This is a genomic window from Anabaena sp. CCY 9402-a (genome assembly GCF_963920945.1).
GTDB classification, from domain to species: Bacteria; Cyanobacteriota; Cyanobacteriia; order Cyanobacteriales; family Nostocaceae; genus Trichormus; species Trichormus minutissimus.
On the sequence record NZ_CAWUDL010000060.1, the window covers coordinates 1 to 42,852 of the forward strand.

Here is a 42,852-nt window from a genome sequence, read left to right on the forward strand (position 1 = left end):
GAACACAGATGCTTCCTGCGTCAGTATGACAGGTTTACTATTTGTCATTCTGAGTAGAACACAGATGCTTCCTGCGTCAGTATGACAGGTTTACTATTTGTCATTCTGAGTGGAACGAAGAATCTCATGACTGAGGTGAGGGAGTGAGATGCTTGCTGCGTCAGCATGACAGGAGGATGGGTATCTCAATGGTAGGACACGGGAAAGTCGGCAGTGTTACCATTGTAAGCGATCGCTTCCATTGGAACTGTCGAATGTCGAATTTCCTGTTGATGTAAAGGGATTTCAATCCAAAACTCACATCCTTTCTCTAACTCTGATTCACAACGCAATATTCCAGAGTGTTTATCAACAATAATTTGATAACTAATCGATAAACCTAAGCCTGTCCCTTGACCTACAGGTTTAGTTGTGAAAAATGGGTCAAATAACTTTTGTTTAACTTTCTCGGTCATGCCTGGGCCATTATCCTCTATTCTCACAACTACGCGGTCATTTTTCGTGATATGAGTGCTAATTTTAATGTAACTAGGATCAGTTTCAATTTCTTGTGGGGTACGCTCGGCATTGTAACTATTGAGAGCATCAATAGCATTATTAATAATGTTTAAAAATACTTGGTTTAACTGTCCTGCATGACACTCTACCAGAGGTAGCTGGCCGTACTCCTTGATAATTTCGATTTTGGGGTTCTCTGGTTTAGCCTTAAACCGATTTTGCAAAATCAACAGTGTACTTTCAATTCCTTCATGAATATTGACCGCTTTCATCTCCGCTTCATCCAGACGGGAGAAATTGCGTAAAGATAAAACTATTTGCTGAATACGCTGAGATCCCATTGTCATCGAACCAAGAATTTTCGGTAGGTCTTCTTGGATAAACTCCAAGTCCATGTGATCAATCTTTGATTTAATTCTTTTACTGGGATGGGGAAACTCTTCTTGATATAAACTGACTAACTCTAGTAGTTCTTGGGTGTAGCTATTAGCATGAGTCACGTTACCGTAAATAAAATTCACTGGATTATTAATTTCATGCGCTACCCCAGCTACTAACTGACCTAAGCTAGACATTTTTTCAGTTTGAATCAATTGTGCTTGGGTACTTTGCAATTCTTGTAATGCTCTTTGGAGTTCTAACTCTGCTTGTTTGCGTTCAGTAACTTCTAACTCCAAACGTTGATTCATGTGAGTTAATTCTGTATTTTTGATCAGTGTTTCATGAGACTTAGCTAATTTAATAGCCATGTGGTTAAATGCTGTCGCCAAGTCTTCAATTTCATCACCTGTACGAATATCCAAACGATACTCAAAGTTGCCTGTAGCAATTTCTGATGTTCCCGTCTGTAAGTTCTGCAAAGATTTGATTGTTGGCCGCCAAATCAACATAAATTTGCCAACTAATAGCATCAAAATCACAGCCACTACTACAAAAGAAATTATTCTTTGTACTTGATGAAGATTTTCTAAATCTTTTTCTACTAACAGCCTATGTTCATCAGTACGTTGAATCAGTTGATCAAGAAATAATTTAATATCTCGGCTAAAAGAATTAATAGAGCGAAAATATAGCTGTGAATCTGCTTCACTACCTTGATTAGAACTTTGCTCAACTAATTGAGTTGCTATATTGCGAAGAAACTGATGACGACGACGAATTACAGATATTTCTGGCACATCTGGCATTAAGCGTTCTAACTCATCTAGGGAGTTGATAAACTCCGCATGGGATTGTTCAATTTCTGTATTCTGATTTTGGAATAAAACAAAATCTTTAAGAATAATAATTTCTGACTTCAAGGCGTTGTCTGCTTCTAGAGCCGCTTTGATGGTTTCCGCAGTGTCATAGCTTTTCTCGCGTACAGTCTGTTTAATTTGCTGCACCACTACCGTATTACCAATGAGGATAGCCACTACAAGTCCAACAGATACGGCAGAACTAGTCAGTAGCTTTGTAGAGATTTTCATTTTTACGGGAGAGACATTAAGTTCAATTCTTGGCGGATTTTTTGAATCTGATCATAATCAGAAGCAATGACAAGGGTGTATGCATTTAATTCACTACCTTCAACAGCACTAATTTCAGTATTAATACTTAGAAAAGCCTGCTTAAGTTGTTGAATTAGCTCAGGGGATAGTTCCTCCGATACTACTATGGGAAAATTGGGTATGGGAGCAGATTCCCAAATAATTTTGGTATTTTTTGTTGTGAGTTTAACATTTTTTTGCTGATTCGTATACAAAGCAAGATTGCTAGCAACAGCATCAACCATGCCATTTTCTAGTGCTGTCATACTTTGATTATGATTGCCCAAATAAATGAGTTGAGTAAAATCTCGATAAGGGTTATCAATTCTTTGTTGTTTTAAATCTGCTAAAGCTGTAAGATACCCGAAAGTAGAGGTTTGATCAACAAAAGCAATACTTTTGCCTTTCAGGTCTTCTAATGTTTTAATGTTGCTATCGGCTTTAACAATAATACACAATCGATACCAAGGTTGACCTGTATTGGTGTCAATAGGAGCTACCAAAGGTTGAATTTTTGCACCTTTTTCTACAGCTTCAAGATAGGTAACAGATCCCAAGTAGGCCATATCTATTTGATTTTGGACTAGCCACTGTAAAACTTCCTTATTATCCTGAGCAATTTGGAAATCAACTTTTCGCCCTAGATATTTTTCTAAATAATTACCTAGAGGTTTAAGTGCTAGTTTTTGATCTGTCTGATTTTGGGTAGGCATTAACCCAATTTTGAGATTGGGTTGATTTTCTGTGGTATTGCTAGGGGTTTCATACGCTGTACCTTGTCTTTCTCTTGTGCGTCTAGATACCTTCATTGGTGATGGTGATGAGGTTTGATTGAGAGTCTGCTGACTATATTGGGATGAATTTTCATTACAGCCCATACTCAGTAGTGATGCGATCGCACCTACAATTAAAATCTTGCCACTCAGCACAGAACGTTTGTGAACAAGCCACTGCAAGGCTTTTGTCATAGAATTTAGACTCTGGTGATGAATAGTTTCCGCCAATACTAGGATTTGATTTTTTACCTAAAATCAGCTGAATAAATTTTTCTCCTAGGAAATATCAGGTTAATAGTGGCAAGTTTATACCGGATTAGCAATGACATCAACATTGATCCCAATTCTTTATCGAAAAAATGGGTTTCAAAACCCAGTGACCCAGTGACAGTGAAGAGGAAAGAAAGGGAAGGAGAGTGTTTCTTGTAGATTTTGCTAGCACTTCGCCGCCTAGTTTGATATCTTGCACCATTCTCACTAAGTGTAGGGTAGGCAATACCCACAATGTAAAAATCGAGTTTCATGACTATAGAAGTATTGCCCACCCTACAAAAAGTAGTATTAAATAACTGATGCAAGATGTCAGTTTACGCAAAATAACACTTTGGTCAATTTATGAATTGTTTGTATACGCTTAAGCAAAGACAAAAGAATACTATTGCTTGCGGAAGTTAGATACTTACAAAAAGCCGTCCTTAAAGGGCGGCTTTTTGTAAAATAGGATTTATGGAAGGGTAATTTTTATTTCACTGGAATTTTAAGCAAAAATTCTGTTCCCTTACCTGGTTCTGAAAAACACTGTAATGTTCCCCCATGTTTTTCGACAATAATTTGATAACTAATTGATAATCCCAATCCTGTGCCTTTACCCACAGGCTTAGTTGTAAAAAATGGATCAAATAAACGACTTCTGACTTCATCGGTCATTCCAGAGCCATTATCTGCAAAACTAATAGAAATAAAATTGTTATCTAGAATTTCAGTCCGAATCTGAATTTGTGGTTGAGATAATCGTTCATGATGACTGACTATTGAATCTTCCAAGGTATCAATTGCATTAGTTAAAATGTTCATAAAAACTTGGTTTAGTTGCCCAGGATAACAATCAATTAATGGCAAATTTCCATATTCTTTAACAATGGAGATATTCAAACCGATACCACTATTTTTCCAACGGTGATGCAAAATTAGTAATGTATTATCAATGCCTTCGTGAATGTCAACTAACTTTTTCTCAGCTTCGTCAAGACGAGAGAAATTTCGTAAACTTAACACGATCTCACGGATACGATTAGTACCCATATTCATGGAATTAAGAAGTTTAGATAAATCATTAGCAAGAAAATCTAAATCAACTTCTTCAGTGAGTTCTTGAATTTCGGCTTTGGGATTGGGGTAATGTTCGCGGTAAAGATTTACTAGCTTTATCAAGTCTTCAAAATATTCATTAGCATAGGTTAAGTTACCATGAATAAAATTCACTGGGTTATTAATTTCATGAGCGACCCCAGCTACTAATTGTCCCAGACTGGACATTTTTTCGTGTTGAATCAGTTGAGATTGAGTTTGCTGCAACTGATATAAAGTTGTGGTGAGTTGTTCTGCTTGGGTTTGCGCTGCCAAAGTAGCGGCAAGACTTTGATTGTACAATTGGGCATGGTCAATGGCGATCGCTAGTTGATCTGTTACAGCTTGCAAGAGTCCAATTTCGCTTTGACTCCAAACTCTTTCGCCACTACAATGACTGCAAACAATTGCTCCCATTTCCCCAGAATTACTTTTAACAGGTAGTAGTAATTGAGAGGTAATCCCAAACTCACTTAAGAGTGCTTGTGTATTCTGATCAATATTACTATGATTGTAAATATCATTAATACAAATTATTTCTTGGTTGAGAAAAACTTGTTTGATAAAATCATTATTCTGTAGAGGCATATTACCTAACATTGTAGGCAATTGATAATTGCGAGATTCATGAGTAATTGTGAAGCTAGATTGAGAAGGGTTAGATAAATACTCAAGAAAATAGCAGCGATCAACTTGTAATAAACTGCGGATTTCATTGACAGCAGTTTCGAGAATAGTATCTATATCTAAGGAACTACGAATTTGGCTGGCTAGACTCAATAATAAGGCTTCTCTACGACTGAGAAGTTCTTCTCTTGCCCAAATGCGATCAATAGCAACAGCAATATTATTAGCAATCCAATTTAAAAGGTTATGGGTTGCTTCTGTAAATAATTGCTGATTAAACAATGCAATAACACCAATTAACTGCTGTTCTATAATTAATGGATAAGCAGAAAATGGTAATCCTAAAAATGCTTGATCGATAACTTTATCTTGATTATTAATTTTGAATTGCTCGTTAATAATAGGCTGATAATTATGAGCCATAACACCAATGATTTTATTAGCTAAAACCATGTGATTGGGAAAGTCCTGGTTATGTTGTAAAACATTACAGCTAGAATTTTGACACTGTACACCAGCTTGTAATTCTAGTTGTTGAGTTTGTCGCTCAAAAGTCCAAATGCACGCAAAGGCAACATCAAGGTATTGTGAGATAGTATCTGTGCAGTGTTGTAAAACTTTTGGTAGTGTACCACTCTGAGATAAGGCTAAACTCACATCAGCACTTAAGAGTGATAAACGCGATCGCTCTAATAAAGCTAACTCTGAAAGCTTACGTTGGGTAATATCTGTCCGAATTGATACATATTGATATGGTTTATTATCATCATTTAATAAGGGTGCTATTAAAGTATCTACCCAATAAAATGTGCCATCTTTGGCTTTATTTTTAATTTCTCCCTTCCAAATTTTCCCCTGAGAAATAGTTCGCCACAAATTGGGAAAAAATTCTTTGGGGTGATAAGCAGAATTAATGATGCGATGATCTTGTCCCAACAACTCTTCTCTAGAGTATTTAGAGACTTCGCAAAATTGGTCATTTGCATAAGTTATTCGCCCTTGAATATCTGTAATAGCTACTAAGGAATGGGCATTTAATGCAAATTTAAATGCTTCTAACTCTTTAATATTTTGTTGTATTAATGTTTCTCTTTCTTTTTGACTTGTCACATCACGGGCTACAGCATAAATTAATTTCTCTGCAATATCTATATTTCCGTTCCATGACAACCATTTGTAAGAACCATCTCGACATAAATAACGATTGTCAAAACCAATTATATCTGCTTGACATTTAACAAGCTTTTGTGTATTAAAATTTGTAATTTCACGGTCTTCAGGATGAACAAATTCTATAAAAGGTTTTGCTTGAAGTTCCTCCTGCGACCAACCTAATGTTTTTGTCCAGGCTGGATTGAGAAATTTAAAATATCCATCAAAACTAGCAATACAGAATAAATCAATAGCTGATTCAAAGAAGAGAGATTGCTTTTTAGCTATTTGTTGAGATTGACACTTGGTTGGTTTCATAATGCTTAAGCTCTGAAATTATTTTTTAACACTTTGTCATGTCAACGAATTTTAGATTTTGGTTCACCTATAAAGGCTGGTAGCTTAGTAGGACGCTAGCCCAGCATGAGACAAAAAAATCTAAAATCGGCTTTCTTTCAATCTAAAAAGGGCATCGATCAAAATCTCCAAATCGATGTATTTATATTATGAAAAAGAATATAAATACATCGAATTAGCTATTTATTAGACTGTTGGGATTTCATAAACTCAAGTTTGTATTAAATATATACTTCCCTAAAAAACCAGGAAATGCTACTTAATAACTCTAATTCAAAAATAAGAAGTGTTACGAAAAAGCTAGAAAAATATTTAATTGAAAAGTAATCACTCGAAAAATATAAAAAAATGCAAAATACAGGTATTTCTACAAGGAAAATATGAGTAATTGAATTCACTATCAAGTGAAAGTTTGTTTTTTCAGAAAAATTACTGCATATGAATAAAACTGCTTAAATTAAGTAATACTTAGCTGTAAAAATGGAGTAGGAAGCAGGGTATATCTATTTTTTATGTTTGGTTTTGGGGGTTTCTCGTGAGTAACTAATTTGCAAAAATGAGTTGAAATATTAAGCAATACTGCCTCGTTTTCGGGCTTCCTTGTAAGAAGTACCGACATTTCTCAAACCAGCTTTAATCATTTGTTTCTCTAATAAGGCAAAGAAACGGGTTCTATCTCCGCCTCTGACTACAGCCTGATTATGGGCTTCCGCGATCGCCACAGGATAGCCACAGCCTTTCTGTACCTGTGCCAGCATCAACCCCAAAGCTTGGTCAAACATGGCTGTATTCTCAGCTACCCATGCGGGTACTTCTATCCGTGCAATTTCTGTACCGACGTGAACGTGACAAAAATAGATAGTTTGGTCTGCGTAAAGTTCCAGGATGCGGTTATTGCTGCGCCAGAGAGGACCTCGTTGTCCAGGTGTGAGTTGAGTAGTCCACAATGCCGTATCTCGTAAGGGATCAAACACCTTGCAAGGGACTTTTTCTAGTTGATTTGGGCAATAACTGACACAATCTGGTGCGGGATGCGGACAAGCCAACAACCGTAAAAAATTCACCCCCTCCACATTACGAGAAGCACTAAGATAACCCATCAAAGGAATTTGAGCCGCACGCATTTGACTCCAAGCTTCCAGGATGGGGGGTAAAATGCGATCGCGTGCATCTATAGGTAATTGTTCCAAAAACCAGTAAATTAAAGAACCATCCACCATCGCTAAAGCAGGGATTTTTGTGGCAAAGAGAGAATTATTACCTTCCCTTGTCCCCTTGTCCTCAGTCTCCAGGGGTGCTTCAATTTTGAATTGACTTATCGCCAACTCAGCTAACACCGTCGCTTCGCTAGAAGTGCGGCGGTAACTCATCCACTCCTCAGTTTTAATTCCCCACTGGCGGGACATATATAAATCTTCAGGGCGGTAAAATACCTCTGGCAAACTATCCATAATCGGATAGCGATTTTGTCCGTAGTGTAGGACTACCCTACCAATATTCAAGAGATAACAGTAAGCAATTTCGTGATGGTTGGGGGCAATTTGCGACCCATCGGTAGCAATAACAGTGTGTACCTTGGGGGGAACAGGGATATCTATGCGAGTATTTAGCGGCTCAAGGGGTGTAGCATTAGCAAAGAGAATGCGATCGCGCCATTTTTCCTGACGTTCCATCACCTCTTGTTGACACTCGTAAGCTTTTTTGAGGTGCTGTTGCGCCAACTCTAAACGCTGGCGACTAGCCACAGCTTCTTGGCTAAGATGCTGACTTAAACCCTGCATTTGTCGCGCTAATTTTGTTAAATCAAGCATAAAGTGAGTAGTGAGTGCTGAGTAATGAGTAGTGAGTGCTGAGTAATGAGTGCTGAGTAGTGAGTAGTGAGTAGGTAGGCATTGATTGTATTTTTCTCCCCCTGCTCCCCCCTGCTTCCCCTGCTTTCTTTTCCCCTGTCACCTGTCCCCTGTCCCCTGTCCCCTAATTATCACAGCCACCCAGAAAAATCTTTAGCAAATTGAGACAGGGATAATAATTTAATTCGCGGATTGTCTTGGGCAGCTTTTCTTTCTGGTTGGGTATTATAACCCCAATCTCCTAAGAAAAGCTTGACATCCTTCAAGTCTGTTTGCTGTTGGACTAACTCCAATGTCTTGAGTCTGTCTTCTATAAACCACAAATTACCGGGTTGAATATCTGCACCTGTAATTAATTCGCGCAGAGTTTCGTATTTGGGACGCTTGACTTCTTTGCCGAAAATTGCTGTTGGCGGTAAGTTCACCCCTTCTCGTTGCAATAACTGCTGTACAAATCGTCCTTCTTTGGTGGTGACAATATATAGCTTGACTTCGCTATCAATAGTTACTTTTAGTTTTTCCACTACACCCGGATAAAATTTATGCAGACTCAGCCAACCGTCTAAATCTGTAGCAATCCATTCATCTCGTAGACTATCTAATTTGATCGCAATTTCTTTTGACTGTAGCTTGTCAGTTGACAAAATATGTGGGGTAATATTTCCCCATTCTTGAAGAATCTTGTCTTCTGGAATGTCATCTATTAAAGCTTTAATTAACACTGGCATTTCCCAACCTGTTTCAATTACAGGTCGGAGGCGATAGAATCTTAAAGCTAAATCATCTGGTGGTGTATCGTTAGCAGGCGACCAAATTTGACAGTAAGCACGCCATGCTACCTCAAAATATTCAATTAGTCCATCGCAAATCACACCATCAAAGTCTAAAGCTAAAATTTTCGGACTATTTGCTGTCATGGTTTCGAGGTTTAAAACTGCTTTTGTCAGCTTAACGGATGCTATCTACATTTTTTGTATAAAAATATCTTAATTTGGTAAGGAAATTATAAATCATGTCTAAATATTTTCATGTAACTGACACACTTGCAACCAACACAAAAGCTTGGCGTTATCTCTTCATATTTACATTGATAAAAATACATAATTGCTAGCTCAGTCCTGTTTAATTATTTTAATTATTCTAATGGCTGTGGTTGCTTAAGTAACCTTATTGCCATAGATATTTGCATGAATTATAGTAGATTTGAGAAATTTTAATTAATAAAAATTAATATGCGATCGCTAGAAGAACCAAAGTTCCTCTCTGATTTCATTCAACATGACGGACAGTTACAAGGAGCGTTACTGATTAAAAAATCTAGTGGAATTATTTCTACAGATAGTGAAGGTAAAATAACTTCTTGGGGAAATCTGAGTTCGAGAAAATGGTTCTGGCATCAGAAGATTTTCGGAAATATAACCACTAATGAAAATCTATACCCTCCAAAAAAAGAGACTTATGATGATTGGGTTTTTATCAACAAGCAGCCCTCTCTATTACAAGATTTTCTCGGCGATAATCAAGTAAATTTCATTTCCGAGGAGCAGTATAATCAACTTCGGAACGATTATGATCATCGCTGGACTTGTTTTTACTGGTTAACCCGTCCTGGATTTTCTCAGGATTTTTCCCAAGCTATAATTCAACTGGCTTTTTATTGTCCAAGTGCGTGTCATTATGCCAGTATCTTTCATCTCCAAAAAATTAGTAACAGATGGGAAGTTAACTCATCTTATGGCTTATACAATCAATAATTATAGAAAAAATCATCCTTTTTGGTTACTAGTAGGAATTAAAACGCCATGTTTGGGACTAAATAATAAAGCTAACAGAAATAATCCTGACACTACTAAGACAATTGCTGGGCCAGAGGGCAAATTATAAAAGTAGCTGAGATACATACCGCTAATACTAGAAATCACACCAATGACTGCACCTAAAAACATGACTTGGTGTAAACGTTTAACTAAAAGATAGGCAGTTGCGCCTGGTGTAATTAATAGTGATAAAACTAAAATTACACCTACAGCTTTCATGCTAGCGACAATAGTTAACGAAATCAATAGCATCAAGCCAAAGTTAAGCCGATTGACTGGTAAACCTGCGGCTTGCGCTCCCAAGGGATCAAAGGTGTAAAATAGTAATTCTTTATATAACAGAACAATTACTATTAAAACAATGGCGGCAATGATGGCTGTGTCCCGTACTTCATCTACAGTTACACCCAGAATATTGCCGAAAAGAAAGTGATTGAGGTCGATTTTATTATCTTTTTGAATAATAGTAATTAAGGTAATGCCAAGGGCGAAAAATGCAGAGAAAACTATGCCCATTGCGGCATCTTCTTTAATGGGCGATCGCGTCCTAATCCAAGTTATGGCTACCGTACTAAAAACCCCAGCAATAAACGCGCCAATAAAAATATTTGCCCCTAACATAAAAGCGATCGCCAATCCTGGTAAAACTGAGTGGCTAATAGCATCGCCCAACAGTGCTAGTCTTTGCACCATCAAGTAACTACCCACAACCGCACACAACAAACCCACCAAAATCGCAATCACTAGCGATCGCTGCATAAATCCATACTGCAATGGCTCAATTAAAGCTTCTAACATAGACTAGTGTCACCTTTTCACCTATTCTCAATGGTAGCTTTATTTGTACTAGAGAGAAACAGGGGACAGGTGACAGGTGACAGGTGACAGGTGACAGGTGACAGGGGACAGGGGACAGGTGATTATTGCGGACACTGTAACAGTTGTGCTTGGGGATAGTTTTTTCGTAGTTGCATTTGCCTTGGTGACTGTGCTTGTCCGTAGGTTGGTGACTGTTGTAATACTTCAGGCTTGGGTGGAATTGACAATCTATCTTCTCCTAAACTGCTGAACAAAATGACAGATTGCAATCGCAACCGGCGTTGTTGATGTTGCTGATAGAGTGTGGTATAAGTTTGAACAACCTTCTGCCATTCTGTCGCCGGACAATAGCTGCGATCAATCAGTAGTGTAATAGAGGGAATTGCAAACAACCAACTGATTAGCAATCCAGTGAGCAAAAAAACTAACCAACTGAGTCCTAAAGTTTTAAGTAATTGCGTGTTGAGATTCATTTTTTTAATTCGTAATATCTTTCACTTATGAGAAAATATCTTCCCAATCCCCAATCTCCAGTCCCCAATCCCTAGAGATTAGTCTGAAACAAGTCTTTGAGCAGAACTTGGACTTTTTCGGGTGTACCTTGGTAAACGCTGCCTTCTCGAATTGCGGCGATCGCTTCTAATTCCTCTTGATTGACTTCACCGTAGGCGATGGGATAAACTCTCACTCCACTGTGCTTAATCACATCCTGAATTTGTGCAAACTCAATTCCCGTGGTGCTTTCGCCATCAGTCAGCAGTAAGGCGTAGAATCGCCCGTTGGGATCGGTTTTGCGTTTTTCCATCAAATCTGCCAAACCAACGGCTAGTCCGTCATAGAGGGCTGTATTGCCATCAGGTTGCAGTTGGTCTATGGCTGCAAATAATCGTTTTTGTTCTAATTCATTGAAGGGAGCAAGCGCAATTCGGCGAACGGGGCGATCGCTAAATGTAATTAACCCAATCTGATTACCCCGGTTGATTTGTTTGCTAGCAAATCGTAAGGCTTCCTGAACTGCTTTGAGGCGGTTGTTTTTTTCCATCGAACCGCTTGTATCTACAATCAGTTCCATATATACAGTCCGTCCGCCATCCTTGCGTTGTTTCCAGAATGACTGCACCGCTTTCAACACTTCCCCTGATGGTATGGGTGGAAATTTACTGCGCTTGAGATATTCTGTTTGTTCATATCCCTGTTGTTTTGCTAATTCTTGCATGGGTGCAGAGGTAGCGAAGGTAGCAAATTGCTTCAAAGCTGCTTGCTCAGATGCACTATTCCAATCAAATCCTACTAATGGTGAATTTTCAGGATTACCGAAGGGAATGTAAGCCAGTTTGGCAAATTCCGGCTGTTTCTTCAAGTTGACATAGCTTTGGTAAGCCATGACGATCGCTTGAAACTGTTGGGAATCACGCAGCCAAATTTGCTTTAAGTCTAAGTATGTAGGTGTTGTCAGGCTGATTTGTTTTTGGAAGCTGCTAAAAGCTGAAGTCACTTGAGGCTCATCTAGTTCAGCGATAGTCAATGGTTTACCATCTTGAGCATGACCGGCTGAACGCCATAGTAAGGTGTGCAGAAAATTTAAGGCTGATGAGGCAATATAAGGATTGGAATAACCAACTTGAATTTTACCTGAGAGAATAGCATCCATCAGCCGATCAAATGTCACCTCTCCACCTTGAGCTAGTTCTTTATAGGCTTGGGGTTGAATAGCAAAGATGGCTTGGTTGGGGGCTAAAGCAGGTGCGATCGCTTGTAGGGATAATCCTTCTGCTTTGAGTAGTTCCAACCACATAGCAGTTGCTGGGGTGTAGCCTGCGGGTTTCCCTTTTCTGGCTGCGAGAATCTGTGCGCCTAATCCTGACGGAATATTCCGAATCCCGACTTGAATCACTTGTCCAGATGGGAGTTTTTGACGTTGTTGATTAAATTTTTCGGCAACATCAACTAACCAACGTTCATCGTCTCGTTCTCCATTGGCTTTTTCTGCTGAACTATAGATTTCCACATACACAATATTTGAATTGTTGCTAGGCTTTGCACCATACAGAGGAAAGGTGTTGGGATCAGGTACAGAATCAGCCACCGGAGGAATCACGACAGTATAGGACGTGGTATCAGATACTAGCTGTGAATCTACTTGAATGTTTGGTAAAAGCTGTTCACGCAGATAGCGATCGCTACTTTCAAAGGAATCAATATCTATGGGTATAGTACAAGCGCACAACAAGCTGAGGCATAGCCCAATTACTAGCCCAAATTGAAAACGTAATTTTTTCATGTGATTTAGTCTCTTAAAATTCCTCTCGTGTTTTCAACAATCAGTGTTTGCAGTCGTGTTGAGATCACACCAGAATTAGTGAGTATAGGTTGTCCCAAATTGTCCAGTGCTATTTGGTCGTGCAATTCCTGAAGTTGATCCTGGGTGTGCTGAAGTCGGGTCAGACTGCTTTGCAACTGTTGTTTTGCCAATTCTCGATAGTGTGATGTTTGGACTTTTTCAGTTACTTGCAAAGCCTTTACCAGTCGGTCAAGCAAATCTAAAACGGTGTGCAAGGTTTCTAGCAAGTCTGGAGTAAAAGTTGATTCCTGCTGAGAAATTTGGATAGTAATCTGCTGAATCGTTAAAGTCTGTTGTCGAACTGATCGCCACAGAGATTGACAAGCATGAGGAATCTGGTTATCCAAGTAATTGATATGACCAAGAAATACATCTAATTGCAGCAAATCTGCTGAATTTGCCAAAATGCGGCTTTTTTGCCGTTGGAGTTGCATATACCAAGATGCGATCGCCAAAACAACAATTACTGCACCGCTAAATATCACAATCAAACGCATTCCTAGCCACAAAATAAAGCTCACATAACTGATTAATAGCCCAGTTATTAATAATTTAGTTTGAGACAGTTGTAAAAAATTACGCCGAGATGGATTTATCATGAATAGATTACCTCGTGCATGATTTGAGAAAATAAGTTTGTAGTAAGGACTTTAGTCCTGCATTTCTAAGGACTAAAGTCCTTATTACGAACTAATCAATTAAGCCTGCTTCTCTGGCGCGAATTTTAGTCATGATTCTGATGTTTTTCCCTTGAGTTCTTAATTCATCACAATCAATACCTAAAGCCTCTTGCAATGTATCCCAGTGGTTGCGAACTGTGCGTTCAGATACACAAATATGTGCAGCGATCGCTTTATCTTGGAATCCTTCATTAAAGGCTAGGCTGAGTAACTTTAATATCTCTGGTTTAACGTTTAATTCCTCATATATATTTGGATATATATGAATGTCTGTAATTTCTTTGATACAGGTAAATCCTCTTAATGCCCCATCTATTCTGGAGAGCATTTCTTGGTTAGTAATATTTTTATCAGCAATAACAAAGCCCCCTTTATGGGTATCAATTGCAGGTTTAATTTGCACTAGTCTTTTCACATAAGGGCTTTGGACAAGAATATTCATTTTAGGATATTTGTGCATCACCTGCTGCAAGAGTTCAAGACCTATATGAGTCTGTGCTATTTTTCCAGGCTGTTCTGGTAAACAAATATCCATAATTATGAGGTTGGTTTGCAAATTAGATATTTTATTTAGAGCATCATTAGCTGTTTGAGCCAGGCTAATTTTTGCATCAGGATAATAATTTTTGAGCAGTTCAGTTGTTCCAGTTAGACAGATATCAGAACCATCAACTAAAACAATTTGCAGGGATGTAGTTTTTGCTAAAAATTGGGTCATATTTTTATACCTGGATTATGAATTGGGACAAGTTTTTGGTGTGTAGAAACTAGGCAAATTTTCTACTTACATTTAGAGTTATTCTGATAGCGGAGGGCGTTGATATGAATAATTAGGGCTTGCTGAAAATTAGTGTGATACAAAATAAAAATAGTCTTTGGATGAGTTGACGACACATCATGAATTACTCCATATCTAAAATTCAAAATGCTCTTACACCTCTGAGGGAATATCGTCAGATAAAGTGAAAATTGTTAAATTTGTTATGTAACTTTACAATTAAATTTATTTTTAGTAAAGTTGCATTTTATTGCGACTTTTTAAATTATTGTTGAGAACAAGGAACATCTTTTACGAGATTAAACTTCAATTGATTATTAACACTAACGATCGCCCGCGTGGTAAATTCTATGCGATCGCCCCTCGCATTAAAACTAATCTTTAAACCATCAATAATCTTACTAGACGCTGCTGTCTCAGGCCTGATACCTGTCTCAGACAGTTTTTGTCGGATTTCTTGCCGATTCACAGGGGAATTTGATAACTTAATCGCCTGTAAAACTGCTTGAATAGCTTCATATGCCAGGGCTGTTCTGCGATTTAAATCGCCACCCCAGTATTCATTTATCTCTTTTCTAAAATTTCCTGCCCCACACTGGTTGGGATGCCAATCAACTGTGAGGAATAAGCTATTTACTGTGGTAGTTTGAGCCTTATCAATAACTTCTTGTAGATATAGAGGATTTGCTCCTAAAATTGGTTTTTTACGGTTGTTTAATTTGATAATATCAACCGCTTTTTGCAATGCAAGACTATCGTTAGTTCCGCCATCTGGCAATAATGCTAAAGCATCTGCATCTCTAACTTCTGGTGGCAGTTTAGTAATATCAAACTTGGGATCTGACAAATCAAATTTAGCAATTATGCGTCCATTAAATGCTCTAAGAACCTGCTTAAATTGCTCAAATAAATCCTGGCTAAACTCCTCTTGAGAGTTGTAAAAAACAACCACTTTTGGCTGAGGTTTTTTAAGATTTTCCACTAAATACTGCACTAAACTATAGGCTTCTACTCGACTTGATGAAACGGTACGATAGAAGACTTTTTTGGGATCATAACAGTCTGGATTTGATTGGAAATTAACTACGGTACTTGTGGGAGAAATCACCACAAGCTCCTTTGGGGAATAAACTTTCAAGGCTGCACAGGTATTGGGAGAGGTGTAATGTCCCACCACAGCTAGAACTTTGGCATCGTTGGAGATGACTTCGGCAATTCTCCGAGCTTGAGTAGTGTTATTGCTATCGTTAGCAATAATGACTTGTAAGTTCAACCCATCTTTAACTGCTATATCTTGAGCTTGAGCAACTCCAAAGAGGATATCTAATCCAAAGTTGAAATTTAATGGTGCAGCAACAGCAATGGTGTAAATGGGCAAATTCGGGTTTTGGGTACGCCGCAGATTCACAAGAGCATTGTTACGATAAATCAGAATTTCTGGATCTTGTAGTGCTGCTAATGCTGTTTTACGGAAACCCGGAGCAGACTTATTTAATTTTGCTTGATTACGCAGGTTATCAAAAATCCCTACTGCATCGCCATATCTACCTTCAGCAAATGCTGTAATACCTTGCTGCTTTAATGAGAGATATGGATCACTCAGTCGAACTCTGCTATCAGCAATTGGCTGTTTACCATAACTAATAAATTTTTCTATATCATCAGCCACTTGCTCTGGTGGAATGCAGCTTGAGGGAAAAATTTGACAGCGATTGATGGTAATTGGGATAGATACAGCGATGACTCCCACTAAAGCAGCCAACCCCAGCATGAGCCGAGAACGAGACAGGAAAAATGATGATTTAAGGTTTTGGGGAGTTTTATCAGGCCAAACAAACTCCGGTTGATTGGGATTCAGACAAATGGCGGGTAGCCAGGAAGCAGCCGGAAAAGTACCTTGTACAGATTCTAAGCGATCGCGAGCTTCACGCACTGCCAAACACAAAGGTTTACCCTGAGAGAATTCCCGCAAAAAGTAGAGCAAGAATTGATAAGCAATCCTATCCGGTACAGGTTCGCGCATGACGATGACAGCCGGCACGTTCAATTTTGCCAAAAAATCGGCAATTTTTAACCCATCACAAGAATTAAAAATTGCTAACTTTAAACCTCTCGTGACGGCTTTTGTTAAGCTTTTATTTAACGCATCTAAGGGTAAAAATTTGCCCTCACTAATTTGAATCTGTCCACTTTTACCTTCACTAGAACTATGTCCGGCAAAAAACAAGATATCCCAATCTTGATCAAATAAAAGATGAGAAATCTTTTCTTCACTCGGCTCTGATTGCTTAACAATTTGCGCTCCACGCTGTTCTAGAAGTGTTAAGGCGGCGGCATCTTGTTCTAATTGCAAACCATCCTGAGAACTGCCAAAAATCGCTAAAACTCTGACTGGTGCTTTAAAAGTCGGGACTTGCTCACGAAATCCAGTAAATAAGGCAAACTCGGCATTGGGAAGCTTAGTAAATAAATCCCAGATATGCCAGGGTAGTCTACGGAGAATTTCATTTTGGTTATCATCTTGTGTAGGACATCTAATAATAATGGGGACAGATTGATCAGTGCTGACTCTGGTATTAGCCTGAATGCGATCGCGCAAACTCCTAAACGCGCTATCTTCAAACCATCTTCTACAATAGTTCTGTAACTCTTCCGCTCTTTGTTTCCAGGTTTCCAGATTAGCTACATTCGTTACCTGTGCTGGAACTGCTTGTAGTTGGCGACTGTTCTCCAATGATGTGTTTTGCCATTCCTGATACAAGTGTGGCATTTCTGACGCAGCCGGAATATGAGGTAAATCATCATCTTCTTGAATAGTGCGACCATCTTCTAAAATCTGAAGCTTCACAGAAAAGCCGTCAGCAAAGCTACCGCTACTAATCTCCAGCACAACAGCGACGTTTTCAGGTATTTTAGGTCTAGCAGAGGATGGCAGCATAAACGACCAAGGGGAACATCTGGAAGTTAGGAATTTATTCTAGATAAGCATGATTGAGTAAAATTACGCAATGATCAGCTAATGATCAGTTAAACAACAAAATTTTCAGTAAAGCTGGCATCATGGAGAACGACACGGACACTAAAGCGATCGCCTCTATCTGCCGTAAACTTGAATTGGATATAATCATCTTGCTGGCGGGATTCCACTTCAAAAAACAGATTCCCGGTTTCATCCAGCCCGATGAGCCTCAAACCTGGGGGTAGGGGAGACATTTTTTCTAGGGGGTACACCCGCAACAGAATTAACATTCTGCCATCTGACTTAGGCAAAATGCCTACCATCAGCACTACAGAATGCCCAATCAGATAAATTCCTAAATCTTTAGCACTGATGACTGGGCAAACTGGATGTTGTGGATTTAGTTCCCACAATAATTCCGCAGATTGCCAGCGAATTTCATCATCTTGAGTCGTTTGGATGAGATTTACCAAAGCTTCCTGGGGATTTAGGTGCAGGGGAACGGATTGCACCAAATTAGAAGATTGTCGGCGATAGAGTTGTTCAACCTGTTGGCGAAGGGGGTCATCACCTCGTTGTGGCTGTGGCTGAGAAAATCGGACGACGGAGGTTTTCACCATGTTCAGCAAGTCTTGTGGGGGTTGCCAATCCGATTCAAAGGTGCGTTTGAGCCAATGGCTGAGTTGTACTGTTGGTTCTGGTTGCGGTTCTGAAGTCAAGCACTCCAGCAAGATATCAAGGGATTGAAAATAACTGCGCGGTAGTTCCGATACTGAGACAGATTCCACAAATCCTAAAATTTGCCCCTCTTGGTAAGGTTCATCAAGTTCAATCATCACGTAGCCAAGACGTTCTGACCAAACTTCCGGGGGTATGTGACATTTGCGATCGCACTCCCGCAAAGCCCGACATTCTAAAAAGCCTTGTAAACTGGGAATATACAAGTCTGCAATGTTTTCTAACTGCTGCTCTAGAGGATTCCAGCTATGGCTAGCTGATAAATCGGTATCAATACCCAACAGTTGCAAACAACGTTGAGTCACCAACACAGCTAAAGTATTACGATAAACTTGTTGCGATCGCGCTTGAGTCGGCTGTTGTTGAGCAAAGTGGTATGCTTGTTGGCGATCGCTCGCGGTAATCAAAATTTTGATTGGTTCAATCATGATTCGTGTCAAAAAAACGTTTGCACTTGTCGGAATATTATTTAGACAACAACTGTTTGAAAATAGGGAAACATCGCAGCTTACAAAATCTCCTCAACGCCGATGCTTCGACCCCATACTTTTGAGCCAGAACATCCCAAGAAATATCTCCTGAATCGCGCAACAACTGCAAAATATGAATCAACAAAAACTGACAGTTGACATCGGGATGATTTTGCATTCGACAATTTCTAAACTGCTGCGGATGATTCTGCACTAAATCTAGCCATTCTTGGATAGTTTCATGCCAACGATCAGGCTCTGGCGCAGGCGGATAAATCCACTCACTATTTTCTTCATCAGCAGGCAGATGTAACCGTCTTTTATTGTCCTTCTCTTGGTCGCGAATAACATCTAGAATCCTGAATTTTAGCTTCTGGTTAAACCAAGTAATAAAGCTACCTTTTTCTGGATTATATGCTTGACAAATATCCTTATTAAACCATTCCCAAGTGCGTGATAAAGCTTCCTCATAGATATCAGGTGATATCTTGCCACCCCCACACCAAATCAACCTGGAAGATTTCATCATAATCATAATGAACTCCTTGGTTTGACTTGCCCGATTGGGGTCATCAGTTTGACACACTTGCTCAAATAGCCATTGACGCGCCGGAATATCATTAATGATTTCCCGCAGCTTTTGTGGTTGCTGTAAAAGCTTACTCTTTTCAATAGGATTATTTAAAGCAGCTTGCAGCCAGACAATTTTCATATAAGACATAGAGATTATCCAGACCCAATTAGTTTAGGTTTGAATACCATCACAGCACCAACCCTCCTCTGACTCGCCTGAAGGGTTATCGGAGTCGGAGACTAGGGGATTTCTAATTGTTTACAAAACTTCATATTCCACATTCTGCACCTAAAAAAGTAATACATAATATTACTTGCACTTTCTTTCGCGCTTCCCTTGGAGATTCATGTTAATAAAGATTCTATTGCTGCTAATTCTGCGGTGATGGACATTTCAACTTCCTTTTCAGAGGAGAAGTTATCTGGAGGGTTGAGATCCTGTTGTTCAGTTATTGCGGAAATAACAGTTTTCTCTGGTGGTAACAACTGGGTAGCAATATACTCAGCTAAAGCATTAATAGTGGGATGTTCAAACAACACTGTAGAAGGAATGGTTTGCTTTAAATTGTTTTCTAGATGACTACGCAACTCTACCATCATCAGTGAATCCATACCCATATCAAAAAATCCTAATTGCACATCTGGTAGTTGGGAGGAGGGCGAACCTAAAACTTGACTGACTTCTGTTTGTAGGTAATTTCTTAAATATGAAATACGTTCTTTTATTCCTAAAGATTTGATTTGCTCTATTAATTGTGAGGTTTGATTTTGATTGGTGGTTGCTGGTGCTTGGTTGTAAAAATCGCTAAAGAAAGATGAGGATGATTTTTGCTTGAGCAGTTCTGACCAATTGATAGGAATTACCCCTACTTGTGTGGAAGATTGGGTGAGGAGAAATTCTAAAATATCTATACCTTGGTCGGGAGTAATTTCACCGATACCCCGTGAACTCATTTGATTAGAAACTTGTCTTTTAGCTGCTGCACCAATATCAGACCATACACCCCAATTGATACTCAGTGCAGGTAATCCCTGATGGTGGCGATATTGGGCTAAAGCATCGAGGAAGGTATTTGCAGCTACGTGGTTCGCCTGTCCTGGAGAACCTAGAAGGGAAGCTGCGGAAGAAAACATAATGAAATAATCTAGGGGGATATTTTGGGTTAATTGGTGGAGATTCCAAGCACCGGTAACTTTGGGATTCATGACGCGGTGCGATCGCTCTGGAGTTAATTGCTGTAAAATTCCATCATCTAAAACTCCAGCAGCGTGAATAATCCCCCGCAAAGGTGGATGGTTTTGCTGAATATCTGTCAAAACTGCTGCTAGTTCGTCTTTTTGGCTCACATCTGTCTGAGTGATAATAATTGTTGCCCCTGTTGCTTGTAAGGCTTGAATTTGTTGCTGTGCTTGTGTATCTGGTTGGTTACGTCCCAAAAGTACGAGATATTTTGCACCTTCTTCTACTAACCAACGCGCCACACGCAAACCTAAACCGCCCATTCCCCCTGTAATTAAGTAGGTTGCATCGGGTTTTACTGACTTAGTGGGTGTGTGGGTAATAACTATTTTGCCGATATGTTGGGCTTGTTGCATCATCTGCAAAGCTTCTACTATCTTGGTGGTGGGGAAAATTGTTTCAGGAAGCGGCTGCATTTTCCCTGTAGAGAACTCTGCCGTGAGACAATGTAACAAGGTTTGGATTATCTGGGGTTGTTGTTGAGCAACACTCATCAAATCCACTAGATGATAAGCAACTTGAGACTTGACTTGAGCAACTTGTTGCGCGTTCCAAACTCCCCGTTTACCAATTTCGATAAACTGTCCTTGGGGTTTAAGAACAGATAAACTAGCTGGGATAAATTCACCAGACAGGGAGTTAAATACAATATCCACCCCTTCCCCCTGGGTAATTTCGAGAATTTCCTCGGCAAAATCCAAGGTACGAGAATTAAAGATATGTTCCACACCTAAAGCGTGTAACGTATCCCATTTCCCAGGACTAGCTGTAGCGAAGACTTCTAACCCGGCTTGTTGGGCAATTTGTAAAGCAGCCATACCAGTTCCCCCAGTCGCCGCGTGAATGAGGATGCGTTGTCCCGGTTGAATTTTCGCAACTTCCCACAAAGCATAAGCAGCAGTAAGGAAATTGGCGGGAATGGCGGCTGCGGCTGTAAAACTTAGGGAATCTGGTTTTTTAATTACATAATTAGCGTTAGTTGTCACATATTGACTAAAACTATCAGCAGCCAAAGCCACCACAGCATCACCCACATTTAAATGTGTGACACCCTCACCGACTGCGACAACCTCCCCAGCACATTCGACACCAAACCAATCACGTTCAAAAAGTAGTAATCCCAAAGCATCGAGAACATCAATAAAATTTAATCCGGTGGCTTTTACTTGAATTTTTACCTCTCCGGCTTGGGGTTGACGACGGAGGGAAGGTTGCCATTTTAAGGATGTAAGTACGCCGCGTTTACCAATTGTTAAGCGATATGGTTCATCGGGAAGAGTTTGATAAGTGCAGCGAGTTAATCTGGCTACCTTGCGGCCAGATGCGTGTAAGGCGATTTGTGCTTCTTCTCCAGGATGGGTAATTTCGGTAACGAGGGTTTCAACTTGAGTAAGTAATTCTTTTGTGGGGTCTAAATCGACACATCGACAATTTAATTCTGGGTGTTCTAAACGGATGACTTTGCCCATACCCCAGAGAGAAGATTGATTTAATCCTGTAGTGGTGTGGGGATTGATAGCACCTTGAGTAACTAACCAAAGGTTGATGGGGTAATGTTGGGTTTGAATGAGAGTTTGGACGAGGTGGAGAAGATTATTACATTCATCAATACTGTCTTGACAACCAGCGATATAAATGATGTGTTTGATAGATTGATTGAGGAATTCTTGAATATTATCTGAAGGTTTGAGGGTGAAAGATGACAATTGTAATTGTTTATTTATCGCATCTCCCCATGCGGATAAATCTGTAATAATCAAGCATTTTTCCTGGTTTTTAGCTCTCTGTGAAAGTTTTGCCACAATTACGCTTTGTTGGGATAATGCTTCTGGGAGAATTGAATCAGGAGTAATATTTACAACGTTGGTAAAGCCGTGTGTTTGTAATAAATTTTGCCAAGCATCAGTAGAAATCAGGGGATGATGTGGGCGTAAATCTTTATCTTGAAAACGCCACCAACCTTCAGTCAAACCAAAAATTAAATCTATCCAAACACTGGGGATTGTACCTTCTAAAAGGATGAGTAACCCGTGATTTTTGAGTAATGATTTAACATTAGTAATTGTGTGAGTTAAATTTTCAGTTGCGTGGAGGACGTTAGCTGCAATTACTATGTCAAAACTATGAAGGTTAATATCTTGATTGTTTGAAGGTTGTTCAATATTTAGAGTTTGGTAACTCACAAATTCATACTCTGAAAATTGCTGACGCGCCTTTGCTAGAAATAAAGGTGAAATATCTGTGAATACATATTCTACAGATTTGTTGATGAGTTGTGGTAAAACATAAGCTGTTGTTCCGCCAGTACCCGCACCAATTTCTAAAATTCTTACCTTTTCCCCTGGAGGTAAATCTTTTAAAGCTGAGTTTATCGATTGCTGTACTAAGGTATTCATTACCTTCGCACCAAGCGAGTTTTGATACAGTTGGGTAAGGGTTGATAAGTCTCCGTTGGGGAATAACAAATCTACAGGATTACATTCTCCTTGTAAAACTTTAGCTAAATTTGTACCGCAACGTTCTATCAGGTTTAATTCTGCTGTTATTTCTGGGTAATGTGTTGGGGTAAGTTGGGGTTTTTCATATTCATACTGATTTTGGATGAGAGAAAGTAGGTGTGTATATAATTGCTGATGTTGCGGGGTAATTTCTGCTGATAAAATATCAATATTTTGTAAGGCTTGAGTGATATAATAAAAACTTAGTGCTTCGAGTTGTGGTAGTAATTGGGCATAAGTTTTAATTTCCTCTGTTGTTAATAGTTCTGCAAATTTAGGTGCTAATTCTTGGGCAATTTCGACTGGGGATTTCAGGGAAATATCAGAGGTGATGCTTAAAGGTTGTATTCTCCATTCAATTTCATATAACCAATTTTGCCAATCTGTAATAGTTGATGATTGTATTTTTTTGAGTTTTAATCCTTCAACTACAGCAATTACTCGTCCTGCTGGTGACAGAATTTGAATATCTGCAATTAAAATGGGGGAAGCTTTATCTGGAGTAAGTAATTTAACTAAACTCCAAACGCTTTCTCCAATGGGTTGATAAATTGACAATTTATTTACGCCAATAGGTAGGTAAACAGAGGGTGTAGGTTGATTGTAAAAAATTGCTGCTATGGTTTGCAAACAAGCATCGATAATAATGGGATGAAATTGATAATTATCACGACAATTACAAGCTAATGGCAAGTGAATTTCTGCTAAAGCTTGGTTTTCGTGATGCCAAATTTGAATAATGGCTTGGAAGGTTTCACCGTAGTCAATTCCTACTTGAGTAAGGGTTTGATAAAAATCGGTAATGTCGGTGATTTGAGTGAATTGCTTTTGCAGTTCTGCAAGATTTATCTGCTTGGTTTGGGGAATATTGTTGTGAGGTTTTATTTTACCAGTAGCATGAGTTATCCAATTATTATCTATTCCCTCCTTTTGGTAAGGGGAGAGTTGGGGTGGGGTGAGTTCTATACTGACAATTTCAAATTCATGATTATTCTTCAGGATGAATTGTATATTTTTGGGATAATCTGGAATTAAAATACAAGTTTCTTGAAAAGAAATTGTTTCTACAGCAATACTAACATCTTTAAATATTGTCTTTGCCGCAGCTAAAGACATTTCTAAATATGCTGCACCAGGGACGATGATTTGGTTAAATACTTTATGGCCTTGTAGATAAGCAGGGTTATTAGTAGCAATTTGTTGCTCAAAGTAAATATCAGAAGATTTAGCTAAGTTTAATTGCTGTCCTAATAAGGGATGAATATTATCATCTGAAGATGAATAGTAACTTTTATTTACTGGTTTAATATCTATCCAAAAATGTTGTCTTTGGAAAGGATAGTTTGGTAAGTCTAAGCGTTGACGGTGGTAATTCTGCTCAAATTTATGCCAATCAATTTTTACTCCTTTGCCATATAATGCGGCGATACTTGATAGTATTACCTGCCAATCTTGTTGTTTTGGCTGTAAGCTTGGTAGCCACAAATATTTATCAGCTTGGGCAATAACAGAGCGTGCCATTTGTAGTAAGGTGGGCTTTGCTCCTACTTCTAAAAATATGCTGCAATTTTGTTGAATTAGCGTTTCGACACTAGCAAGAAACTGTACTGGTTGGCGAATGTGACGACACCAATATTCAGGAGTAGCAATTTCTGCACTAATTAAGCTACCTGTGACGTTAGATATGATTGGATATTTCGGCGGATGAAAATTAATAGTACGGGCAATTTGTTCAAATTCTCCTAACATGGCTTCCATCATAGGTGAGTGGAAAGCATGGGATACTGATAGAGGTGTGGCTTGAATATTTTGGGATGCTAAAACAGCAATAATTTTCTCAATGGCAGCAGTTTCACCAGAAATTACTGTATTATTAGGGGCATTAATTGCAGCAATGGAAACTTGTTGATGATAAAGTAATATGAGGTTTTGTAATTGAGATGCACTGGCTGCTACTGCTACCATTTTACCTGGTGGTAGTTGCTGCATTAAACGCGCACGAGTAGCAATTAGTTTTAAACCATCTTCTAAATTGAAAACTCCAGCAATACAAGCAGCGACATATTCACCAACGCTATGTCCCATGAGAAAATCAGGTTTAATTCCCCAGGATAGCCACAGTTGACACAGTGCGTATTCTAGGATGAATAATGCGGGTTGAGTATAGCGGGTTTGAGGAATTAATTCGTTACTATTTTTGTTGTCTTCCTGAAATAATACTGAACGAAGGTCTAAGCCTAAATCAGCTAATAATAATTCACAGCACTTATCTATTGTTTCTTGGAATAATGGTGCGGTTTGATATAGTTCCCAACCCATATTTTGATATTGTGAACCTTGTCCAGTGAAGAGAAAGGCGATTTTGGGGCGAGGTTGAGAATTTATTCTAGTTGTAAATATGTTTGTGGTTGCTTCATTATTGATGAAACAATTTAATTTTTCTTGGGCTGTGGTCAGGGAATCGGCGATGATAGCTAGACGATGTTCAAATTGACTTCTTCCAACATTTGCACTATAACAAATATCTGCCCAATCATTATCCTTGAGATGGTTGATATAGCTTTGGGCTAGTTGTTTTAATGCTGTCTCAGTTTTAGCTGATAAGGTCAGAATATGTAGAGGACGTTCTATAGTATTTTCTCTATTTTGATTGGGAATTTCTGTAGATTCCAAAATAATATGAGCGTTAGTTCCACTAAAGCCAAAGGAACTTACCCCAGCTATTTTTTTTCCATGCCAAGGTGTGCAAGTGGTGGGAATATGAATGGGAAACTGTTCCCAGGAAATATGGGGGTTTGGTTGTTCAAAATGCAGATGAGGGGGAATTTCCCCATATTTCAACGCCAGGACTACTTTGATTAACCCGGCGATACCCGCAGCAGCTTCTAAGTGTCCGATGTTGGTTTTGAGTGAACCTACTAATAAAGGCGATTCTTGATGACTTTCCCCAAATACAGCCCCTAAAGCCCCAATTTCAATGGGATCTCCCAAGGCTGTACCTGTTCCATGTGCTTCTATATAAGTAATATCACTAGGTTTTAGAGTCGCATTTTTTAAGGCTTGTCTAATAACCGCTTGTTGTGAAAGACCATTCGGAACTGTTAAGCCGCTACTGCGTCCATCTTGGTTGACGGCACTACCCCGAATTACTGCTAGTATAGGATTCCCGGCGGCTATGGCATCGCTCAATTTTTGCAGAATGATTATGCCGCAGCCTTCACCCCTTACAAAGCCATCAGCTTTAGCATCAAAGGTTTTACATCGTCCATCGGCTGCTAACATCCGCGCTTGGGAAAAGTTGATGGTAAATTCTGGGGAAAGGATGCGATTTACACCACCGACTACAGCGAGTTGACATTCTCCTTGGCGGAGGCTTTGACAGGCGAGATGTACGGCGACTAGGGACGAGGAACAGGCGGTGTCTACGGCTAAGGAAGGGCCTGTGAATCCTAAGATGTAGGAAATCCGACCGGCTGCGGTACTGTGGGAATTACCTGTGGCTAAATAAGCGTCGATGTCTGTGACTGGGCGATTTAATAGGTGGGTGGTGTAGTCGTTGCTGCTGATACCAATGAAAACTCCGGTTTGGCTACCTGTAAGTTGTTCGGGTAAGATACCTGTGTTTTCTAAGGCTTCCCAAGTGACTTCTAATAATAGTCGTTGTTGGGGGTCTAGGGAAATGGCTTCTTTTGGGGCGATACCAAAAAAGTCTGCGTCAAATTCTTTGAGGTGTTCGATAAAACCGCCGTAACGGGTGGACATTTTGCCAGGGGTGGCGGGTTTGTTGTGGTAGAAGGTTTCTAGAGACCAGCGATCGCTCGGTGTTTCCGTAATTACATCATGTCCGTTGCGTAATAATTGCCACAAATTTTCGGGTGTGTCCGCACCGCCAGGAAGGCGACACCCCATTCCAATTATTGCTATGGGTTCGGTTTGATTTTCAGTGAGTGTTTTGATTTGTCCCCGCAAGTCTTGGATTTGCTTGAGGGCGTTTTGCATTAGGGTGCGGTAGTCTTGTGTCATGGTTTTTTAAACGCAGAGGGAGCGCGGTGAACCAGCGTTGTAGGAGGGTTTCCCTCCGTAGACGACTGGTGAACCCGAAGGGAGGTAAACGCAAAGGGGCGCGGATTTAGTTGAGTTGTTCGAGTTCTTGGGCTAGTAGTTGGGCGATTTCTGCGGTGGAGAGTTCTGGGGTTTGTTGTAGTTCATTGCTGAGGTGGTGGGCTAATGTTTGAATGTTGGGATAGTCGAAGGCTATGGTTGAGGGGAGTGTGATTTTGAGGTTGGTTTGTAGGCCGTTTTTGAATTCAATGGCGGTGAGTGAGTCCATTCCTAAGTCGAAAAATCCGGTTTGGGGGTTAATTTCATGGGGTAGGAAACCTAAGACTTTGGCTATTTGTTCGCGGAGATAGGTTTCGAGTAGTTCGTAACCTGCTGTTTTATCTAGTTGAGATAGTTTTTCTAGTAAATCTGTTTTGGGGGGTGGTGTTTGGGTGGTTTCTGGGGTTTTTGTTGTGTAAAAATGCTCGAAAAATGGTGAGGTAATTCCTTGTTGGGCGAATTTTTCCCAATCAATTGGTACTACTCCAACTTGGGTGAGGGGTTGGGTGATGAGGTGTTGTAAAATTTGGATACCCTCAGCAGGTGCGATCGCATCAATTCCTCTTTGCTGCATTTGCTTGGTGGCTTGGGTAGCTGAACCAATTTCTGACCAAATTCCCCAGTTAATACTCAGTGCTGGTAAGCCTTTGGTGGTTCGGTAATGGGCTAGGGTATCAAGAAATGTATTTGCAGCTACGTGGTTTGCTTGTCCCGGTGAACCGAATAGGGCGGTGGCTGAGGAGAAGAGGACGAAGAAATCTAAAGGTAGGTGTTGGGTTAATGTATGTAGATTCCACGCCCCCATGACTTTCGCCGCCATGACTTTTTGAAAGCGTTCCCAGTTCATTTGTAATAACGCGCCATCATCTAATACTCCCGCCGCATGGATAATTCCGGCTAGGGGATGTGCAGAGGTTTCGATTTCTGTCAAGATGTTGCTTAAATCTGCCGTTTGGGATACATCTATTTGTGCGATCGCTATTCTTGCACCTGTAGTTTCTAATTCCTGAATCTTTGATATTGCATCAGCTGTAGGCGCATTGCGTCCCAATAGCAGCAAATGACAAGCCCCCATTTTCACCAGCCATTCCGCCACCAATAAACCTAAACCACCCAAACCACCAGTAATTAAATAAGTACAATTCTCTTTGAGAGGATATAGAGAATTTCCCAGTCCCCAGTCTATTACCACTTTCCCAATATGCTTACCTTGCTGCATATACCGAAAAGCATCTACTATTTGAGTCATGGGGAATACTTTCGCAGCTAGGGGTTGCAGGCGATGTTGCTCAAATTCCTCCACTAACTGCTGTAACATATTCTGTATCAGTTCTGGTTGCTGGTAGCACAATTCAAATAAATCTACCAAAAAGTAATCTGCATTTGGTTTAACTTGTTTTACCTGTTCCTCTGTCCATACATCAATTTTGCCAATTTCTACAAATCTTCCTTGGGGTTTGAGAACTGCGAAACTTGCAGCGATAAAATCACCACGGAGGGAATTGAGGACGATATCTACACCTTCTCCTTGAGTTTGGGCGAGAATTTCTTCAGTAAAATCTAAAGTGCGAGAGTTGAAAATATTGGTTACGCCTAAGTTTCGTAGCGTTTCCCATTTCTGGGGACTGGCGGTAGCAAATATTTCTGCACCTGCTTGTTGGGCGATTTGGATGGCTGCTTGTCCCACACCACCCGCAGCAGCATGGATAAGAACTTTGTCACCGGGGCGAATTTTGGCTTGTTGGTGCAAGGTGTAAAAGGCGGTGAGGAAGGCGGCTGGTATGGTTGCGCCATCTATGATATTTAAATGTTGGGGTAGGGGGATTGTTATGTCTGCCTTGATGGTGACATACTGGCTAAAGCTACCACTGGCTAAGGCTATGACTGTTTGTCCGATTTGTAGATGGTGTACGTCTGTACCGATAGCTACTATTTCGCCGACGCACTCGCAGCCTAGCATTCCGGGTTCGCCTGGGTATAAGTCTAAGGCGTTTAATATGTCGCGGAAGTTTACGCCTGTGGCTTGAATGCGGATTTCTATTTCTCCTGGGTTGGGGGGGGTGCGGTTAACTGTTTGGAAGGTGAGGTTTTCTAGTGTTCCTCTTTGGGAGATGGTTAATTGGTGGTTTTTCTCACGCAGAGGCGCAGAGACGCAGAGAGGAGTGGGAGAGAGTCTTGAGGTGTATCGGGTTTCAGTGCGCCAAGCGATTTCTTTTTCTGGGGAGTTGGTTAGGAGTTCTTTTAAAAGAATATCTAGTTGTTCTGTGGGGGTGTGGGTTGGATCTAGGTCTAAACAGTAACAGTTGATTTCTGGATGTTCTAGTTGTATTACTTTACTGATTCCCCACAATGTTGTTGCTGCAAGTCCTTTTATAGAGGTGTTTTTGCCTGTGTTGACTGCTCCTTGAGTTATTATCCACCATTGCGGTAATTGCTGATTCTCTACATTTTTCTGTAAGCAATACAACAGGCTTTCGCAGAGGGTCTGTTGTTGTTTCATCAATTCTTCTGTGGTTAATTCGTCGGGGTGAGGTACGTCTAAACCCCAGAGGTTAATTAGGTGTGATGCTGGTGTGGGAAGGTGGGGAAATTGGGAGTCGGCAAAAATTAGATGACAAGTTACTCCTTGGCTTTGCAGATGGGTAGCGAGTTTTTCTCCTAAGCCTTGTTTATCTGCCAAAATCAACCAATTATCTGGTAAGTTTGGGGTTTGCGCTGTAATTACTGCTTGGTTTCCTATGGTTTCAAGTAAGGTTGGAGATTCATACCCCGCCTGTGTTAATAATTTTTGCCACTGTTCGCTGGAAATTAGGGGATGATGGGGACGTAAAGTATAATCTTGGAAACGCCACCAGCCTTCAGTCAAACCAAATATTAAGTCTAACCACCATACTGGCTGTACTCCTTCTAATAAAACAAGTAAGCCGCCTCTTGATAAAAGTTGTTTGATGTGGGTTACAGTGTGCTGTAAATCTTGGGTGGCGTGGAGTACGTTAGCAGCGATGACGATATCAAAGCTATTTTCTGTGAAACCTTGAGTTGAGGGGGGTTTTTCGACATCAAATAATTGATATCGCACACAGGAATAATTGGCGAATTGTGGCTGGGCTTTGCTGAGAAATAAGGGTGAAATGTCGGTGAAGAAATATTCGATGTTTCTCTGTGCGAGTTCTGGTAACAGATGTGCGGTTGTTCCCCCAGTTCCCGCGCCTATTTCGAGGATTCGTAGGGGTTGTTCTGGGGGAATGTCTGCTATGGCTGTGATGATTGCTTGTTTTACCAAGGTATTCATCATTTTCGCAATGGGTGAATTTTGGTAAAGGTGCGTTAAGTCGCTGAAGTCTCCGTTTGGAAATAATAATTGTAATGGGTCGGTGTTTCCTTGTAAAACTTCTGCTAAATGGCTGGTACAGCGTTCGAGTAAGTTTAATTCGGATGTGGCGTTGGGATATGTTTGACGTAATTGGCTAAAGCTGGGGGGTGTTTCTCTGTCTTCTTGGTTTTTGAGAATTTGCCGTAAATGCTGATATAGTTTTTTATGTTGGGTTACTATACCCAATTCTTCACCAGGTTGCAATGTCTGTAATATGCAAGCTAAACTCAGCTTTTCTAGTTGGGATGATAGGGATAAATAATTATCTAATTCTAACTGATTTAATATTGATGAGTTACTAACTTTAGTGGGAGTTAGTAAGTGATGGTGAGTTAGAGGGTTTTCTTGCCATGCAATACTATATAACCAATCTTGCCAGTTATTTAATTGTTTAATTGGCTGAATTTTTAAGCCGGTGACAGTGGCTATGATTTTTCTATCAGCATTGAATATTTGAATATCGGCGAGATATTTTTCTCGTAGTTTAACGTAACTCCAAAGGTGAGTTTGGTGTTTTTCTCCATTCCATTGGAACTGTTCTATGGCTACGGGTAGGTAGGCTGTGAGTGGTTGGGAGTCGAGGAAAATTGCTCCCATTACTTGTAAGCAAGCGTCTAATATTATGGGGTGAATTTGATAGGGGGTTGTGTCGATTTCTGGTGATAGTTTGATTTCGCCTAATGCTTGGTTTTCTCCTCGCCATAGTTGTTGAATTGCTTGGAAGGATTTTCCGTATTGTATTCCTACTTTTTGGCAGGTTTGGTAGTAGGTGGTGGGGTCGATTTTTTGGGTGCAGGTTGTTGGGAGTTGGGGGGAGTCTAGAAGGGGTGGGGAGGTTTGGATAATTCCTGTGGCGTGGGTTGTATGGGTGGTTTTTTTCTCACGCAGAGGCGCAGAGGCGCAGAGAGGGAGAGGAGGCTCTATTTCGCTATGTAAGGAGAGGATTTCAAATTGGTAGGTTTGTGGTTCTAGGGGGGTGAGGATTAGTTGTAGGGTAATTTCTTGGGTGGTGGGTAAGGGTTGGATGATTTGGATGTTTTGCAGGTTGTAGGAGTTGGATGGAAATATTTGTTCTGCTGCTGCGATCGCTATTTCTATATAGCCGGCAGCAGGCATTATACTATTACCCATGACTTGATGTTGCTGTAGGAAGTCTGGGTTGTTTTGGGAAATTTGACTTTGGAAATATATGGTTTCTGATTTGGCTAGTTGTAGTTTCTGTCCCAGTAAAGGATGTAGATTATGAGTTGGGGAGTGTGGGGTAAATTCAAGTTTCTCTACCCAAAATTTCTGACGTTGAAATGAATATGTTGGTAAAATTACTCGTTGATGTGGTTGGTTGTCGGTGAAGTTTTCCCAGTTGATATCTATACCTTGCATATATAATGATGCGAGGCTAGATAAGATTGTTTGTATATCACTTTGTCCGGGACGTAAACTGGGCAACCAGGAATAATTTTCTACTGCTGATAAACAGGTTTTACTTATACTGAGTAAGGTGGTTTTCACTCCAATTTCTAGAAAAATCTCGCAGTTTTCTTTGGCTAATGTTTCTATCCCCGCCGCAAATTGTACGGGTTGTAAAATGTGATTACACCAATACTCGGCGTTAGCAATTTCTTCACCAATCACTTTACCTGTGATGTTAGAAATTATCGGTGTTTTGGGAGAATAGAAAGTAATACTCTCGGCTACTTGTCTAAATTCCTCTACCATTGACTCCATTAAGGGAGAGTGAAAAGCGTGGGAAACGGACAAGGGGGTAGTTTTGATTCCCTGATTTTGCAGGGTTTCGGCTATTTGTTCAATTACTGTCTGTTCACCGGAAATTACTGTATTATCTGGGGAATTGATGGCAGCAATACCCACTTTTTCAGAATATGCTTGGATATATTCAGCGATTTCTGTGGCTGATGCACTCACAGCTAACATTTTTCCATTCTCAGGCAATTGTTGCATCAACTGAGCGCGGTGAGCAATTAGTTTGATTGCGTCTGGTAAGGTGAAGACACCAGCAATACAAGCGGCGACATATTCCCCTAAACTATGTCCTATGAGAAAATCAGGTGTAATTCCCCAGTGTCGCCACAGTTGAGTTAAGGCGTATTCGATAGCGAATATGGCGGGTTGGGTGTAGATGGTTTGGGAAAGGGTGTAGGGGTGTGGGGGTGTACTTCTCTGCGAGACGCTCCGCGAACGACTTTGCTCAGTAACCGGGGTGTGGGGGGAAGGACTTATTTTGTTTTCTGGTGTGAATAAAATTTCACGTAAATCTACATTTAAGTGGGGATGCAATAATTCACAACATTTATCAAGTTGTTGGCGGAAGTAGGGGTGGGTGTCGTACAGTTCTCTCGCCATGTTAAGATACTGGCTACCTTGTCCGGTGAAGAGAAAGGCGATTTTGGGTACTTGACTGGGTAATGTTGCTGGGGTATTATGCAGGTAGTTAAATAATTGCTCATAAACTGAATTATAATAATTGGCGGGTATCGTCACGCGGTAAGGGAAGTGCGATCGCCCGATGTTGGAAGTAAAGCAAATATCACCAAATTTATCTTCTGGCTGTGAAGTAAAGTATTTAATATATTCTTCTACAAGTCCCCGCAATGCCTGGGGTGTTTTGGCGGATATGGTTAGTAGATGATATCTCTCGTCTTCCTGAGAATGTTGAACAGGGGTAAATTCTTCTAATATTAAATGTACATTCGTCCCACTCATCCCGAAGGAACTCATACCGGCGATGCGTTTACCGTTTTCACTTTGCCACGGAGTTAACTGAGTCGGGACGGTGAGGGGTAATTTCTGCCAGGGAATGTAGGGGTTTGGTTGTTGGAAATTGACATGGGCGGGAATTTGTTGGTGTTGCAGTGCCAAGATGACTTTAATTAACCCCGCTACCCCAGCAGCACCTTCTAAATGTCCGATGTTGGTTTTCACCGAACCGATAGATAAGGGTTGATGGGAAGTTCTACCTTCACCTAGTACCTTAGCTAACGCTAAAACTTCGATGGGGTCGCCGAGAACTGTACCTGTGCCGTGGAGTTCACTATACTGGACTTGGTGTGGTTCGACTTGGGCGTTTTGCAAAGCTTGGCGAATGACTGCTTCTTGGGCTGTGCCGTTAGGGGCGGTTAAACCATTGCTGCTGCCGTCGTGATTGACTGCTGAACCGCGAATTACTGCTAAGATAGGGTCATGGTTTGCGATCGCATCCCGCAATTTTTTCAAGACGACAATACCACAACCTTCACCGCGTCCATAACCATCCGCCGCCGCATCTAAGGTTTTACAACGTCCATCGACTGCTAAGGCTTTCAATTTACAAAAGCCAATCATCGGTTCTGGGGCTAAGATTAAGTTGACTCCTCCCGCCAAAGCCATGTCAGATTCACCGTTGCGGAGACTTTGACAGGCTAAATGTACCCCCAGCAAGGAGGAAGAACAGGTAGTATCTAGTTGCATTACTGTCCCTTGCAACCCCAACACATAGGCGATACGTCCGGCGGCGATGCTGCGAGTGTTACCTAAACTGCTAAAAGCATCAATTTTTGTGGGATGGGAAAGGCTATGTTTAGCGTAGTCATCAAAACACAGTCCTATATATATAGATGTCTTACTACCCTTAATTTTTTGCGTCGATTGTCCTGCACGTTCTAAAGCTTCGTGGCTAACTTCTAATAATAGACGTTGTTGGGGGTCGAGACTTTGGGCTTCGCGGGGAGAAATCCCGAAAAATTGAGCATCAAACTCATCTACTCGGTCGATAAAATGACCGTAGCGAGTGTACATTTTCCCTGGGGTGTCGGGATTGTCGTCGTAGTAGTTCTCTATATCCCAACGTTGGGAGGGAATTTCACCGACTGCATTCACTCCATCCTGTAACAATTGCCAAAATGCTTCCGGGTTATTTGCACCACCGGGAAATCTACAAGCCATGCCAATGATAGCTATGGGTTCGGTTTGTTGTGCTTCCAAGGCTGTGATTTCGGCTCGTAGTTGTCGCATTTCTACGAGTGCGTCTTTGAGCAATGTTTGGTAGTTGGGTGAGTTAGTCATAGGATTTTTTAAACGCAGAGGGGCGCGGAGGTAAACGCAAAGGGGCGCGGAGTCTCTTGTAACTCTCACTCTCTGCGCCTCTGCGTGATCATTTCATCTGAGGTTTACGGTAACGAGCGATCGCAATTTCTTGGCTTAAGAGTTGTGCTATATCTGTAGTAGATAAATCATCCAAGTTGTTATCTGAAGGTACAGCATTTTCCTGGGAGACTTCCCCTAAATAATTAGCTAAAGCATTAATAGTGGGAAAATTCCAAGCGATAGTCGCATCTAAAGGTTGGGAAATATTCAACCATTCTTGTAAATCTTGGGTTAGTTCTATGGCTGTGACGGAATCCATCCCATAATCAGCGAAGGCTTTATTTACATCTATAGTAGAAATTGGCTGTCGCAATTTTTGAGATATCCAAGTTTTTAACCAGTTTTGAATCTCTGAGGATGTATTAACTGCTGGTAAATCTTCTATGGGTGGGATGAACTGGGGACTCTCCACCGACTGACGCAATAATTCATCTAACTCCTGTGCTTCTCCAGCCAAGTTTTGTTCGATATCACCGATGGTTTTTGTATATTCGTTGAGGTGATGTACTAAACTTTGGGAACTGAGAAATAATAAGTTGTCGGTGTTGAAACTCAAGATTTCTTGGAGTTGCTCATCAAACCGATGTTTTACCCAAGCTATTGCTGTTGGCTCATCTAATACAGCCCATAATATCGCTTCAGTTGCGAGTTTACCGAGTTGATGGTAAACCCAACGTTGAACAGTGATGTTAGCGTCATCAAAGAAACGTTCTCGAATTGTATCGACAGCATTCTTTAATCTTTGTCCTACTTCTACCGCACCCAAAGTTTGACAGAGGAAATTTTGCAGCGTCTCACCTTGTTTGAGAACACGCGCACCCAAAAACCCGCATAAAGTTTCTGTCGGCCCTTCAAATATCCGTAAAACCCTTGCATCTCTGAGAATTTGCGGTGCAATATTACTTTCTATATATCCTCGTCCCCCTAAAGTTTGTACCAGTAAATCAGCTGCTTGCCAATAAAATTCCGGTGCAGAGATTTTACAAGCTGCATAAACTTCTGCGGGGACAGTATAATCTTGGTCGAGTAATTCTCCTACCCGCATCACCAAACTCTGCACGGCTGTAATCGCATTCGTCAATTCTTGCAGACGATGTAACACCACAGGATGGTCGAGTAACTTACCCGTAGCGACTTGTCGTCGTCCACTATAACGCCACATTAATTGTACACAACGTTGCATCCCACCGACACAAGCAGCTGCGATCGCTAACCTCCCATACATCATTGCATCTTGGGCGACATTCATCCCCTTCCCGACTTCACCCAAAATTTGCGCTGATGTCACCGGAATATCTTCCAAATAAACCGTATTCTGCACCATTCCCCGCATTCCCATCGTCAATGCTTCCGCACCTTGACGCAAACCAGGACTACCCCGACGCACCACAAAACCGCTAATTCCCGACTGATGTTTTACAAACACATTAATCACACCAGCCCAAGCAGCCGAACCACTCCAAATCTTTTCACCCCGCAACAACCAACCATCACCATCACTAATAGCCTGTGACTGTATAGCTTGAGGATTTGCCCCGGCACCCGTTTCCGTCAACGCAAAAGCCGCCAATTCCCGTCCCGTTGCCAAAATCGGTAAAAGTTCCGCCTTCAAAGCATCCGTCCCATACATTAATATAGGACGCACCCCCAAAACATTATTCAACCCCACAAACAAAGCCAAAGTCGGATCAATCGCCCCAAGCTGTTGTATAATCCTGATGGTTTCCGTATATCCCAAACCCAAACCACCATAACAACGCGGGACTTGCATCCCCAACAAACCCTTATTCCCAAAATCCAAAACCACATGAGGAGAAATACAACGCCGTTCATCCATCAACCGCGAATTAATATGATGATTAGCATAATCCCGTAACCACCCAATCAACCCATCTACTATCTTCTCCTTCTTCTCCTCTTTGCGCCTCTGCGCCTCTGCGTGAGCCAACTCCCACCCAAACACCACATCCAACCCCTGATTAACAAACCCCTCCCGACAAGCAAAACGCTGCACCTTCCCACTAGAAGTCTTCGGAATACTCCCCGGCTTCAACAAACAAATCCCATACACCTGCAACCTAAACTCACGAGAAATAGCCCCTCGAATCGCCGCAATAATCCCATCCTCATCAAGCTTACGCCAACTACTACGCTCCACCTCGTGCACCACCACCAACCGTTCTTCCCCGTCCACTTCCACACTAAACGCCGCACCCCAATAGGCACTCAAAGCCGGATGACACTGGGCAACAGTCGCTTCAATATCGTGAGGATAGTAGTTTTGTCCCCGAATAATCATCACATCTTTAATTCTACCGGTGACAAACAACTCACCTGAACTTAAATAACCCAAGTCACCCGTGCGTAAAAACCCGCCAGTTCCCGAAGCCAACGCCGCTTGAAAAGTTGCTTCCGTCTCCTGGGGACGTTGCCAATAACCTTGGGCGACACTTGCACCCTTAACCCAAATTTCCCCCTCTTCTCCTGCTGTACAAGGCTGTCGAGATTCGGGATTAACTATAATTACAGTCTGCTCATAACTGGGAGAACCACAACTAACAAGAGGTTGAGAAGTATTATTACATACTAAATTATCCTTAGTTTTCCCCGTGACAAACAAAGTCCCCTCAGCCAAACCATAACAAGGATAAAACGCTTCTTGGCGAAACCCATAAGCTTTAAAAGCCGTAGCAAATCTTTCCAGTGTATCTCTGCGAATTGGTTCTGCACCTGTAAAAGCTAACTCCCAACTACTCAAATCTAAATCAAGACATTCCTCTTGCCGAATATTGCGGACACACATTTCATAGGCGAAATTCGGTGCGCCGCTAGTGGTAGCTTGAGTTTGAGAAATGGCTTGCAACCAACGCAGGGGTTTTTGTAGAAAAGCTACAGGAGACATCAAGGTGACAGGGAAACCACCATACAAAGGCTGCAAAATCCCTCCAATCAAACCCATGTCATGATAAGGTGGCAACCAACTAACAACGTGGGTACTAGAATCATGTCCAAAACGTTGATAAATTTGCCCTAAGTTATGCAGCAAATTACCATGACTCAGCATCACGCCTTTGGGTGTGCCGGTAGAACCAGAAGTATATTGTAGTAAAGCCAGACTATCGGCTGTCAGTCGAGGATTCTGCCAAGCCTCACCTACAGATAAAATCATGCCATCTGTAGCAACTTTCGGCAAAGTCTCAATTAAAGTATCTTTAGCTACCTCTTTTAAAGAATCTTCTAAGGATACTGTAGTCAAAATTCCTTTGGCTTGGGCATCTACCGTAATTGCCAACAACCTCGCCATGTTGTGATTACGATGCGGTGGATAAACTGGCACTGCCACCACACCCGCATAAAAGCAACCCACAATAGCTGCAATCAATTCCAACCCTAGAGGATACATTAATAATACACGTTCTCCCTGCCAGCGCATAGCTTGTAAATGCACTGCGATCGCTCGTGCTTTGTGGTCTAACTCCCTGTATGTAAGATGCTCCTGTTTGTCATCTTGCCAAAAAGCAAAACCTAGAGAATCACCTCGTTGTTGTGTCCATGCGCGTAAGACATCCACAAGTGTCGCTGCATGGTGTGGAGTTAATGACAATACTTCTCGTTGGCGGTTAATCATTATGCACCAATTCGCCTTGGGGAAATGAAATTAGCTAAAAGGGTTTGTGAAAAATTTGCACTTTTCAACTGCGCTTCTTGGCAGTTAAATTTGGGTGTGGACTCAATCACCAATACCTGATTGATCAAGATTTCACTGAAGGCTAGTATACCTGACTGTTGATGATTTTACTAGCAGCTAGGGTGGCTATATTTGAACCTTCTTATTTTGTTACAGATAAAAACATAATTTTTTTACAATCTAACCTCTGTAATCTAAGGTATATTATTTTTAATAAAATTTCTCAATAATTTGATTGCAATGGCTCTAAATTGAGCCGTAATTCTTATTGAATGTTATTAGCTTGATCAATCAATTTGCAACAGTGATTACTATTGCAAACATTACATTCTACTAAACTGTCCACTTGATTTTGCAATGAATGATTCTTATCTAGAAAGATTGTGTCAGCAAACCATCACTGCACCAGAGTTAATATCTCTGTTGGCAGGTTATCAGATGCTACCTCAACTATATCGTGAGTTGTTAATTGACCAAGCTATAGCCTCTATAGAATGTACTCCAGAAGAAATAGAACAGGCAAAACAGGAAGATCCCCAACAGATAGAGACACTAGCAACCAGAAAATTACGGTTAGAAAAATTTAAACTAGCGACATGGGGACATAAAGTAGAGTCTTATTTTCTCACCCAAAAAGCGCAACTAGACCAGGTGACTTATTCTCTGCTACGAACCCGTGATATGGCACTTGCTCAAGAATTATACTTTCGGATTAAAGCCAAAGAGCAAAGTTTTGCAGAAATTGCGCGTCAATACTCCCAAGGGCCAGAAGCACAGACAGGCGGATTAATCGGCCCCACACCCCTCACCCAACCCCATCCCCAGTTAGCTACCAAACTCCGCGCCAGTCAACCAGGACAACTATTACCCCCCACGCGTCTAGGGGAATGGATTGTTATTGTGCGGTTAGAACAGATAGTTCACGGCAAATTAGATGATTCCACCCGGAAAAAACTCCTGAATAAACTCTTCCAGGAATGGTTACAAGAATCATTACAAGAAACTCTTACTAAAACTCTGTGTACCTCCGCGTGAACCTCCGCGATACTTTGCGTTTTAAAAACCTCACGCAGAGGCGCAGAGACGCAGAGAGTAAGAGTTTGAGAGATGAAAGTCTCACTTAACAAGTCTTTTTCAGACACGATATGACTACTTCGATCCCCTCAATTTCTGATTTCCTGACGATAACGCCGCCTTTCAACCTTCTATCTACCTCTGCTATTGAGCAATTGACACAGAAAGCACAACTATTGCGCTACCGGATGGGACAAACAATAGTTGTTAAAGAAACAATGCCGGCTCATGTAGCAATTATCTATGAAGGACAAGCGCGGCTAATTGGCTATAGCTACAATTCGGCTGTTCCCGATACTATAGAATTACTCCAACCAGGGGCGATTCTGGGTTGGGTAAGTTTGCTTAGGGGCGTGGGTTGTGAAACTGCGATCGCCTCTACGGAAAAGTATGTTTAACTATCCCATCTGTTATTTTTCAGCCTTTATTAAAAAAAGAAAAAGCCTTTAATGATGCCCTAACTAAACACTGTGCTACCTCAGAGTTATTTGATTTACTGAGTTTAGAAGTTCAACGCCGCGCCTTGGGGGAAGTTGAACTGACAGATTTAGTCCAGCAAATTCTTCCCCAAACTGTCGTTTTGAATCTTTCCAAAGGGAAAACAGCCCTTAGCCAATTAGATCCCCATCGGCTTTGGTTGTTAAGTAGTGGTAATACTAATTTTGCCATAGGCGATCGCTTAGAGCCATCCCCAGAGAAGCAAAATCTCAAGGTAGAAAGCGGTATAGCGAGGTTAATCGGCATTCCCCCGGTATCTTTCCAACCCACACCCACAGAAATAGAACCAGAAACAATCACAGACGATATCCCCTATGCCTCAGAACAACCCCCAGCCCTAGAATCCAAAGATAGACAGGGTAAATATCCTTACGTCGGTGGAAAAGGAGTATTAAATGAAACTCTAGCTTGCTTCCAGATGTTGAGCCAGTATTGGAATATGCCTTTCCGTCGTGATGTCATCCGCCGGGTATTGCAGAATCAGCAACAAAGATTAGGTAGTGTTTCCTTACAATTATGCGGTTCTTTAGCCGAAATGTTGGGTTTACGGGCGCAATTAGCCGTAGTTCCCGCCATTGCTGTCAGTCGCTTGCAAACCCCAGTCATACTGCAATGGCAAAATCGCTTTGCTATCCTCTACAAAGCTACCGATAGCGAACTGGTGTTAGGTGTCCCAGGAAAGGGAATACAACGCCACAAACCCAAAGCCTTCATTGAAACTTGGGGAGAACAAGGCGAAATTCTTCTCCTCCAACCAACAAAGGAAACCCCCCGTAAACGCTTCGGCTTAAGTTGGTTTTTACCCTTCGTTTCCCAGTATCGCCGCGTCTTGAGTGAGGTATTAATTTCCTCCTTCTTTGTCCAATTGTTCGGCTTGGCGAATCCCCTAATTACCCAGGTAATTATTGATAAAGTCCTAATTCAAAACTCCCCTGCTACCTTGAATGTGTTGGGGACATTGTTAGTTGCTACAGCCCTATTTGAAGCTGTCCTCACCACCCTACGGACTAATTTATTCGTAGAAACCACCAACCGCATAGACATGGCCTTGGGGTCAGAAGTCATTAACCATCTGTTGCGGCTACCCCTGGGTTACTTTGAAAAGCGTCCCGTTGGTGAACTTTCCACACGCATTAACGAACTAGAGAATATCCGCCAATTCCTTACAGGTACAGCCTTAACAGTAGTCCTAGACGCGATATTTTCCGTGATTTACATCGTCGTCATGCTGTACTACAGTTGGCTATTGACCTTCGTCGCCTTAGCCACAGTTCCCCTATTTGCCCTGTTAGGTGTAATTGTCGCCCCCGTCATCCGCCAACAAACCCGCACCCGCGCCGAACGCAACGCCCAAACCCAATCTTATTTAGTCGAAGTAGTTTCTGGGATTCAAACAGTCATTGCCAACGCGATCGCGTTGGCAATGGCAAGACCGTTATGCTCGTTATGTAGCTGATAGTTTCAAAAATGCTCTCACCTCCACTACAGCAGGTTCTATCAGTAAATTTCTGAACCAACTCTCAGGGTTATTACTCCTCTGGGTGGGCGCATTTTTAGTATTACAAGGAACACTCACCCTCGGTCAATTAATCGCCTTCCGCATCATCGCCGGTTACACCACAAGCCCCCTACTACGGCTAGTACAACTGTGGCAAAACTTCCAAGAAACAGCCTTATCACTGGAAAGATTAAGTGATATTTTAGACACACCTCAAGAAGAATCAGTGCGTCAAGATATACCCTTACCAGGTATTCAAGGAGCAGTTAAATACGACCATATCACCTTCCGCTTCACCCATAGCCCCACCCCCCAACTAGACAACATTAGTTTAAATATTCCCCCTGGTAAATTTGTCGGTGTAGTCGGACAAAGTGGTGCAGGTAAAAGCACCCTCACCAAACTCTTAACCCGTCTCTACGATCCCGAAGCTGGGCGTATTCTCATCGACGGTTACGACATCCACAAAGTTGAACTGTATTCCCTGCGGCGACAAATCGGCATGGTATTACAAGATACTCTGTTATTTGATACCACAGTTCAAGAAAACATTGCCTTAAATAACCCCGAAGCCACACCAGAAGAAATCATCAACGCCGCCAAAATCGCCTACGCCCATGAGTTCATCATGAGCCTACCGATGGGATATAACACCCGTGTTGGGGAAAGAGGATCGGCACTTTCTGGAGGACAAAGACAAAGAATTGCGATCGCTCGTACAGTCCTGCAAAATCCCCGCCTCCTGATTATGGATGAAGCCACCAGTGCCTTAGACTACAACAGCGAACGCCAAGTCTGTCAAAATCTCCAACAAGCACTAGAAGGGCGAACAGTCTTCTTCATCACCCATCGTTTAGGTACTATTCGCCACGCTGACATTATCTTAATGATGGAACAAGGCAGAATCGCCGAGCAAGGTACACATGACGAATTAATGGCTCTCAGAGGTCTTTACTACTGTTTATACCGCCAGCAAGAAGCTGTAGTGGTGTGAGTAAGTAATTCTTTAATTTTGAATTTTGTTAGCGCAGCGTTAGCGAGTCATCGAGCGTCATTTTGAATTTTGAATTGATTTGTCCCCAATCCCCAAATACTATGAGTTCTAACAACGGTCGCCTGACAACGATAACACAGGATACGAATATTACTCCCACACCACCTAAAACACCAAATCCTGCTGCATCCTCCTTTGAACATCCCCTGATGCTCAAACAATCCTCTGGGTGGTCACGGGGGATATTATGGACATTGATGTTTGTCTCAATTGCAGCAGTCGCTTGGGCTAGTGTCTCCAAAATCGAACAAGCAGTTCCAGCCCAAGGAAAACTCGAACCTCAAGATAATGTTAACGAGGTGCAAATCCCTATCGAGGGTGTCGCAATACTTCTCGGTTAAGGATTAAGCAGTATTAAGAATAAAAAAAGTGAGTGG

Annotated in this window: 19 protein-coding genes and 1 pseudogene; 4 read left to right on the forward strand and 16 right to left on the reverse strand. The window is 41.2% G+C overall.

The window, feature by feature from the left end; translation table 11 throughout:
* Window positions 1–185: 185 nt before the first annotated feature.
* From ACM0OR_RS20135 to ACM0OR_RS20155, 5 genes are all read right to left on the reverse strand, one after another.
* Window positions 186–1,967 carry a sensor histidine kinase gene (locus ACM0OR_RS20135; protein ID WP_414578305.1) on the reverse strand — a complete coding sequence of 594 codons (1,782 nt, stop codon included), beginning with the start codon at window positions 1,965–1,967 and terminating at the stop codon, window positions 186–188.
* Between the two features lie 2 nt (window positions 1,968–1,969).
* Window positions 1,970–2,995: a phosphate/phosphite/phosphonate ABC transporter substrate-binding protein gene (gene phnD / locus ACM0OR_RS20140; RefSeq protein ID WP_414578306.1), complete on the reverse strand. Its 1,026-nt coding sequence runs from the start codon at window positions 2,993–2,995 to the stop codon at window positions 1,970–1,972.
* 549 nt (window positions 2,996–3,544) lie between these two features.
* On the reverse strand, window positions 3,545–6,247 hold the full coding sequence (locus tag ACM0OR_RS20145; protein WP_414578307.1) for a PAS domain S-box protein: 2,703 nt from the start codon (window positions 6,245–6,247) through the stop codon (window positions 3,545–3,547).
* Between the two features lie 608 nt (window positions 6,248–6,855).
* Window positions 6,856–8,097: a DNA double-strand break repair nuclease NurA gene (locus ACM0OR_RS20150; protein ID WP_414578309.1), complete on the reverse strand. Its 1,242-nt coding sequence runs from the start codon at window positions 8,095–8,097 to the stop codon at window positions 6,856–6,858.
* Window positions 8,098–8,267: 170 nt separating this feature from the next.
* Entirely contained in the window at window positions 8,268–9,053 is a 786-nt protein-coding gene (locus tag ACM0OR_RS20155) for an HAD family hydrolase (RefSeq protein ID WP_414578311.1), read from the reverse strand.
* Between the two features lie 315 nt (window positions 9,054–9,368).
* On the opposite strand from ACM0OR_RS20155, the gene ACM0OR_RS20160 reads away from it, so the two are divergent.
* Window positions 9,369–9,890 carry a hypothetical protein gene (locus tag ACM0OR_RS20160; protein ID WP_414578313.1) on the forward strand — a complete coding sequence of 174 codons (522 nt, stop codon included), beginning with the start codon at window positions 9,369–9,371 and terminating at the stop codon, window positions 9,888–9,890.
* A 12-nt stretch (window positions 9,891–9,902) separates the two neighbouring features.
* On the opposite strand, the gene ACM0OR_RS20165 is transcribed toward ACM0OR_RS20160, so the two are convergent.
* The 11 genes from ACM0OR_RS20165 to ACM0OR_RS20215 form a co-directional block, all read right to left on the reverse strand.
* Complete coding sequence (locus tag ACM0OR_RS20165) at window positions 9,903–10,751, reverse strand: metal ABC transporter permease (protein WP_190708556.1); 849 nt, start codon at window positions 10,749–10,751, stop codon at window positions 9,903–9,905.
* A gap of 122 nt (window positions 10,752–10,873) precedes the next feature.
* Entirely contained in the window at window positions 10,874–11,245 is a 372-nt protein-coding gene (locus ACM0OR_RS20170; protein ID WP_414578314.1) for a hypothetical protein, read from the reverse strand.
* A 71-nt stretch (window positions 11,246–11,316) separates the two neighbouring features.
* Window positions 11,317–13,053, reverse strand: coding sequence for a VWA domain-containing protein (locus ACM0OR_RS20175; RefSeq protein WP_414578315.1), 1,737 nt, complete (start codon window positions 13,051–13,053; stop codon window positions 11,317–11,319).
* A 5-nt stretch (window positions 13,054–13,058) separates the two neighbouring features.
* Entirely contained in the window at window positions 13,059–13,712 is a 654-nt protein-coding gene (locus ACM0OR_RS20180; protein ID WP_414578317.1) for a hypothetical protein, read from the reverse strand.
* Window positions 13,713–13,803: 91 nt separating this feature from the next.
* Window positions 13,804–14,511 carry a DNA-binding response regulator gene (locus ACM0OR_RS20185; RefSeq protein WP_414578318.1) on the reverse strand — a complete coding sequence of 236 codons (708 nt, stop codon included), beginning with the start codon at window positions 14,509–14,511 and terminating at the stop codon, window positions 13,804–13,806.
* A 325-nt stretch (window positions 14,512–14,836) separates the two neighbouring features.
* A complete protein-coding gene (locus ACM0OR_RS20190; RefSeq protein WP_414578319.1) occupies window positions 14,837–17,509 on the reverse strand; it encodes an ABC transporter substrate-binding protein in 2,673 nt (890 codons plus the stop codon).
* A gap of 89 nt (window positions 17,510–17,598) precedes the next feature.
* Window positions 17,599–18,696: a DUF1822 family protein gene (locus ACM0OR_RS20195; protein WP_414578321.1), complete on the reverse strand. Its 1,098-nt coding sequence runs from the start codon at window positions 18,694–18,696 to the stop codon at window positions 17,599–17,601.
* A gap of 37 nt (window positions 18,697–18,733) precedes the next feature.
* The gene (locus ACM0OR_RS20200; protein WP_414578323.1) at window positions 18,734–19,459 is read right to left on the reverse strand and encodes a hypothetical protein; all 726 of its coding nucleotides are present in this window, start codon (window positions 19,457–19,459) and stop codon (window positions 18,734–18,736) included.
* Window positions 19,460–19,656: 197 nt separating this feature from the next.
* A complete protein-coding gene (locus tag ACM0OR_RS20205; protein ID WP_414578325.1) occupies window positions 19,657–27,072 on the reverse strand; it encodes an SDR family NAD(P)-dependent oxidoreductase in 7,416 nt (2,471 codons plus the stop codon).
* Between the two features lie 106 nt (window positions 27,073–27,178).
* Entirely contained in the window at window positions 27,179–34,582 is a 7,404-nt protein-coding gene (locus ACM0OR_RS20210; protein ID WP_414578327.1) for an SDR family NAD(P)-dependent oxidoreductase, read from the reverse strand.
* Between the two features lie 88 nt (window positions 34,583–34,670).
* Complete coding sequence (locus tag ACM0OR_RS20215; RefSeq protein WP_414578328.1) at window positions 34,671–38,291, reverse strand: AMP-binding protein; 3,621 nt, start codon at window positions 38,289–38,291, stop codon at window positions 34,671–34,673.
* Window positions 38,292–38,708: 417 nt separating this feature from the next.
* On the opposite strand from ACM0OR_RS20215, the gene ACM0OR_RS20220 reads away from it, so the two are divergent.
* The 3 genes and pseudogenes from ACM0OR_RS20220 to ACM0OR_RS20230 all read left to right on the forward strand — a co-directional run bounded on the left by ACM0OR_RS20220 (window position 38,709) and on the right by ACM0OR_RS20230 (window position 42,816).
* Window positions 38,709–39,386 (forward strand): peptidylprolyl isomerase, encoded by a 678-nt coding sequence (locus tag ACM0OR_RS20220; protein WP_414578330.1) that lies wholly within the window; start codon window positions 38,709–38,711, stop codon window positions 39,384–39,386.
* Between the two features lie 110 nt (window positions 39,387–39,496).
* Window positions 39,497–42,415, forward strand: a pseudogene (locus ACM0OR_RS20225) (peptidase domain-containing ABC transporter).
* 101 nt (window positions 42,416–42,516) lie between these two features.
* Complete coding sequence (locus tag ACM0OR_RS20230) at window positions 42,517–42,816, forward strand: hypothetical protein (protein ID WP_414578332.1); 300 nt, start codon at window positions 42,517–42,519, stop codon at window positions 42,814–42,816.
* The last annotated feature ends 36 nt before the right edge of the window (window positions 42,817–42,852 follow it).

Excerpts from the sequence above, each read along its gene's own strand:
- ACM0OR_RS20135 (WP_414578305.1), bottom strand. The coding sequence starts at position 1,967 with ATGAAAATCTCTACAAAGCTACTGACTAGTTCTGCCGTATCTGTTGGA.
- phnD (WP_414578306.1), bottom strand. The coding sequence starts at position 2,995 with ATGACAAAAGCCTTGCAGTGGCTTGTTCACAAACGTTCTGTGCTGAGT.
- ACM0OR_RS20145 (WP_414578307.1), bottom strand. The coding sequence starts at position 6,247 with ATGAAACCAACCAAGTGTCAATCTCAACAAATAGCTAAAAAGCAATCT.
- ACM0OR_RS20150 (WP_414578309.1), bottom strand. The coding sequence starts at position 8,097 with ATGCTTGATTTAACAAAATTAGCGCGACAAATGCAGGGTTTAAGTCAG.
- ACM0OR_RS20155 (WP_414578311.1), bottom strand. The coding sequence starts at position 9,053 with ATGACAGCAAATAGTCCGAAAATTTTAGCTTTAGACTTTGATGGTGTG.
- ACM0OR_RS20160 (WP_414578313.1), top strand. The coding sequence starts at position 9,369 with ATGCGATCGCTAGAAGAACCAAAGTTCCTCTCTGATTTCATTCAACAT.
- ACM0OR_RS20165 (WP_190708556.1), bottom strand. The coding sequence starts at position 10,751 with ATGTTAGAAGCTTTAATTGAGCCATTGCAGTATGGATTTATGCAGCGA.
- ACM0OR_RS20170 (WP_414578314.1), bottom strand. The coding sequence starts at position 11,245 with ATGAATCTCAACACGCAATTACTTAAAACTTTAGGACTCAGTTGGTTA.
- ACM0OR_RS20175 (WP_414578315.1), bottom strand. The coding sequence starts at position 13,053 with ATGAAAAAATTACGTTTTCAATTTGGGCTAGTAATTGGGCTATGCCTC.
- ACM0OR_RS20180 (WP_414578317.1), bottom strand. The coding sequence starts at position 13,712 with ATGATAAATCCATCTCGGCGTAATTTTTTACAACTGTCTCAAACTAAA.
- ACM0OR_RS20185 (WP_414578318.1), bottom strand. The coding sequence starts at position 14,511 with ATGACCCAATTTTTAGCAAAAACTACATCCCTGCAAATTGTTTTAGTT.
- ACM0OR_RS20190 (WP_414578319.1), bottom strand. The coding sequence starts at position 17,509 with ATGCTGCCATCCTCTGCTAGACCTAAAATACCTGAAAACGTCGCTGTT.
- ACM0OR_RS20195 (WP_414578321.1), bottom strand. The coding sequence starts at position 18,696 with ATGATTGAACCAATCAAAATTTTGATTACCGCGAGCGATCGCCAACAA.
- ACM0OR_RS20200 (WP_414578323.1), bottom strand. The coding sequence starts at position 19,459 with ATGTCTTATATGAAAATTGTCTGGCTGCAAGCTGCTTTAAATAATCCT.
- ACM0OR_RS20205 (WP_414578325.1), bottom strand. The coding sequence starts at position 27,072 with ATGACACAAGACTACCGCACCCTAATGCAAAACGCCCTCAAGCAAATC.
- ACM0OR_RS20210 (WP_414578327.1), bottom strand. The coding sequence starts at position 34,582 with ATGACTAACTCACCCAACTACCAAACATTGCTCAAAGACGCACTCGTA.
- ACM0OR_RS20215 (WP_414578328.1), bottom strand. The coding sequence starts at position 38,291 with ATGATTAACCGCCAACGAGAAGTATTGTCATTAACTCCACACCATGCA.
- ACM0OR_RS20220 (WP_414578330.1), top strand. The coding sequence starts at position 38,709 with ATGAATGATTCTTATCTAGAAAGATTGTGTCAGCAAACCATCACTGCA.
- ACM0OR_RS20230 (WP_414578332.1), top strand. The coding sequence starts at position 42,517 with ATGAGTTCTAACAACGGTCGCCTGACAACGATAACACAGGATACGAAT.